This is a genomic window from Metabacillus mangrovi (assembly GCF_009711125.1).
Lineage (GTDB): Bacteria > Bacillota > Bacilli > Bacillales > Bacillaceae > Metabacillus_B > Metabacillus_B mangrovi.
In genome coordinates, this window is the sequence record NZ_WMIB01000018.1 from 1 (window position 1) to 55,787 (window position 55,787).

The 55,787-nt window shown below is 45.6% G+C and carries 61 protein-coding genes and 2 riboswitches (1 of these 63 running past the window's edge); of the genes, 46 read left to right on the plus strand and 15 right to left on the minus strand.

Translation table 11 applies throughout. The annotated features are described in order from the left end of the window. Together GKZ89_RS15165 and GKZ89_RS15170 are read right to left on the minus strand one after the other, a co-directional pair. Positions 1-528: hypothetical protein (locus GKZ89_RS15165; RefSeq protein WP_155113256.1), on the minus strand; the 528-nt coding region annotated here is incomplete at its 3' end. A gap of 104 nt (positions 529-632) precedes the next feature. Further along, positions 633-923, minus strand: a complete 291-nt coding sequence (locus GKZ89_RS15170) for a DUF3817 domain-containing protein (RefSeq protein ID WP_155113257.1) — start codon at positions 921-923, stop codon at positions 633-635. A gap of 304 nt (positions 924-1,227) precedes the next feature. Between GKZ89_RS15170 and GKZ89_RS15175 the strand changes: the two genes are divergently transcribed. Further along, entirely contained in the window at positions 1,228-2,124 is an 897-nt protein-coding gene (locus GKZ89_RS15175; RefSeq protein WP_155113258.1) for a sulfite exporter TauE/SafE family protein, read from the plus strand. 60 nt (positions 2,125-2,184) lie between these two features. Here GKZ89_RS15175 and GKZ89_RS15180 read toward each other — a convergent pair whose 3' ends face one another. Then, a complete protein-coding gene (locus tag GKZ89_RS15180) occupies positions 2,185-2,742 on the minus strand; it encodes a DUF3231 family protein (protein WP_155113259.1) in 558 nt (185 codons plus the stop codon). Positions 2,743-2,744: 2 nt separating this feature from the next. Next, complete coding sequence (locus tag GKZ89_RS15185; protein ID WP_155113260.1) at positions 2,745-3,917, minus strand: glycosyl hydrolase family 18 protein; 1,173 nt, start codon at positions 3,915-3,917, stop codon at positions 2,745-2,747. Between the two features lie 210 nt (positions 3,918-4,127). Between GKZ89_RS15185 and gnd the strand changes: the two genes are divergently transcribed. The 10 genes from gnd to opuFB all read left to right on the plus strand — a co-directional run bounded on the left by gnd (position 4,128) and on the right by opuFB (position 12,607). Then, positions 4,128-5,030: a phosphogluconate dehydrogenase (NAD(+)-dependent, decarboxylating) gene (gene gnd / locus GKZ89_RS15190; protein ID WP_155113261.1), complete on the plus strand. Its 903-nt coding sequence runs from the start codon at positions 4,128-4,130 to the stop codon at positions 5,028-5,030. A 111-nt stretch (positions 5,031-5,141) separates the two neighbouring features. Further along, a complete protein-coding gene (locus GKZ89_RS15195) occupies positions 5,142-5,423 on the plus strand; it encodes a hypothetical protein (RefSeq protein WP_155113262.1) in 282 nt (93 codons plus the stop codon). 130 nt (positions 5,424-5,553) lie between these two features. After that, the gene (locus GKZ89_RS15200) at positions 5,554-5,886 is read left to right on the plus strand and encodes a CHY zinc finger protein (protein ID WP_155113323.1); all 333 of its coding nucleotides are present in this window, start codon (positions 5,554-5,556) and stop codon (positions 5,884-5,886) included. Positions 5,887-5,937: 51 nt separating this feature from the next. Beyond that, a riboswitch (TPP riboswitch) is annotated at positions 5,938-6,044 on the plus strand. A gap of 47 nt (positions 6,045-6,091) precedes the next feature. Next, a riboswitch (TPP riboswitch) is annotated at positions 6,092-6,197 on the plus strand. A gap of 62 nt (positions 6,198-6,259) precedes the next feature. Then, on the plus strand, positions 6,260-6,853 hold the full coding sequence (locus GKZ89_RS15205; RefSeq protein WP_162356942.1) for a thiamine phosphate synthase: 594 nt from the start codon (positions 6,260-6,262) through the stop codon (positions 6,851-6,853). 14 nt (positions 6,854-6,867) lie between these two features. After that, positions 6,868-7,950 carry a glycine oxidase ThiO gene (gene thiO, locus GKZ89_RS15210; protein ID WP_155113264.1) on the plus strand — a complete coding sequence of 361 codons (1,083 nt, stop codon included), beginning with the start codon at positions 6,868-6,870 and terminating at the stop codon, positions 7,948-7,950. Position 7,951: 1 nt separating this feature from the next. Further along, positions 7,952-8,155: a sulfur carrier protein ThiS gene (gene thiS / locus GKZ89_RS15215; protein ID WP_155113265.1), complete on the plus strand. Its 204-nt coding sequence runs from the start codon at positions 7,952-7,954 to the stop codon at positions 8,153-8,155. Between the two features lies 1 nt (position 8,156). Continuing rightward, positions 8,157-8,927, plus strand: coding sequence for a thiazole synthase (locus GKZ89_RS15220; protein ID WP_155113266.1), 771 nt, complete (start codon positions 8,157-8,159; stop codon positions 8,925-8,927). After that, the gene (locus tag GKZ89_RS15225) at positions 8,920-9,939 is read left to right on the plus strand and encodes a ThiF family adenylyltransferase (protein WP_155113267.1); all 1,020 of its coding nucleotides are present in this window, start codon (positions 8,920-8,922) and stop codon (positions 9,937-9,939) included. Before GKZ89_RS15220 ends, GKZ89_RS15225 begins: the two co-directional genes overlap by 8 nt. 182 nt (positions 9,940-10,121) lie before the next feature. Beyond that, a complete protein-coding gene (locus GKZ89_RS15230) occupies positions 10,122-11,087 on the plus strand; it encodes an ABC transporter ATP-binding protein (RefSeq protein ID WP_155113268.1) in 966 nt (321 codons plus the stop codon). Continuing rightward, entirely contained in the window at positions 11,084-12,607 is a 1,524-nt protein-coding gene (gene opuFB, locus GKZ89_RS15235; protein WP_155113269.1) for an osmoprotectant update ABC transporter permease/substrate-binding subunit OpuFB, read from the plus strand. Before GKZ89_RS15230 ends, opuFB begins: the two co-directional genes overlap by 4 nt. 131 nt (positions 12,608-12,738) lie before the next feature. Here opuFB and GKZ89_RS15240 read toward each other — a convergent pair whose 3' ends face one another. Further along, positions 12,739-13,488, minus strand: coding sequence for a hypothetical protein (locus tag GKZ89_RS15240; RefSeq protein WP_155113270.1), 750 nt, complete (start codon positions 13,486-13,488; stop codon positions 12,739-12,741). 215 nt (positions 13,489-13,703) lie between these two features. Between GKZ89_RS15240 and amyS the strand changes: the two genes are divergently transcribed. From amyS to GKZ89_RS15260, 4 genes are all read left to right on the plus strand, one after another. Then, on the plus strand, positions 13,704-15,239 hold the full coding sequence (amyS, locus tag GKZ89_RS15245; protein ID WP_155113271.1) for an alpha-amylase: 1,536 nt from the start codon (positions 13,704-13,706) through the stop codon (positions 15,237-15,239). Positions 15,240-15,384: 145 nt separating this feature from the next. Continuing rightward, positions 15,385-15,864 (plus strand): hypothetical protein, encoded by a 480-nt coding sequence (locus tag GKZ89_RS15250; protein WP_155113272.1) that lies wholly within the window; start codon positions 15,385-15,387, stop codon positions 15,862-15,864. 81 nt (positions 15,865-15,945) lie between these two features. Then, on the plus strand, positions 15,946-17,115 hold the full coding sequence (locus GKZ89_RS15255; RefSeq protein WP_241680281.1) for an AI-2E family transporter: 1,170 nt from the start codon (positions 15,946-15,948) through the stop codon (positions 17,113-17,115). Continuing rightward, positions 17,115-17,690 carry a nucleotidyltransferase family protein gene (locus tag GKZ89_RS15260; RefSeq protein WP_155113273.1) on the plus strand — a complete coding sequence of 192 codons (576 nt, stop codon included), beginning with the start codon at positions 17,115-17,117 and terminating at the stop codon, positions 17,688-17,690. The genes GKZ89_RS15255 and GKZ89_RS15260 overlap by 1 nt, the downstream gene beginning before the upstream one ends. 33 nt (positions 17,691-17,723) lie before the next feature. Here GKZ89_RS15260 and GKZ89_RS15265 read toward each other — a convergent pair whose 3' ends face one another. From GKZ89_RS15265 to GKZ89_RS15275, 3 genes are all read right to left on the minus strand, one after another. Further along, the gene (locus GKZ89_RS15265) at positions 17,724-18,551 is read right to left on the minus strand and encodes an undecaprenyl-diphosphate phosphatase (protein ID WP_155113274.1); all 828 of its coding nucleotides are present in this window, start codon (positions 18,549-18,551) and stop codon (positions 17,724-17,726) included. A 156-nt stretch (positions 18,552-18,707) separates the two neighbouring features. After that, on the minus strand, positions 18,708-19,238 hold the full coding sequence (locus GKZ89_RS15270; protein ID WP_155113275.1) for a DUF420 domain-containing protein: 531 nt from the start codon (positions 19,236-19,238) through the stop codon (positions 18,708-18,710). Positions 19,239-19,456: 218 nt separating this feature from the next. After that, positions 19,457-20,437, minus strand: coding sequence for a zinc-binding dehydrogenase (locus GKZ89_RS15275; protein ID WP_155113276.1), 981 nt, complete (start codon positions 20,435-20,437; stop codon positions 19,457-19,459). A gap of 128 nt (positions 20,438-20,565) precedes the next feature. On the opposite strand from GKZ89_RS15275, the gene GKZ89_RS15280 reads away from it, so the two are divergent. From GKZ89_RS15280 to gvpU, 14 genes are all read left to right on the plus strand, one after another. Beyond that, on the plus strand, positions 20,566-20,931 hold the full coding sequence (locus GKZ89_RS15280; protein ID WP_162356944.1) for a winged helix-turn-helix transcriptional regulator: 366 nt from the start codon (positions 20,566-20,568) through the stop codon (positions 20,929-20,931). Next, on the plus strand, positions 20,928-21,788 hold the full coding sequence (locus GKZ89_RS15285; RefSeq protein WP_155113278.1) for a LysR family transcriptional regulator: 861 nt from the start codon (positions 20,928-20,930) through the stop codon (positions 21,786-21,788). The genes GKZ89_RS15280 and GKZ89_RS15285 overlap by 4 nt, the downstream gene beginning before the upstream one ends. 282 nt (positions 21,789-22,070) lie before the next feature. After that, a complete protein-coding gene (gene gvpQ, locus GKZ89_RS15290; protein WP_155113279.1) occupies positions 22,071-22,652 on the plus strand; it encodes a gas vesicle protein GvpQ in 582 nt (193 codons plus the stop codon). 17 nt (positions 22,653-22,669) lie between these two features. Beyond that, positions 22,670-22,933: a gas vesicle structural protein GvpA gene (gene gvpA, locus GKZ89_RS15295; protein WP_155113280.1), complete on the plus strand. Its 264-nt coding sequence runs from the start codon at positions 22,670-22,672 to the stop codon at positions 22,931-22,933. A gap of 138 nt (positions 22,934-23,071) precedes the next feature. Next, the gene (gene gvpO, locus GKZ89_RS15300; RefSeq protein ID WP_155113281.1) at positions 23,072-23,338 is read left to right on the plus strand and encodes a gas vesicle protein GvpO; all 267 of its coding nucleotides are present in this window, start codon (positions 23,072-23,074) and stop codon (positions 23,336-23,338) included. Between the two features lie 24 nt (positions 23,339-23,362). Further along, the gene (gene gvpN, locus GKZ89_RS15305; RefSeq protein WP_241680282.1) at positions 23,363-24,283 is read left to right on the plus strand and encodes a gas vesicle protein GvpN; all 921 of its coding nucleotides are present in this window, start codon (positions 23,363-23,365) and stop codon (positions 24,281-24,283) included. Continuing rightward, the gene (locus GKZ89_RS15310) at positions 24,280-25,053 is read left to right on the plus strand and encodes a GvpL/GvpF family gas vesicle protein (protein WP_162356946.1); all 774 of its coding nucleotides are present in this window, start codon (positions 24,280-24,282) and stop codon (positions 25,051-25,053) included. Before gvpN ends, GKZ89_RS15310 begins: the two co-directional genes overlap by 4 nt. Then, positions 25,050-25,307: a gas vesicle protein GvpG gene (locus tag GKZ89_RS15315; RefSeq protein WP_155113283.1), complete on the plus strand. Its 258-nt coding sequence runs from the start codon at positions 25,050-25,052 to the stop codon at positions 25,305-25,307. Before GKZ89_RS15310 ends, GKZ89_RS15315 begins: the two co-directional genes overlap by 4 nt. A gap of 9 nt (positions 25,308-25,316) precedes the next feature. Continuing rightward, positions 25,317-26,159: a GvpL/GvpF family gas vesicle protein gene (locus GKZ89_RS15320; RefSeq protein WP_155113284.1), complete on the plus strand. Its 843-nt coding sequence runs from the start codon at positions 25,317-25,319 to the stop codon at positions 26,157-26,159. After that, a complete protein-coding gene (locus GKZ89_RS15325) occupies positions 26,137-26,397 on the plus strand; it encodes a gas vesicle protein (protein ID WP_155113285.1) in 261 nt (86 codons plus the stop codon). The genes GKZ89_RS15320 and GKZ89_RS15325 overlap by 23 nt, the downstream gene beginning before the upstream one ends. Beyond that, positions 26,372-26,680, plus strand: a complete 309-nt coding sequence (locus GKZ89_RS15330; RefSeq protein ID WP_155113286.1) for a gas vesicle protein K — start codon at positions 26,372-26,374, stop codon at positions 26,678-26,680. The genes GKZ89_RS15325 and GKZ89_RS15330 overlap by 26 nt, the downstream gene beginning before the upstream one ends. Positions 26,681-26,758: 78 nt before the next feature. After that, positions 26,759-27,076 carry a gas vesicle protein gene (locus GKZ89_RS15335; RefSeq protein WP_155113287.1) on the plus strand — a complete coding sequence of 106 codons (318 nt, stop codon included), beginning with the start codon at positions 26,759-26,761 and terminating at the stop codon, positions 27,074-27,076. Between the two features lie 35 nt (positions 27,077-27,111). Beyond that, entirely contained in the window at positions 27,112-27,765 is a 654-nt protein-coding gene (locus GKZ89_RS15340; protein WP_155113288.1) for a YtxH domain-containing protein, read from the plus strand. A 23-nt stretch (positions 27,766-27,788) separates the two neighbouring features. Further along, complete coding sequence (gene gvpU, locus GKZ89_RS15345; protein ID WP_155113289.1) at positions 27,789-28,169, plus strand: gas vesicle accessory protein GvpU; 381 nt, start codon at positions 27,789-27,791, stop codon at positions 28,167-28,169. Positions 28,170-28,273: 104 nt separating this feature from the next. On the opposite strand, the gene GKZ89_RS15350 is transcribed toward gvpU, so the two are convergent. The 4 genes from GKZ89_RS15350 to GKZ89_RS21515 all read right to left on the minus strand — a co-directional run bounded on the left by GKZ89_RS15350 (position 28,274) and on the right by GKZ89_RS21515 (position 33,070). Further along, on the minus strand, positions 28,274-28,636 hold the full coding sequence (locus tag GKZ89_RS15350; protein ID WP_155113290.1) for a P-II family nitrogen regulator: 363 nt from the start codon (positions 28,634-28,636) through the stop codon (positions 28,274-28,276). Between the two features lie 11 nt (positions 28,637-28,647). Beyond that, positions 28,648-29,874, minus strand: a complete 1,227-nt coding sequence (locus GKZ89_RS15355; protein WP_155113291.1) for an ammonium transporter — start codon at positions 29,872-29,874, stop codon at positions 28,648-28,650. A 211-nt stretch (positions 29,875-30,085) separates the two neighbouring features. After that, positions 30,086-31,579, minus strand: a complete 1,494-nt coding sequence (locus tag GKZ89_RS15360) for a peptide MFS transporter (protein WP_155113292.1) — start codon at positions 31,577-31,579, stop codon at positions 30,086-30,088. 138 nt (positions 31,580-31,717) lie between these two features. Continuing rightward, on the minus strand, positions 31,718-33,070 hold the full coding sequence (locus GKZ89_RS21515; RefSeq protein WP_155113293.1) for a L,D-transpeptidase family protein: 1,353 nt from the start codon (positions 33,068-33,070) through the stop codon (positions 31,718-31,720). 174 nt (positions 33,071-33,244) lie between these two features. Between GKZ89_RS21515 and GKZ89_RS15370 the strand changes: the two genes are divergently transcribed. The 3 genes from GKZ89_RS15370 to GKZ89_RS15380 all read left to right on the plus strand — a co-directional run bounded on the left by GKZ89_RS15370 (position 33,245) and on the right by GKZ89_RS15380 (position 37,530). Beyond that, positions 33,245-33,670: a VOC family protein gene (locus GKZ89_RS15370; protein ID WP_155113294.1), complete on the plus strand. Its 426-nt coding sequence runs from the start codon at positions 33,245-33,247 to the stop codon at positions 33,668-33,670. Positions 33,671-33,999: 329 nt separating this feature from the next. Next, complete coding sequence (locus GKZ89_RS15375) at positions 34,000-36,651, plus strand: ATP-binding protein (RefSeq protein ID WP_155113295.1); 2,652 nt, start codon at positions 34,000-34,002, stop codon at positions 36,649-36,651. 15 nt (positions 36,652-36,666) lie between these two features. Further along, a complete protein-coding gene (locus tag GKZ89_RS15380; RefSeq protein ID WP_155113296.1) occupies positions 36,667-37,530 on the plus strand; it encodes a CheR family methyltransferase in 864 nt (287 codons plus the stop codon). A 12-nt stretch (positions 37,531-37,542) separates the two neighbouring features. On the opposite strand, the gene GKZ89_RS15385 is transcribed toward GKZ89_RS15380, so the two are convergent. Beyond that, positions 37,543-38,691 (minus strand): PP2C family protein-serine/threonine phosphatase, encoded by a 1,149-nt coding sequence (locus tag GKZ89_RS15385; protein WP_155113297.1) that lies wholly within the window; start codon positions 38,689-38,691, stop codon positions 37,543-37,545. 103 nt (positions 38,692-38,794) lie between these two features. Here GKZ89_RS15385 and GKZ89_RS15390 point away from each other — a divergent pair, with 103 nt between their 5' ends. The 6 genes from GKZ89_RS15390 (at position 38,795) to GKZ89_RS15415 (ending at position 44,230) form a co-directional block, all read left to right on the plus strand. After that, positions 38,795-39,730 carry an SMP-30/gluconolactonase/LRE family protein gene (locus GKZ89_RS15390; protein WP_241680283.1) on the plus strand — a complete coding sequence of 312 codons (936 nt, stop codon included), beginning with the start codon at positions 38,795-38,797 and terminating at the stop codon, positions 39,728-39,730. Between the two features lie 531 nt (positions 39,731-40,261). Next, positions 40,262-41,020, plus strand: coding sequence for a sugar phosphate isomerase/epimerase family protein (locus GKZ89_RS15395; protein ID WP_155113298.1), 759 nt, complete (start codon positions 40,262-40,264; stop codon positions 41,018-41,020). Between the two features lie 138 nt (positions 41,021-41,158). After that, on the plus strand, positions 41,159-41,551 hold the full coding sequence (locus tag GKZ89_RS15400) for a GntR family transcriptional regulator (RefSeq protein ID WP_155113299.1): 393 nt from the start codon (positions 41,159-41,161) through the stop codon (positions 41,549-41,551). Then, positions 41,544-42,233, plus strand: a complete 690-nt coding sequence (locus tag GKZ89_RS15405) for an ATP-binding cassette domain-containing protein (protein ID WP_155113300.1) — start codon at positions 41,544-41,546, stop codon at positions 42,231-42,233. Before GKZ89_RS15400 ends, GKZ89_RS15405 begins: the two co-directional genes overlap by 8 nt. Then, positions 42,230-43,057, plus strand: coding sequence for a hypothetical protein (locus GKZ89_RS15410; RefSeq protein WP_155113301.1), 828 nt, complete (start codon positions 42,230-42,232; stop codon positions 43,055-43,057). The genes GKZ89_RS15405 and GKZ89_RS15410 overlap by 4 nt, the downstream gene beginning before the upstream one ends. Before the next feature lie 12 nt (positions 43,058-43,069). Next, positions 43,070-44,230, plus strand: a complete 1,161-nt coding sequence (locus tag GKZ89_RS15415) for a hypothetical protein (protein WP_155113302.1) — start codon at positions 43,070-43,072, stop codon at positions 44,228-44,230. A 64-nt stretch (positions 44,231-44,294) separates the two neighbouring features. Here the strand turns inward: GKZ89_RS15415 and GKZ89_RS15420 are convergent, their stop codons facing one another. Then, on the minus strand, positions 44,295-45,125 hold the full coding sequence (locus tag GKZ89_RS15420; protein ID WP_155113303.1) for an STAS domain-containing protein: 831 nt from the start codon (positions 45,123-45,125) through the stop codon (positions 44,295-44,297). Between the two features lie 161 nt (positions 45,126-45,286). Here GKZ89_RS15420 and GKZ89_RS15425 point away from each other — a divergent pair, with 161 nt between their 5' ends. The 8 genes from GKZ89_RS15425 (at position 45,287) to GKZ89_RS15460 (ending at position 53,551) form a co-directional block, all read left to right on the plus strand. Continuing rightward, a complete protein-coding gene (locus GKZ89_RS15425) occupies positions 45,287-45,910 on the plus strand; it encodes a DUF3267 domain-containing protein (protein ID WP_155113304.1) in 624 nt (207 codons plus the stop codon). A 104-nt stretch (positions 45,911-46,014) separates the two neighbouring features. Next, entirely contained in the window at positions 46,015-46,782 is a 768-nt protein-coding gene (locus GKZ89_RS15430; protein WP_155113305.1) for an SDR family NAD(P)-dependent oxidoreductase, read from the plus strand. A 66-nt stretch (positions 46,783-46,848) separates the two neighbouring features. Beyond that, entirely contained in the window at positions 46,849-47,082 is a 234-nt protein-coding gene (locus GKZ89_RS15435; RefSeq protein WP_155113306.1) for a hypothetical protein, read from the plus strand. An 11-nt stretch (positions 47,083-47,093) separates the two neighbouring features. After that, positions 47,094-48,332, plus strand: a complete 1,239-nt coding sequence (locus GKZ89_RS15440) for a methyl-accepting chemotaxis protein (protein ID WP_155113307.1) — start codon at positions 47,094-47,096, stop codon at positions 48,330-48,332. A gap of 313 nt (positions 48,333-48,645) precedes the next feature. Then, positions 48,646-49,155 (plus strand): STAS domain-containing protein, encoded by a 510-nt coding sequence (locus GKZ89_RS15445; protein WP_155113308.1) that lies wholly within the window; start codon positions 48,646-48,648, stop codon positions 49,153-49,155. Then, positions 49,142-49,951: a uroporphyrinogen-III synthase gene (locus GKZ89_RS15450; protein ID WP_155113309.1), complete on the plus strand. Its 810-nt coding sequence runs from the start codon at positions 49,142-49,144 to the stop codon at positions 49,949-49,951. Before GKZ89_RS15445 ends, GKZ89_RS15450 begins: the two co-directional genes overlap by 14 nt. Positions 49,952-50,064: 113 nt before the next feature. Next, the gene (gene fdhF / locus GKZ89_RS15455) at positions 50,065-53,022 is read left to right on the plus strand and encodes a formate dehydrogenase subunit alpha (protein ID WP_155113310.1); all 2,958 of its coding nucleotides are present in this window, start codon (positions 50,065-50,067) and stop codon (positions 53,020-53,022) included. Further along, complete coding sequence (locus GKZ89_RS15460) at positions 53,015-53,551, plus strand: helical membrane plugin domain-containing protein (RefSeq protein WP_155113311.1); 537 nt, start codon at positions 53,015-53,017, stop codon at positions 53,549-53,551. Before fdhF ends, GKZ89_RS15460 begins: the two co-directional genes overlap by 8 nt. A gap of 767 nt (positions 53,552-54,318) precedes the next feature. Here the strand turns inward: GKZ89_RS15460 and GKZ89_RS15465 are convergent. After that, a protein-coding gene (locus GKZ89_RS15465) for a molybdopterin-dependent oxidoreductase (protein ID WP_155113312.1) crosses the window boundary here: on the minus strand, positions 54,319-55,787 show its 3' portion. Its footprint extends 592 nt past the window's final position; 1,469 of the gene's 2,061 nt are visible here — the last part of the coding sequence; its start codon lies off the right edge, out of view; the stop codon is at positions 54,319-54,321.

Below are 55,787 nucleotides of genomic sequence, written 5' to 3' on the forward strand. Positions count from 1 at the left end.
CCCTCTTTCAAACGGCACGAAAACCCCCAGTTTTGGCACGCAAAAGAAGAATGGCACGCAACCAGGTGGGAGTGGCACGTAAAGTTGAGCTTGCGGCACGAACCCTCTTTCAAACGGCACGAAAACCCCGAGTTTTGGCACATAAAAGAAGAATGGCACGTAACCAGCTAGGAATGGCACGTAAAGTTGAGCTTGCGGCACGAACCCTCTTTCAAACGGCACGAGACCCCTCAGTTTTGGCACATAAAAGAAGAACGGCACGTAACTAGCTAGTAATGGCACGTAAAGTTGAGCTAGCGGCACGAACCCTCTTTCAAACGGCACGAAAACCCCTAGTATTGGCACATAAAAAAAGAATGGCACGTAACCCGCTAGGAATGGCACGTAAAGTTGAGCTTGCGGCACGAACCCTCTTTCAAACGGCACGAAAACCCCCAGTTTTGGCACGCAAAAGAAGAATGGCACGCAACCAGGTGGGAGTGGCACGTAAAGTTGAGCTTGCGGCACGAACCCTCTTTCAAACGGCACGAAAACCCTCAGTTTTGGCACAGAAAAAACGATGTAACCTGCTTAGAATTATGGATAACAATAAAAAGCCGGGACGCTTCAGCTAAGCGTTCCGGCTTTTTGTCTTATCTTTCAGGCAGCTTTTTGTTCAGAAAAAATGTGCCGAAGGGAATGATAGAGGCTAATACGGCAAGGCCCATTTTAATAATACTCCAGCGGTGCCGGTAAGCGGCGTGGAGAACGGCCAGAATAAACAGAACAAAAAACAGGCCGTGCAGAGATCCTGCGATGGTTACGGCCATTGGGATATCGGCCATATACTTGAGCGGCATGGCGATGGAGAGGAGGACAATAAAGGAGATTCCTTCAATCGTTCCTATGAGCCGGAGCCGCTGAATTGGTGTGGAGATAAGCATATACATCTTCCTTTCTAACAGGTTGCTACATTCATTATATACAATACAAGCTCTGGTTCATGTCCCATTTTGTCATTTGTCACAATAACTACAAAAACCGGTTAATGTCGATAAAACACAGTTGACTAATCGGAATTAATTGAATAAACTAAATTTATAAATTAGGCTGAATCGGTAAAAGGCTGTACCGTTCTGTTCCGGCCGCCATAAACTGAAGTTAGCCAACTTATCATGACTGATCGGTAAACCGAAGGTCCTGGACATTTGTTCAGGACTTTTTTTTATCGGCAAAGGGGGATTTATAATGAATAAGCTGATTATTTTTATTCTGGTCGGACTGCTTGCCCAGTTGATTGACGGTGCATTAGGAATGGCATATGGAGTAACTTCTACAACACTCCTGCTGACGTTTGGGATTGCACCGGCAATTGCTTCTGCTTCTGTCCATATTGCAGAGGTTGCTACGACAGCTGCTTCCGGTGCGTCCCACATAAAGTTTGGGAACGTGGATAAGAAGGCAGTCTTGAAGCTGATTATTCCGGGCTCCATCGGCGCTTTTGCAGGGGCATGCTTTTTAAGCAGTCTCCCTGGCGACTTAGTTAAGCCGTACGTTTCAGTCTTTTTGCTCGCACTTGGTGTTTATGTTATGATCCGATTCCTATTTCTTGTGCGTCAGTCAAAGCAGGTTGAAGACAAACTGGAGCTCTCTACGAAAAAAGCGGTTCCGCTCGGCCTTGTGGCAGGATTTTTTGATGCGACTGGCGGGGGCGGCTGGGGACCGATTGCAACACCGGTTCTGCTCTCTCAAAAAGGGACCTCTGCGCGCAAAGTAGTAGGGACGGTGGATACGAGTGAATTTGCCATCGCTTTGTCTGCAACACTCGGTTTTCTTATCTCACTCGGATGGGAGCAGGTAAACTGGATGTGGGCAGGGGCTCTTATGGTTGGGGGTGTCATTGCAGCACCGATCGCAGCCTGGCTCGTCCGGAAAGTTCCGGCGCATCTGCTTGGTGTGCTGGTAGGGGGGTTTATCGTTTTAACAAACGCGAGGACCTTGCTGCAGATCTGGGTGCCAAATGAGAGTGTTTACCCGTTCGTTTATGGTGCAATCCTGTTCACTTGGGCGGGAGCGGTTGCTTTTGCAGCCGTCCAGCACCGGAAGTTTCTCAGAAATTCAGATCAGGGAGAACTTCAAGTGTAGAGCGGAGAATACAATCGTTCAACAATGAAAACAGACAGCACTCCGGTGCTGTCTGTTTTTTTAGCTGCCCGGTCTTGGGGAGCCGGTAGGGAGATAATAAGGCGGAACTTTCAGCCAGCCTTTTTTAATCATCATGGATTTAAGAGCAGCATCGTATTTGATGACTTCCATCATATGTGAGGCAAATATGGCTGCTACATCCGTCCGGATGGATTGGGCGATTGCGGCTGCCATCATCGAAATATACGCTGCTGTTTTTACTCCGATGAAGTTGGCGATCTCATCATCCGTAAACCGCACCCCCGGCGGCACAGCAGAAGGATTCGAGTCGGGTTTATCCTGCTGGCCTGCATTTGGAAGCGGGACGCCTTCTGCCTTCAAAAATTCTTTTAAAAGGTTTACTGCTTTTTCCGTATCTTTTTTAGCGGTTTCCACAGAATGCTTCAGCTGCAGATCTGTGGTGATGTTTAAAAAGACACCATAAAAAGATTTTGCTTCCTCATACATGGTGTAGAGGGTCCATAAGGCCATCACTTCACCGACATGCAGAGGCGGTTTAGGCTCTCCATCCAGATTTTCTTTCATAACACTGATGATGGATTCGAAAATCCCTGCCAAGATTATCCCTCCGTTTTCGGCTGCTTAATGTCAAACAGTTCTTCAAGCAGCTCCCAGTTTTCAGGAAATGGTTCTCCAAGGACCCAGTAAGCTACACCGCGCAATTTATATTGCTGCAAAAGATTAAATTTTGCCCGCGCACTCTGTTCGTTTTCAAACCACACGACATGCTTCTTCCCATTTTCATCCTTGTAATAAAAGTAAGGGGACTGGCTTTTGTTGTCGAATTTAATTTCTGCTTTCTTAGCCGTGGCCAGATCTGCTGCTTCCTGTGGAGCGATTCGTTTTGCATACGGGTTTCCTTTCTTATAGGGCAGGATCCAATCATACCCATAAAGCGGCGAACCCATTACAATTTTCTCCCTCGGAATTTCGGTAAGTGCGTAATCCACTACTTTTTTAACCTGTTCAATTGGTGAAACAGCCATTGGAGGACCGCCGGACCAGCCCCACTCATACGTCATCAGAATCACAAAATCCGCAAGCTCCCCATGCCGTTTATAATCATGAGCTCCATGCCATGGCCCTGCCTGCTCATCACTCGTTTTTGGAGCAAGAGCGGTTGATACTGGATAGCCCGCTTTCTGCACACGGGGAATGATGGTCTCTAAAAATCCGTTATAGAGCTCCCGGTCTTTTTCACGAATATGTTCAAAGTCTATGTTAAGGGCTTTGTAGCCTTTTGCATTCATGGTATCGATGACACCGGTAATGAGCTTTTCAGAAGCTTTTTTGTCTGTGAAAATTTTATGAGCTATTTCCGGGGAAAAGTTTCCGTCCATAAAGTTAGTGAGAACGAGCATCGGTACCGTCTTTGTATCTTTGACGGCAGCAAGCGGTTTTTCATCTTTAATAGGGATCAGGCTTCCGTCCTCCCTGACCATATAGCTGAAAAATGCTGTATAGGAAAGAAGATTGCCTGAATTCCGGACTTCCTTGGCTGCAGCCTTGTCATCGGTCGGCTCAAGGAATCCGATGGTTTCAATCTGTCTTTTTTTATACTCTGTCTCTGCAGGATTTACATCCTTTGTTTTGTTGCTGATCTGATCCACTCTTGGCTTTTCATTTACCTTCATCATCTTCGGCTGGTTATTTTCATCGCTTGCGTTTCCGCTTCCCATACAGCCGGAAAGAAGCACAGAAAAACCAAGAAGGAGAACGAATAATTTTTTCATGGCCAAAAACCTCCTTTTAAAAATGGCATTGCTAACCTTTTCCTTAGATTGCGTTACGACCGACAGATTATGCACAGCAAGTAAAACGCCTGAAAGACTTTGTAAGCTGCGTGATTTCCAGAAGATTTTTCGTCAGTTCAGGCTGAAAAATGGTATAGTATCTAAGGAGCTGTACATAGAGGAAATGGGTAAATTGAAGGAGGCAGTACAATGAAAATCGGTTTGATTGGACTTGGAAAAATGGGCTATAACCTTGCCCTTAATATGAAGGATCATGGCTATGAGGTCGTTGCCAATGATGTCAGTGCAGATGCGATGCAAAGCATCCGGTCAGAGGGACTTGAAACAGCAGACAGCATTCAGATGCTTGCTGAAAAATTGCCTTCACCTAAAGTGATCTGGATGATGGTTCCGGCAGGGGACATTACAGAAAATGTGCTGCAGCAAGCTACGCAGTACTTAAGTGAAGGAGATATCCTCATTGATGGAGGAAACTCCAACTATAAAGACACCATCCGCCGCGGTCAGGAGCTGAAGGAAAAAGGTATTTATTTCGTCGATTGCGGGACAAGCGGGGGTACAGATGGCGCCAGAAACGGAATCTGTACGATGATCGGGGCAGAGCCGGAAGCTTTTGAAAAAGTGGAAAAGCTGTTCAGTGATTTATCCGTTGAAAACGGCTATCTTCATGCAGGCAAACCGGGAAGCGGCCACTTTCTGAAGATGGTTCACAACGGTGTGGAGTACGGGATGATGCAAGCCATCGCAGAAGGGTTTGAAATCCTCGATAAAAGTGATTTCGATTATGATTACCAGGAAGTTTCCAGAGTTTGGAACAACGGGTCCGTGATCCGCTCATGGCTCATGGAATTAATGGAACATGCATTTTCGAAAGATCCGAAGCTATCGGGCATCCGCGGAGTAATGAATTCTTCGGGAGAAGGCAAATGGACGGTGGAAGCAGCTCTTGATTTTCAAGCATCCGCACCTGTCATTGCTATGTCTCTTTTCATGAGGTACCGATCTCAGGAAAATGATACATTCCATGGAAAAGTAGTATCTGCGCTCCGGAATGAATTCGGGGGACATGCAGTCGTTAAAAGTGAAGAATAAGAAGAAGCTGTCCTTTGCGGGACAGCTTTTTCATTTTGATGGCATGTTTAGGTGCAGGGGAGCGGGGTATGTTAAAACAAACAGCACAGGAAAAGAAGGGAGATATCATTTATGAATAAACGAACTGGATTAATGATCTCAGGAGCAGCATTATCAGTCGCCGGAGCAGCAACTGTTTATTTTAAAGATAAAGCGAGACGGGACAAACTAACTGACGGAGTGAAACAGGCACAGGGAAAAGTGGTCTCCATATTTTCGGGAAAAGATAAAGAGGATAAAAACTTTCCTGTGGAAAAGGCGGGAAATCCGGATCCACAGGATGAAGAGGACAACAAGATGGTATCGGAAGGTGCCCAATACAGTGTGAACTATTACAATAATACGAAGCAATAATGGATGATGCCGGCCTGTGCCGGCATCTTTTTATGGGGAGATAACAGGATCAAAGCTCTTTCATTTTCCGAAGCTGCTTCCTATAATAGAATCTAAAATAGATAAAAAGATTTTAAAGGTGGCCCAGATGATGTGCAAAAAAGAAATCTCTGTCAGAGGTTCTGAAGCAGATGCTGAAACACGATGCCGCCATTATCACAGCGAGCGGGACCGGATCGCCATTAAATTTTATTGCTGCGGCGAGTACTACTCCTGCCACAGCTGCCATGAAGAACTTGCGGACCATGAAGCGGAAGTATGGCCGGCCGGAAAGTTTGATGAGAATGCTGTGCTGTGCGGGGCATGCCGGAATGAACTCACCGTTCATGATTATTTAAGCTGCCATTCCATTTGCCCATCCTGCAGCGCGCAGTTTAATCCAGGCTGCAGTCTGCATAAGCATCTGTACTTTGAGGTGCATTGATTTATTTTCCTGTAATGGTATAATGATAGAAAATTACCAATTGATTGATTAATTGTTTGCTGGGGGAGCCGGTAGTCCGGCTGAGAGGAAAACAGGAGTTTTCGACCCTTTAACCTGATCTAGTTCGTACTAGCGTAGGGAAGCGGCATTGTGCATCGCTGTATGTTCAGCCCATTCTCTATGCAGAATGGGCTTTTTATATGGTTTTTTTCACTGGGGGTGCCCTCTGACGGGCTGAGAAAAGGTGTATCCTTTAACCCTTATTACCTGATCCGGGTCATGCCGGCGAAGGGAAGTGGCATGCATTTCTTTATTTGCAGCCGTTTCCTTTTGGAAGCGGTTTTTCCGCTTTCTTTAAGAAAGGAGAATGGATTTGGAATTTCATCTTGTGACGAACGGCATGATCCCTTTTGAAGAGATCGCGGATTTTATGGTACAGGCTGAAGAAATCATTGATTTTCTGCATATCAGGGACAGCGATCGGAGCGCGCTGGAAGTGTATAAGGGCATCCAGTGTTTAACAAGCCGGGGTGTTCCTCCAGAAAAGCTGATCGTAAACGACCGGACGGATGCAGCGGCAGCTGCCGGTATTCACCGGGTGCAGCTCGGTTACAGAAGCTTGCCGCCATTTGCTGTGAAGGCTGCTTTTTCCGGAATGCATGCGGGTAAGTCCGTTCATTCGCTGGAAGAAGCGTTACAGGCAGAAGCGGAGGGGGCAAATTCCGTTCTCTTCGGCCACGTATTTCCCACAGAAAGCAAAAAGGGACTTGAGCCGAAAGGATTGGAACAGGCAGGTGAGATCGCGGAAGCCCTGGAGATTGAAGTGTTGGCTATAGGGGGGATTGAGCCTGTTCATATCCCGCTGCTGCAGCAAAAAGGCATAAAGGGATTTGCTGTTATGTCCGGGATTTGGGGCAGCGGCAACTGGCTGGAACGGGCGAGAGCTTACCGGTTTGCTAGCGAATAAGAGGAGGCTGGAGCATGACTTCATATGATGCCTGTATTATAGGCGGCGGTGTCATCGGCTGTTCAATCGCAGCCGAATTATCGAAAAGAGGCTATAAAACCGCTATACTTGAAAGAGGAAAAGCCGGAAATGAGAGTTCCAGAGCAGCAGCGGGGCTTTTAGGAGTTCAGGCAGAATGGGATGAATACGATCCATTGTTTGACTTGGCAAAGGAAAGCAGAAGAATGTTTCCGGAGGCCGCAGCTGAATTAAGACTGGAAACAGGGATTGATATCGGCTACGAAGAAAAAGGAATCTATAAAATTGCGGAAACGGAAGAAGAACTGCATCTGCTTGAGCAAGCAGCAGCCTGGCAGACAGCTGCCGGGGAACCTGCTTTGATGATGACGGGCAGGGAGCTTTCAGAAAAAGAACCCTTATTAACATCCGCCCTTGCCGGTGGAGTATTTTACCCGAAGGACGGGCATGTTATCGCACCTGCTCTGGCAAAGGCATATGAACAGGCTGCACTGGCAAGGGGTACGGAGATCTTTGAAAACACAGCGGCTGAAGAATTGCTGGTCAGCTCCGGGAAAGCAGCCGGAATCATGGTTTCAGGAGGAAAAGTCATAGAGGCTGAACGGATCATCATTTCTGCAGGCGCATGGAGCACCCCGTTTCTGAAGCACTTTCAGTGCGGAATGGAGACTTATCCGGTTAAAGGGGAAATGATCAGTGTTTTAAGCAGAAAAAGACTCGTTCATGCCCCTATTTACAAGAACGGTTTCTACATTGTTCCGAAACGGGAGGGCCGCTATTTAATAGGGGCTACAGTAATGGAGCGCGACTATTCTAAACATATCGCCCTGAACGGAATGATGGGGCTGATGGAAACGGCAGCACGAATTCTTCCTTCCATCAGGGAAGCAAGCTTTGAGGATGCATGGAGCGGGCTTAGGCCGCAAAGCAGCAAGGGAGACCCGTTCATGGAGGAGCATCCAGGAATAAAGGGGCTGTATGCCTGTACCGGACATTACCGGAACGGCATTCTCCTCAGTCCCGCAGCGGGAAAATGGATGGCAGATCTCGTAGAAAAAATACCGGCAGGGGGGCATTAGCATGCAGGTGAAAATCAATGGAGAACAGACGGAAGTTCCAGATTCCATTCAATATGTCAGTGACCTGACCAAGCATCTGGGGATCGACCAAAAAACAATCGTAGTTGAAAAAAACGCGGAAATTCTGGAGCGGGAAAACCATGGAGAATCTGTGGTCTCGGCCGGAGATTCTTATGAGATCGTTACATTTGTAGGAGGCGGATAACATGCTGGAAATCGGACCACTCACTTTTCAATCCAGGCTTCTGCTTGGAACAGGCAAGTACCCTGACTTTGATTCTCAAAAAAGAGCGGTAGAAGTATCGGAAACGGAAATTCTGACATTTGCAGTTAGGCGGATGGATATTTTTGAAGCATCCCAGCCCAACCTTCTTGAAAAACTCGATACAACACAGTTCTCTCTTCTTCCAAACACAGCTGGAGCCAAAACGGCAGAAGAGGCTGTCCGTATCGCCCGGCTGGCAAAAGCTTCAGGCCTTTGCACCATGATCAAGGTAGAAGTGATCGGTGATTTCCAAACGCTCCTCCCTGATCCGTTTGAAACGATGAAAGCCTGCGAGATGCTTCTCGAGGAAGGATTCATCGTTCTGCCTTATATCTCAGATGATGTCATTCTGGCAAAAAGACTTCAGGAGCTGGGTGTGCACGCTGTCATGCCGGGTGCTTCCCCGATTGGTTCAGGGATGGGAATCGTGAACCCGCTCAATTTGAGTTTAATCATTGAACAGGCACAAGTGCCGGTGATCGTCGACGCCGGAATCGGAGGTCCTGCTGATGCTGCGCTTGCAATGGAGATGGGGGCGGACGGAGTCCTTCTCAATACGGCTGTTTCGGCGGCAGAGGATCCGGTCAAGATGGCGGAGGCGATGAAGCTTGCGGTCCATGCAGGCCGCCTTGGGTTCGAAGCTGGCAGAATTCCCAAGAAAAGATACGCTTCCGCAAGCAGTCCAAGTGAAGGAATGAGTACAGTTGAATAGCCGCTACTCCAGACAAACCCTGTTTTTCCCGAATGGAGAACAGGGACAGCAGGAACTTTCAGCAAAAAAAGTGCTTCTGATCGGCTGCGGTGCTCTTGGAAGCGGGATTGCCGAAACGCTTGTCCGCGCCGGTATCGGAAAACTTCTGATCATTGACCGAGACTATGTGGATGAAAGCAACCTGCAGCGGCAGCAGCTGTTCACAGAACAGGATGTTCAGGAACAGATGCCAAAAGCGGAAGCAGCGAAGAGAAGGCTGCAGCAGATCAACCGCCATGTAGAGATCGAGGCATATGTGCACCATGCAAGTCCGCAAACAGTCAGGCCGCTGCTCCCGGGAATCGATCTAATCATGGATGGAACCGATAATTTCGAGACACGCTGGATGATTAATGATTTAGCTCATCTCCATGGCATTCCCTGGATTTACGGAGCGTGTGTCGGAAGCTATGGTCTTTCATGCACATTTATTCCAGGCAAAGGGCCCTGCCTTGCCTGCCTGATGGAGAAAATGCCGATGGGCGGGGAAACATGTGATACCGCGGGGATCATTGCCCCTGCAGTCGGTATGACCGTCTCCCATCAGACGGTACAGGCTTTGAAGCTTTTATCCGGGAATGAAGAAGCCGTTAAAACAGAGCTGTGCTCATTTGATGTATGGAACAGCAGCTGGCAGTCTTTAAAAATTGACCGGATGAAAAAAGAAAATTGTCCAACGTGCGGACACACACCGGATTATCCTTACCTGAAGGAAGAGAACACAGCCAGAACTGCAGTTCTTTGCGGCAGGGATACGGTGCAGATCCGTCCTCCTGAAGGGGTGAAGATGGACCTGGCCAAAACAGCAGAAAGATTAGCAGGCAAAGTGGATCAGTGCACTTCAAACGATTACTTGCTTGCCTTTACAAAAGGGCCATTTAAACTTGTTGCGTTCAAGGATGGCCGGGTGCTTGTTCACGGCACAAAAAAACCGGATGAAGCAAGATCGCTTTACAGCAGGTATTTCGGATAAAAAGAGCCATTAGACGGAACCGGAAATCATTCCGTAATTTTGGGTAACATAAGGAATCGGCTCCGGCCGGTTCCTATTATTTTGGAAAGAGTGTTTCTTCCACTATAATAGGCTTATCGGCTCAGCAAACCGGGTAAACAGTAGAGTGTTTTGAAATTATACATAGTAAAGCAGGTGATGGCATGATCCGGTTCGAGAAGGCAACAAAAGTTTATCCAGACGGAACAAAAGCGGTTCACACAATGGATCTGGAAATCAAAAAAGGTGAATTTTTTGTATTTATCGGTCCGAGCGGATGCGGGAAAACGACAACGATGAAAATGATCAACCGTCTCATCGATGCATCAGATGGAACGGTCCTCATTCAGGATAAAAATGTGAGGGAGTACGAGATTCATGAGCTGCGCTGGAATATCGGGTACGTTCTTCAGCAAATTGCCCTGTTCCCCCACATGACGATCGAAGAAAACATTGCGATAGTACCTGAATTGAAGAAGTGGAAACCGGAACAAATAAAAAAGCGGGTAGATGAACTGCTGGAGATGGTAGGTCTGGATCCTGCCACTTACCGCAGCCGGAAGCCAAGTGAGCTTTCCGGAGGACAGCAGCAGAGAATCGGAGTTGTTCGTGCCCTTGCCGCTGATCCTGATATTATTTTGATGGATGAGCCTTTTAGTGCACTGGACCCGATAAGCAGGGAGAAGCTGCAGAATGATATTGCGGATCTGCAAAAGAGAATTAAAAAAACAATTGTATTCGTTACCCATGATATGCAGGAGGCCCTTGCACTGGGGGACCGTATCGCCATCATGAAAGAGGGGCGCATCGTTCAGGTCGATACACCTGAAGGGCTTGTCAATCATCCTGCAGACGACTTTGTTAAGGAGTTTATCGGTTCACGGTCCATACCGGATAAAAAGTTCCGCGATGGAAAAATCGGGGATCTGTCTACTGCTTTCCAGCCCGCCCCTGAAGGATTTCCGGAAGCTCCTGTTTCTTATGAGCTCCCGATCAGTGAAGCGATTGTCCGCTTAAAGGGCAAACAGGCCATATCTGTTCAAAAGGATGGCGTGGTTATAGGCATTGTCACAGCAGAAATGATGATGGAGTATCTTGCGGGTGAGCTGGGAATGGAGGGTGTCCGATGAATTCGTTTTTCACCGTATTTCAGGAAAGGCAGGATCAGCTCTGGACTGCACTGATTGAACATGTTCAGATTTCATTTATCGCGCTGCTGATCGCTGTAGTCATCACGATTCCACTCGGCATTTTTCTAACCAGACAGGCAAAGCTTGCAGAGGGTGTCATCGGGGTAGCAGCCGTACTGCAGACCATTCCTTCCCTGGCGCTGCTTGGATTATTGATCCCGCTTGTTGGAATCGGAGTCGTTCCGGCAATAATTGCTCTCGTTATTTACGCTCTCCTTCCGATTCTGCGGAATACATACACAGGAATCAAAGAAGTAGATGCATCGCTCATTGAAGCAGCCCGGGCCATGGGCATGAACAATATGAAGAGGCTGTTTAAAGTGGAATTGCCGCTTGCCCTTCCAGTGATAATGGCCGGAATCCGTACTGCAATGGTATTAATCGTCGGGACTACGACACTTGCAGCATTGATCGGTGCCGGAGGACTGGGGAAAATCATCCTTCTTGGAATTGACCGCAATGACAATATGCTGATCATTCTGGGAGCCATCCCGGCTGCTCTGCTCGCTATTCTCTTTGACGTGCTTCTGCGTCTTGCCGAGAGATCAGCAGTAAAAGGCTCTGCTAAAAAAGCAGGAATCGTCGCAATCATCGCAGCACTGATCATTGCAGTCCCTCTAGTATGGGGCGGCGGGAAAAAGGATCTGGTGATCGCCGGCAAACTGGGCTCTGAACCTGAAATTCTCATCAATATGTATAAGCTTTTGATTGAACAGGATACCGATCTGAATGTAGAGCTCCAGCCGAGTCTCGGGAAAACTTCATTCCTTTTCAATGCACTTGAATCAGGGGACATCGATATTTATCCTGAATTCACAGGTACTGCTTTATCCACCTTCCTGAAAGAAGAGCCTGAGGGCGGGGATGAAAAAGCAGTATATGAACAGGCGAAAAAAGGCATGCAGGAAAAATACAGCATGGCCTACCTGGATCCGATGCAATTCAATAACACGTATACACTTGCCGTGCCGAAAGAAACGGCCGAGCAGTATGATCTGAAGACGATGTCAGACCTCAAACAGGTTCAGCAGAATATGAAGGCAGGCTTCACGCTTGAATTCTCTGACCGCCAGGATGGATACAAAGGCATCCAGGAGCTTTACGGAATCCAGTTCCCGAACCTGAAAACAATGGAACCAACCCTCCGTTACTCAGCCATTGAAAAAGGGGAAGTCAACCTGATCGATGCCTACTCTACAGACAGTGAGCTTGCTCAATACAACCTGGTCACGCTCGAGGATGATAAAGGACTGTTCCCGCCATACCAGGGAGCACCGCTTGTAAGAGAAGAAACGCTTGAAGAATACCCTGAAATTGAAGAAACGCTGAATAAACTGAGCGGTAAAATAACCGACGATGAAATGCGCCAAATGAATTACCTGGTGAACGTCGAGGGCCAATCACCCGACAAAGTCGCGAAGGATTATCTGACGAAGAACGGGCTGCTTGAGAAGGAATAAGAGGATTTAGGACTATGGGGGATCCCGGCTTGAACCGGGGTCTCTTTTTTTTATGTTCTGGAATTCTGTGGAACGGCGGAGGCGAGCTAACAATAAAAGCGGTTGGCTAAATAAGGCGGAGGGACGGAAAACTAAAGGGGGACATCGGACGGATTATAGAGCCTGACGGACGAATAAAACGGGACGGACAAATAAAGCAGCGTGACGGCCAGAAAAAGTGGGGCAAGGGACAGATTAAAGCGCTGGACGGACAAATAAAAGAGGACGGACAAAAAAGAAGCGTCAACGGCTAAATAAAGCAGCGTGACGGCCAGAATAAGTGGGGCAACGAACAGAATAAAGGGCCGGACGGACAAATAAAAGAGGACAGACAAAAAAGAAGCGGCAACGGACAAATAAAGCAGCGTGACGGCCAAATAAAGTGGGGCAACGGACAGAATATAGGGCCGGACGGACAAATAAAAGAGGACGGACAAAAAAGAAGCGGCAACGGACAAATAAAGCAGCGTGACGGCCAAATAAAGTGGGGCAACGGACAGAATAAAGGGCCGGACGGACAAATAAAAGAGGACGGACAAAAAAGAAGCGTCAACGGCTAAATGAAGCAGCTGGACGGCCAGAAAAAGTGGGGCAACGGACAGAATAAAGGGCCGGACGGACAAATAAAAGAGGACGGACAAAAAAGAAGCGTCAACGGCTAAATAAAGCAGCTGCACGGCCAGATAAAGTGGGGCAACGGAAAGAATAAAGGGCCGGACGGACAAATAAAAGAGGACGGACAAAAAAGAAGCGTCAACGGCTAAATAAAGCAGCTGGACGGCCAGATAAAGTGGGCTAACAGACAGATTAAAGCGCTGGACGGACAAATTATAGTGGACCATCAAATGAGCCGGGCAATGACCAAAGCCTCGGGTGTCAAGGGGAAAACAGTTAAAAGCATTCCAAACCACCTATAACGGAGGCGAGCATTCTTTCACAAAAGGATAATAAACTGAATAGTAAAAATAATAATATGTGCTCATTCCGGGCTATCCTTCTCCGTTGTATAGTATTTTTTGTAAGCGCTTTAATTTACTAAAGGAGAGGGTTGGAGCAGATGAAGAGAGTAGCGGGGCTGTTTTTGATTTTTGTGCTAACGTTTGCACTGATTTTGCCGGCAGAGAGCATTAGAGCTGCAACGAATGGCACGATGATGCAGTATTTTGAGTGGTATTTGCCAAATGACGGTCAGCATTGGAATAAGATGAAAAATGATGCTGCTTACTTATCCGGCTCAGGGATAACAGCGGTCTGGATTCCGCCGGCCTATAAAGGAAACGGCCAGGCAGACGTCGGGTACGGTGCTTATGATTTGTATGATCTCGGTGAATTTAATCAAAAGGGGACTGTCCGGACCAAGTATGGAACGAAAAGTGAATTGATTTCCGCCATCAGCTCTCTTCACGGCCAGGGCATTAATGTTTACGGAGATGTGGTCATGAATCATAAAGGAGGAGCTGACTTTACTGAAGATGTAAAAGCAGTAGAGGTTAACAGGGATAACCGCAATCAGGAAGTGTCCGGCGAATATACGATTAAAGCATGGACCGGCTTTACCTTCCCGGGCCGCGGCAATACGCATTCCAGCTTTAAGTGGAATTGGTATCATTTTGATGGAACAGACTGGGATGAATCCAGGAAGCTGCAAAATAAAATCTATAAATTCAGGGGCACAGGCAAAGCGTGGGATTGGGAAGTGGCGACTGAGTATGGGAACTATGATTATCTCATGTATGCTGATGTAGATTATGATCACCCTGACGTGGTGAATGAAATGAAAAGATGGGGTACGTGGTATGCCAATACATTGAATCTTGATGGCTTCCGTATTGATGCTGCAAAGCACATCAAGCATTCTTTCCTCGGTGACTGGGTGCAGTCGGTAAGAACGTCCACAGGAAAAGAGATGTTCACGGTTGCTGAGTATTGGCAGAATAATCTGGGGTCCCTTGAAAACTATTTAAATAAGAGCGGCAATAACCATTCTGTATTTGATGTGCCGCTGCACTATAATTTTCAGGCAGCTTCTTCGCAGGGTGGATACTATGATATGAGAAACCTTTTAAATGGGACGGTAGCATCCAAGGTTCCGACCAGAGCCGTTACATTTGTGGATAACCATGATACACAGCCGGGGCAGGCTCTGGAGTCTACGGTTCAGACTTGGTTCAAGCCGCTCGCCTACTCGTTTATTCTGACGAGGGAAGCCGGTTATCCGAATGTATTTTATGGTGATATTTATGGGACAAAGGGAACGAGCGGCAGAGAGATTCCTTCCCTGAAATCAAAAATCGATCCGCTTTTAAAAGCGAGAAAAGATTTTGCGTATGGGGCGCAGCGTGATTACATCGACCATCAGGATGTGATCGGCTGGACGAGAGAAGGGAACACAGAAAAATCGAAGTCCGGTTTGGCCACTTTGATTACAGATGGGCCGGGCGGTTCCAAAAGAATGTATGTGGGAACCCGGAATGCGGGTGAGGTGTGGTATGATCTGACAGGAAACAGAACAGATAAGGTGACCATCGGTTCAGACGGATGGGCCACGTTCAATGTGAACGGCGGATCCGCATCCGTTTATGTTCAGCAATAAATAGTATGCAAAAGCCGGCTCTCGGAGGGCCGGCTTTTGTATTTCTGCAGAGTGTCGGTGTATTTGAATATTCCTTCCATTTACACCGGCGCCGCGTTCGATTATCCTTATTATGACAGGCTTAATTAACCAGGAGGTTTTTAGTATGGCTTCACGATATGAGTCCAGAATGAGTTCCAGTAAAAACAAAAAACGCAAACCAAAGTGGCTGAAGCGCTTGATGACGGCAGCGGTCATATTAATAGTAATAGGAGGGGCTGTTTATTATTTTGGCCCTAAAATTGCATCTGATCAGTTATCAGGCTACATTGATAAAGAAGTGGAACAAAACGGCGGATATGAAAATTTAAGAAATGCGGCGAATGCCAATCCGGAAGTCAGGCAGTTTTTAGAAGAAGGGGCACAGGCTGATCCTTCCGAGCTGCCGTTTACTTCTAAAGAAGAAGCTACAAGGGTTGTATTGACGAAAGTAGGGCCCGGGAATCTGCAGAAAATCCAATCCATGGCACAGGATGGCCTGGATGCAGGTGAACAGCAGGAAGTGCTCGCGCTTGCTGAGAATTACTTGAGTGAGGACGAAATTCTGGCGCTGAAATATGTGGCAAACCAGGAAATCAATCAATAAAGGTTTGGACCCTGTGAAGTAGGGAAAAACATTTCAATTCGGTAAAGTGTATTTTCATATTAGAGAAGGAGCTTATGGACCTTGGAAAAAAGAAAAAATCCCATTATTCAGTTCATGGGAGGGAGGAAGACGCTTTATGTTCTTGGCGTTTTGCTGCTCCTTGGATTAAACATTTTCCTGTATACAAAAGTATCTTTTATTTTTAAGCCTCTTACGGAATTTATAGGAACGGTCGCCCTCCCGGTAATCCTGGCTGTAGTCGCCTATTATCTGCTGAGGCCTTTGATGAAGCTGCTGATGAAAGCGGGTGTGGGGAAAACGACATCGATTTTCCTGCTGATGATTTTAATTATCGGGTTACTCGTCCTGCTGATCAGTTCTGTAGTGCCTTTTCTGGTGGACCAGACGAAAAGTCTGTTTATGTCCTTCCCGGGGTATTGGGACAAGTTTATTACCGGACTGGAATCCTATGTGGAAAGCCAGTCGTATCTTGCACCCGTATATGAGGATTTAAAACAGAGAAGCTCAGGTATATTCGGATCGGTCGGCAGCAATGCTTCCAACGTAGCGACTGAGACGCTCAGTGGTTTTACAAAGGTTCTGAGTGCAGTTACCGGCATCACAATCGGCATCATTACCGCACCGTTTATTCTTTTTTATCTGTTAAAAGAAGGAGAAAAACTGCCAAAAGCGTTTATTGGAATTCTTCCTCCAAGAATGCGCGGAGGTACGCGAAAAGTATTTCATGAAATTGATGATCAAGTAAGAGCTTATATACAGGGACAGCTGCTTGTGAGTCTTTGCATTGGGGTTATGCTGTATATCGGATTTCTGATCATCGGCATGGATTATGCGTTAGTGCTTGCAGCTATTGCGAGTGTAACAAGCGTAGTCCCGTACCTGGGACCGGTTATTGCCATCACTCCGGCAATCATCATCGCGATCGTGACATCGCCTTTCATGCTGATAAAGCTTGCGTTTGTCTGGACGGTTGTTCAGCTGCTGGAAGGGAAATTGATTTCACCGCAGATCATGGGGAAATCTCTCCGGGTTCATCCGGTGACCATCATCTTTGTTCTTCTGACAGCAGGCCATTTATTCGGCGTGATCGGCGTAATTGTCGCAGTACCGGCTTATGCGATTTTAAGGACGATTGTATTCCAGTTTTATAAGCTTTATAAAATCCGCTACAACCGTTATTATGCGAGCTCACCTGGTAGCAAACGGTATAAAGAAGATCCGGTGGAATAATGGAAGAAAATCCGGATTACGAGGAACAGCTGGTCAAGATTCTGGATCAAAGTGAGTGGCTGCCATGTCTGTTTTCAGCTGCTTCGAAAGAAATCGGCCATTACTATATTGGGGCAGGCTGTATCGTGCAGACGGTTTGGAATGTCCTTTTGGAAAAGCAGCCCCTCCATGGGATAGGAGACGCCGACGTGATCTTTTTTGATAAAGACCGGTTATCGGATGCAGATGAAACAATTCTGGAATACAGGATTAAAGCCCATCTGCCCGATTCCTTTCCGAAGCTGGATGTGAAGAACCAGGCAAGGGTCCACCTCTGGTATGAGCGGAAATTTGGATATCCCGCGCCGCCGTATCATTCTATGGAGGAGGCTATTGATACCTGGCCCTCCACCGCAACAGCGATTGGAGTAAGAAAAGCGGAAAGAGGCTACGAAATATACGCCCCTTTCGGTCTGGAAGATTTGTTTCAGCTGACTGTAAGGCCAAACAAAAAGCTTGTGAGCAAGGAAGTATATGAGAGTAAAGCGGAGAAGTGGAAAAGCAAGTGGCCTGAACTTAAGGTCATTGAATGGTAAAAGCCTGCAGATTGGATCTGCAGGCTTTTATTATTACATAATCATCAGGAGAATGATGATCGCGAGTACGATTCGGTAAATAGCAAACGGTACAAGTTTTACCCGGTCGATCATCTTCAGGAAAAAGCGAATGGAGATCAAGGCGAAAATGAATGCTGTGATAAACCCGACAATAAAGAACGGAAGGGCATCAACTGTGAAATATTCCCAGTTTTTAATGAGAGACAATCCGCTGGCTCCTGCCATTACCGGAACGGCCATGATGAACGTAAAGTCAGATGCAGCTCTGTGGCTGATCCCAAGCAGCACACCCCCGGAAATCGTGGAACCGGAGCGTGAGAATCCGGGCCATAAGCCGATACACTGGAATAATCCCATCAGTAATGCCTGCCTGTACGTCATTTTATCAACGGTATTCGTCTTCACTTTAGGCTGAAGCAAATCTGCAGCAATCATTAAAAGTGCTCCGCCAATTAATCCAATCACAACGGTATTGACCGAAAAAAGGTACTCATCAATGTAATCCTCAAAGGCAAAGCCAAGAATAGCGGCCGGGATAATCCCGATGATTACAGTGATCAGGGAAAGTTTCGGTCCTCTGTCAGCCCCGGCTGCTCCTTTTCTATTCAACCCAAGCATATCAATAAACCGCTGGCGGAATACAACGATAACAGCAAGGATTGATCCAAGCTGGATCACTACCTTGAAGGTATTAGCTACTTGTGGACCGAACAGGTCTTTTGAATTTAACAGTAAATCATCAACAGCAATCATATGCCCTGTGGAAGAAACAGGCGCAAACTCGGTCAGACCCTCTACGACTCCAAGGATTAAAGCTACAAACAATTCCCATATATTCATGATTTGTCTCAACCTCTACTTTTTCATTCTTTTGCAAAAATCTGCATCCATATTAAGTTACCATATTTCAATTCGTTTGGGGAAGGAGATTTTAACAGAAAAAAATGACGAAGCCCTGACTCTATAGTAAGTCAGGGCTTCCTTTACCTTGCCTGTTTAATAGTAAGGAGAGATCATCAGATAGACAATTACGCCGGTTAAGCTGACATAAAGCCAGAGAGGCATCGTCCATCTTGCAATTTTTTTATGCTTTTCCACCTTCATATTCAAGCCGCGTGCCAGTGTAATAAGAGCGAGAGGCACGATGATGACGGACAGGAGAATATGGGAGATGAGAATAAAATAATAGATGGGGCGGATGATCCCTTCTCCTCCGAACGGAGTGTTCGGCGCGAGCGCATGATACGTAACATAGGAAACAAGGAAAAGTGCCGTCGTTGTAAATGCAGCAAAAATATAATTCCTGTGACGCTTAATATTGCGCTGCTTAATTATTGAAAACAGGGCTGCCAGAAGGAAGACAAACGTGAAGCTGTTCATGACGGCATTGAAAAACGGCAGGAACGTAAGGTCCACGTGACTAAGACTGTTCCCCTTAGGCATAAAGTACAAAACGGCAACAATTGCATTGATAGCGATCGTGAGGATCACAATAACCGGTGTATAATTTCTTTCTTTCGTATTCATAGATTGGCTCCTTTTTAAATGCGTTCACCTAGCTATTATAGATTTTTTCCAGGCTCCAGTAAAACGGGGAGGGGCAGGAAAGGCAAATTTCCTAATCATATTTTACAAAAATATGAACGGATGTCCTTAAAATGTCTTTAAACAAAGGATTTACGTTGATTATATTCTAAAGGCAGAAACAGGGGGACGCTTGAGTAGCGTCCCCCTGATAACAACGATTATTTATTGATCACCGCAACAATTTTCCCTTTTACATGCCGTTCGGACAGTCGGACAAGAGCATCCGGTATTTCTTCAAGTGAAATTTTTTCAGCTAGAAGAGATTGGATTTTTCCATCTTTCAAAAGCTGCAGCATCTCGTCTCCCATAGCAGCAAGGTCTTTTTGGGACTCATAATCGGCTTTATGGATAGCGCCGAGAGCAATTTCATGGAAAGAAATTACTTTTGTAAACGGTTTGATAGTTGATGTATCCGGTGCACCTGCGATATGGGCAAGCTGACCCCGGTATGCTATATAGTCGAGTGCTTCCGTCGCGGTCTGTCTGCTGACTGTATCCAGGACAGCATCCACTCCGCGTCCTCCTGTCAGCTCAAGGACTTTTTCTGTTACATTTTCAGATCGGTAATCAATGGCGTGATCAGCACCCAATGATTTGACGTAATCATGGTTTTCAGCTGAAGCCGTCGTGAATACTTCCAAGCCTGCCTGTTTGGCAAGCTGGATCGCGAAACCGCCCACTCCGCCGGCTCCTCCCTGAATGAGGATCGTCTTAAATGTGTGAATCGGCATTTTACGGAAAAGCGCTTCGTATGCCGTGTAGCCGGCAGTTGGAAGAGCAGCTGCATCTTCAAATGTTACACCTTCTGGAATGATGGAAACCATATGGGCAGGTGTCGTATCATATTCAGCAAAACTGCCGCCTTTTGTCATATCGCCGTGGTAGACAACGCGGTCGCCGATTTCTATGCCGGATACACCTTCTCCCAGTCCTTCAACCGTTCCGGCTGCATCCAGGCCTGGAACATGCGGATACGTCCAAGCCGGGTTTCCGTTGGCAGCCGTCTTATAATCAACCGGATTGAGGCCGGATGCATGAACTTTAATCAGAATTTCTCCCTTTTGAGGAACAGGAGCCTCGATCTGGCCCGCTTTCATTTCTTTCCATTGTCCTTTTTCTTCTAGAAGCAATGCTTTCATTCGACTTCACTCCTTCATCATAGTATTGTCCGTATATACGTATATAATAAGAAGAAAGAACCCAATTGTACAAGAAGGCACTTTTTTGTTCGATAGTTACCGATTGGAAACCGGCAGGAGGAAAATGCGTGAAACCGTTAGAAAACGAATATCCATGTGCGATCAATCTGGTGATTGATTTAATAGGCGGGAAGTGGAAGGTTCTCATCCTGTGGAATCTGAATAAAAAGACGATGAGGTTTACAGAGCTTAGAAAAGCCATTCCCGATGTTTCCCAGAAGGTGCTTTCCCACCAGCTTAGGGAACTCGAGGAACACGGGCTGATTGACCGGAAAGTTTACGAGGCGGTTCCGACTAAAGTAGAATACTCCCCAACAGCAATTGGCAAAAAGCTTCAGCCCACCTTGAATGAAATGTGCGTATGGGGAGATGAATATGCAGAAGAACGGAATATTGAGAGAAAAGAATGCTGGAGCGGGGCGTCGGCTGAATGATCGATTTTGAATGGTACCGAAGCTTTATCAGCATTTATAAGCATCAGTCCGTATCAGAGGCAGCAAAAGCCAGAATACTGACACAGCCGGCTATGAGCCAGCATCTGGCAGCACTCGAAGCTGAAGTGGGGGAGCCGCTGTTCATCCGTACCACGAGAAAAATTGTACCAACGGAACGGGGGAAGGAGCTGTATTCAAGACTTGCTCCCATGGTTGAGAACCTGGAGAAAACGACACTGGAGATCCGGCACTCTCTCCAGGCCGAACAGGCCGTAAGCATCGGCTCTCCAATCGACTATTTTGCTGTCAGAGCCCTAAATAAACTGAAGAACTGCAGCCTCAGAGTGGTTCATCATAATGGGGAAGCGGATGCGTTATTTGAAATGCTTGAGAACAACCGTACTGACTTAATCCTTACTACTCAGCGATTTGAAAAACCCGGCATTGAATACAAGCTGATGGATCAAGAAAGATTCGTCATAGTTGCTCCTGTTGGAATGGCAGAAGAAGCAACTAAAGAAAAACCTGAAGAATGGCTGCTGAAGCAGAGGTGGATCAGCTATGGGATGGAGCTCCCGATCATTAGAAGGCTGTGGAGGGAACATTTCCGAAAACGGCCTGAAATCAATCCGGTCTACATTATCCCCGATCTCAGAGGCATTTTAACGGCAGTTGAGCATGGGATTGGAATCAGTGTGCTTCCTGAATACCTGCTAAGTGACTCACTGGCCGCAGGAAAAATAAAATGGATCTACCCGGAGCTTGCTGCCTCCAACAATATTTACATAGGCGTTAAAGCAAAAAATAAGTCAGATCCTTTGGTTCAAAAAATAATTGATCAGCTGTTATCAAGCTGAAATCCCAGTGCCCGAATCTTATTGTTCGGGCTTTTTTTTATGTCTGTTCATCTGTGAAAAGGATAAACCGAAATGTAATACAATTGAAACAATTTTAATGTAAGCTTGTCAAAACCAGTCACCACGCCAAACATACATTACAGATATATCTTTTGGGGTGATTGAACCGTTAAGAGAAAAATTACCCAGTTTGATGGACAAACACGGCAGGGTAACACCAAAAATAGAACGAAATTGAAAGCGGACCACCGCCTTTCAGTTTAGAAAGGAGGACGCATTCAAATGAGCTCTGAGAAGAAAGACCGAAACAAGAAAATCGGGTATGGGAGCCTTGCCGCGGCAGGAGCCGGTGCCGGAGCGCTGATTTTTCCAAAGGTAAGAAGAAAGGTTAAAGCAGCGGCGCACAAAGTCCAGGATAAGAAAGAAGATGTAAAAGAAGATGTGAAGGAAGAAGCTGCTGATGTGAAGCGGGATATCAAGGAAGAGCTCGCCCACGAAATGCAGAACCAGATTCAGAAGAAGCTTCAGTCCAAGGTGAAAGAAGCTGCTGGAAAGCTTGAAGCGGCAAAAGAAAAAAATGCAGAAAACGTTCATGGAAAAGCAGAAGAAATGAGAGACAAAGTCCAGGATGCATTGCTTAAAGTAAGAGGAAAGCTGAAGGACTTTAAAGAAGCTGGAGAAGAATTTCAGGAGAAGATCAAGCCTGAAGGACAGCGGAGCAGAATGCGAAGCGTCCGGGATATTAAAAGCATGAATCAATTAAAGAGCGCTTCTGGAATGAAAAGCGCGGCCAATTTGAAAAGACCGAGTGAAATCAAATCGGCAAGCGACATCAAAACGATGAGTTCCATTTCCAATAAGTAAGAAGGGAGAATGATAAAATGGCTGTTCAAAAAAGTACTGACAGTTCCAGTCTGGCAGAAGTAGTTGACCGTATTCTTGACAAAGGGGTCGTAATCGATGTGTTCGCAAGGGTATCACTTGTAGGGATTGAATTAATCACGATTGAAGCAAGGGTAGTTATTGCCAGTGTGGATACTTGGCTCCGCTATGCAAATGCAGTAGGCCTTCTAAGAGACGATGTGGAAGAGGATGATGCTCTTCCGGATCAATCCAATGAACGAGGCAAGCAGTTCAGCATTTAATTTCCGGAAATACAGTGGACCCGGCTGTTTAAAAGGAACGTTTCCAAATCAGCTGAAACAGGGTAATCAATAGAAGAAGTCTGCCGGGGCATAAGTCCCGGCGGCTCCTTTTAAACAGGAAAGCGGCGGTGATCTCCTTTGAAAATCAAGGAAGTAATGAACGCTCTGAATGATTTTTTTACAGAGCATATTGCACCTCCACATAAAATTACTTCGATCGAACCGACTGAAGAAGGGTGCAAGGCGATTGTAGAAGTGATTGAAGAAAGAGAATATATGAGAAAGTATGCGAAAGACGAAATGCTGGGGGTGTATGATGTGACATTGGATTCAGAATATGATGTGACCTCTTATACCCGCAAAAGCTTAAGACCGAGAAGTGCAATGATGCAGGAACAGGAATAGAGGTTCACGATTGGAGGCATAGGTTTGAGCGTATTAAAGCAGGCTAAACAAAAAAAGACAGGCGGCACAGATACGTTTTATGAAGGTGCCTTTGAAGACCTGATGAAAAGAGCCTCTGCCTACATGGCAGCCGGTTACCCTGTCCATTTTACAGGACCTTCCGGAGTCGGAAAAACGACTCTTGCGCTAAATCTGGCGAAGAAGCGAAACCGTCCGGTCATGCTCATGCATGGGAATCATGAATTATCCAATGCCGATCTGATCGGTTCTTTTACCGGATACACAGCTACTAAAGTTGAAGATAATTACATTCGTTCTGTTTATAAAAAGGAAGAGAATGTATCAGAAACATGGAAAAACGGCCGTTTGCTTGAAGCGGTGAAGAACGGCTATACGCTTGTTTATGACGAGTTTACGCGATCCAAGCCTTCCGCTAACAATCTGTTCCTATCCATCCTGGAAGAAAAGGTTCTTCCCCTTTACGGGACAAAGCATACAGAACCATTCATAAAAGTTCATCCGGAATTCTCCGTGATTTTCACGAGTAATCCTGAGGAATATGCAGGTGTCTACCAGACACAGGAAGCGCTTTTGGACCGGCTGATCACCCTGCCTTTATCCTTTCTGGACCTTGAGAGCGAAACGCAGATCATTTCATCAAGAACGGGTGCAGGGGAAGAAGAAGCAAAGGATATATCCGAGCTGGTCCGCGGCTTAAGAGAGCAGTGCAGGAAAAAAGGAAAAGAAGGTCCTTCTTTAAGGGCTTCTATCATGATTGCACAGCTGGCTCTGGCTCAGAACATTGAAATCAGCGGAAAAAATGAAGAGTTTCAGAATTTGTGCCGTGACATCGTCTGGTATCAGATGAGGAAAGCTTTTGAAAAAGAAAGTGATTCTAAAATACTGGATATGATTTTATCTGAAAGCAAGAAAGTACAGGGGTGAAGGATATGAGCGATCAAGGAATTTATATTTTCTGCGGAATGCAGACACAGGAAAAAGAGTGGGAAGGCGGAACTGTAGAACTGGAAGGACAGGAATATCCGCTTTTTGCCATTTATTATAAAGATGCAGCCATAGCAGCTGCTGAAGTGCCGATGAAAATCTACCATCCAAACAAAGAGAACGTAATGACTCATCAGCAGGTTGTTTCCGGCATCCTCAAGCAGAATGACACCGTCATTCCAATCAGCTTCGGGAACATCTTTCATTCAAAAGAAGATGTTCAATTGCTCCTTGAAAAACTATATCCCCAATTCAGCACTTTATTCCCTGAAATAAAAGGCAAAATGGAACTGGGCCTAAAGGTTGTCGCCAAGGAAAAATGGATCAATGATGAGCTTTCGTCACGAAAAGATATTCTCGACGCTAAGGAATCTGTTAAGGGGAAATCCGAGGATGCCACTTACTATGAGAGAATCAAGCTTGGCGGAATGGCTCAGGAGTTTTTCGGAAAACTGCAGAAGCAGGTGAACAAAGAAATTTTTCAGCCGCTGCAGCAGGTTTCCGATGCCGCTAATCAAAATAAACTAATCGGCGAGAAAATGCTGCTGAACGGCGCATTTTTAGTAGGCAAGGAATATGAAGAACTTTTTGACGCAAGAGTGAATGAACTTCATGAAAAATGGAAGAATAAAGCTGATTTTCACTACACCGGCCCATGGCCTGCTTATAATTTCATCAACATCCAGCTTAAGGTAGAGGAAGCAAAATGATTCATAAACTCTTCACGGCACCTGTTAACCTGGTTGTCAAAGTAGGAGAGAAGATCAAAGAAGAAGCGGATAAAGAACTTTACGATATTCCCACGATCCAGCAGAAGCTCATTCAGCTTCAAATGATGTATGAGCTTGGGGAAGTGGATGAGCAGGCGTATAAAGTACAGGAAGAACAGCTTCTTGAAAGATACGAAACAGCTAAAATGCTTGAAATGCAGGAATACAACGAAATGCTGAACCAAGGGAAATGAGGGGTATGAATGAATAAGCTGATTTATCTTTATGGATTAATACCTTCAAAAGAGGCGGAGCAGTCTGAAGTCCCATCCTTCAAGGGCTTTGACCAGGTTCATGACGGCCGCACCGAACAATTTGGCCGTGTCACAGCCGTAATCAGCGAACTGAACCCTGAGGAATACTCCGAGGAACAAATTAAAGAAAAAGTAAATGAGATGGAATGGCTCCACGAAAAAGCCTTCCACCATCATGAAATGCTGATGATGCTCGAAAAAGAATATACACTGATTCCCACTAAATTTTGTACCATTTATTCTTCGCTGGACAGCTTGAAAGAGACCGTTACTCAGTATGAAAATCGGATGCTCGATCTTTTTGAATCGCTTAAAGGAAAAGAAGAATGGAACGTGAAAATTTTCAGCGATGATAAACAGCTGAGACAATCTTACGGGGAAAACAACCCTACGGTAATGGCAAAGAAAGAAGAAATAGCCCAGCTTCCTCCAGGCCGGCAATATTTTGAGAAACGGAAACTGGATCAGCTGGTGGACAGGGAAATGGAGCTAGAGAAGAACCGCTTATGTGAAAAAATCCATGAAGACCTGCTCCCTTTTTCTGCTGACAGCACGGTTAAGAAAACATGGAGCCAGGATGTCACAGGCAGGGATGAGCAAATGTGCTGGAACAGTGTTTATTTGCTGCCGCAGGAAAAGATTCCTGCATTCAAAGAAATGCTGCAAAAAACGGCAGAGGAATTTGCTGAATACGGCTGGAAGATTGAACCGACCGGTCCTTGGCCTTCCTATCATTTTGCAAGTCTGACAGCAGGTGAGGAGATAAAAAATGGATCAGCCCCGGCAAATTGAAAACAGTGATGTTTCCTTGCTTGATATTTTGGATGTGATTTTAGATAAGGGGGTCGTCCTCAGAGGCGACTTGATTATATCTATTGCAGGAATCGACCTGATTTACCTTGATCTCAGAGTGCTGATATCCGCTGTGGAAACGCTGGTAGAAGCGAGCGGGAATAACACTCTGTCATCTAAGGAAATGGATCGGGAAAGAGAGGAGCTTGTATATGTCACAGAATCAAGAAGGCGCTAAAACCGGGCTGCAAAGTGCGAACGGAAAGATTAACCTTGATCCTGATTCAGCGGAGCAAGGACTTGCACAGCTGGTTCTGACGGTAATTGAACTGCTTAGGCAGCTTGTCGAGCGCCATGCGATCCGCCGTGTGGATGGCGGAAGCCTGACAGACCAGCAGATTGAAGACTTAGGAGTGGCTCTTGCAAACCTCGAAATCAAGATGGAAGAAATGAAAGACATTTTTGATTTGAAGGATGAAGACCTTAACATTGATTTAGGACCACTCGGCAACCTTATCTAATTTTACCCTGCTGATAAAATAGGAAGCTTTAAGCCTCCTTTTTAAATCTTATATCAGAACGGAAAGGAGCGGCTCAGGATGAATGAAATTCAGCATAACAACAATTCCAGCTCCATCGTAGATGTATTGGAAAAAGTTCTCGATAAGGGAGTCGTCATTGCAGGCGATATAAAAATCGGACTGGCTGACGTTGAACTCCTGACTATTAAAATCAGACTGATTGTTGCCTCTGTTGATAAAGCGAAAGAGATTGGCATGGACTGGTGGGAAAATGACCCATATCTCAGCTCTAAAGCAGCGAATAATCAAAATGGCGCATTGGAAGAAGAGAATAAACGTTTGAACGACCGCATTAAACTGCTTGAAGAAAAGATGGAAACAAACAGATTGGTATAAATACAGAGGAACGAAAAATTAGAGGAGGAATTGTCATGATTAAACCAAATGAGCAAACAAAAAAGAATGCTGAAGGAAAAGCAGAGCAGGTTAAAGGTAATAAAGCAGGAGGAAACAAAGGCTTTATCTCAGGTTCGATTGTAGGAGCACTGGCAGGAATCGGCGCCACATTACTCCTTGCTCCTAAGTCCGGGAAAGAGATGAGATCTTCCATAGGTCAGTCTTCTTCCTCTGTCCTTGACAGCTGCAAGCAATTTGGCGGAAACACAAAAGATAAATTCTCTGCTTTAAAGGATAAAGGAACGCTTAAGACACAGGAAGCAGCAGAAAAAATTAAAAAATCCGCTCTATACATTGTAAAAAAAGACGATCAGTCCGGAGAAAATAATAAGCAGGAAGCCAGTTCCCAGCAAGAAGAACAGGCAGTGAACACTGCATCTGGAAAAGAAGAGGAAAATAAAGCGATGCTTCAGCAGGCAGCTGAAAAAGAAAACCAGGCAGATAACGGACAATCCGCTTCAAATCAAAAGGAAAAAGAAGAGGCCGCGATTGAAAAGCCGAAACCGGCACCGGCGCAAACAGCTGCCCGAACAGGTACTGCATCAGCGAAAAACGCTGCAGCTGCCAAAAAGGGGACGAATGCAAGCAATCCAGCCAAGCCGGCAAGTTCAGCATCAACAACTAAATAATGCCTGAAGAAGGAGGACTGGATATGTCCTTAAATTCAAGAGATACGATATTGGAAATGCTGGTTCAAGCAGCGAATAAGCATGACTTTTCCTTAAATCTGACAGTGAATATGAAAGGCTCTCTGGTAACAGGCACGCTGATTTCGGCCAGGGAGTATTTTGAAGAGATGAGCGAAGTGTTTGAAGGGGGAAATGATCTTTCCCGGAAAATCAGTGATAAGCTTTTAAGTGCCAGCAAACAGAATGTCGAGCAGGCGGATGAAGCTGCTTTTATCCATCTGAAGGATGCTAAGGTTTACTGCGGTGACAGTAAGCCAACCCCCTCCGGAAGTGAATTTTTGTGGAGAGGCCGGCTGGATCAGGCTGACGGTTTTTTCCTTGGGAAAATTTCGGAAGATGAGTAAGGGTACCTCGTGATTCTTACCTTTAAACAATCAATAGCTGTACAGGTAAAACCCCGGAGTGTTTGAAGCACTCCGGGGTTTTAGATGATTTTTAATGGTGCATTCTAATCTTTATGCTGCAGCGCCTCGCAGCCTTCATCCCCCGTTCTGATTTTATAGGCATTTGTAAGGGGATAGACAAAGATTTTTCCGTCACCCGGTTTTCCTGTTTTTAAAATTTTGCAAGCCAGGTCGACTACGTCCTGAACCGGAACTTTGCATACAACGATTTCAATTTTCAGACGCTCATACAAGTTGATCTCTTTTTTAACTCCGCGGTACAGCTCAGTAAAACCCTTCTGCAGCCCTGCTCCAAATACGTTGGAGACAGTAATGCCGCTTACTCCGATCTTTACAAGTTCTCTTTTAAATTCATCAAAGCGGTCCGGCCGGGAAATGATCTCTATCTTTGTCAGTACATCGCTCATTTCATCCACTCCTAAAAGTTGGTTTCTTGATATGCTTTTTCTCCATGCAGTGTTAAATCAAGCCCCATTGATTCCTCTTCCTCACTTGCACGGATATTGACGATGAAACTTACCGCTTTAATCAGAACAAAAGTGACTGCTGCAACAAAGACATAGGTGGCGCCAATTGCAATCAGCTGTTTTAATAAAAGGCCTGCATTTCCGTAGAATAACCCGTCTGCTCCAGCAGAATTGACAGAAGTGGTAGCGAACAATCCGGTGGCGATTCCGCCCCATGTGCCGCCAATTCCATGAAGTCCAAACGCATCAAGAGCGTCGTCATAGCCAAGCTTCTCTTTTAGGAAGAATACACCCCAGAAGCAAACCGCGCCTCCGATAAAGCCGATCAGGATAGAAGCAGCAGGTGTGACAAAGCCGCATGCCGGAGTGATGGCTACAAGTCCCGCTATTGCCCCGGAAATAGCACCAAGCATGGTAGGCTTTTTGTTGATCAGCCATTCTACAACAATCCAGCCGATAATCCCTGTAGCTGCAGCTGTATTTGTGTTGATGAAGGCGGTCATGGCTACTTCATTTAATGTAAGCGCACTGCCTACATTAAAGCCAAACCAGCCAAACCAGATTAAAACGCCGCCTAGAAGCGTCAAAGGAAGATTGTGCGGTGATACGGTATTTTTGCTTTTCCGGGTCCCGATGACAACTGCAAGCACCAGTCCTGCAACCCCTGAAGAGATGTGAACGACATTTCCCCCGGCAAAATCAAGAGCACCGAGTTCACGGAGCCATCCTCCTACTCCCCATACCCAGTGTGCAACCGGGGCATAGACGAGGAACGTCCATAGGACACTGAACAGGACGAATGCCGAGAAGCGCATCCGTTCAGCAAATGCTCCCGAGATGATGGCACATGTCAGAACGGCAAATGTTAATTGAAACATCATATATAAACTGTGAGGAATGGTTTCGCTGTAATCTGGGTTCGGCTCAAACGTTACTCCTTGAAGACCGATCCAGTCCAATCCTCCGATAAAAGGATTTCCTGTTGTGGAAAAGGCGAGTGAATATCCTGCAATAACCCATAGTACTGAAATAATGGCAATCGAACTTAAGCTGTACATAGCTGTGCTTAATACATTTTTGCTGCGGACCATTCCGCCGTAGAACAGCGCAATTCCGGGTGTCATAAGCCATACGAGCAGAGTAGCTGTAAACATTAAAACCGAGTCGCCCATTTGCATTCTTCAGTCCCCCTAAAATTTGATGTTAGTTTTTATAACATCTGTTGTTATATTTAGTATCATATGTGAAAAGGACCAGAATATCAATAAATAATTATAAATAAATTCAGTTTTTTTATTGATAACGTTTACAGTTTGTTAGATAATCTAACACAAAAAAACTGCTCTTCTATTAGAAGAGCAGTTTGAAAGGGTTATAAATAAAATTTTATTAGCGGACACCATGCATTAGGACTTTGATTTTCTTTGAAACAGCCAATAGAACAAATCCAAGAACTAACGCAATGGAGCCGATAATTCCGAAGTAAACCGTTTCGGAAACCGTTTCGAAGTACTGGACCACCTGTGCATTAATTGCCTGTCCAGCTGCACTGGTTAAGAACCAGAGGCTCATCGTCTGGGACGAGAATGCCTGTGGAGCAAGCTTCGTCGTCGCAGATAATCCTACAGGGGAGAGACACAGTTCACCGATTACAACAAGCAGGAAGCTGAGTACGAGCCAAATCGGATGGACGAGACCTTCTCCTTCTGAAAGGATGTTTGGAACAATAAGAATAAGGAATGATAAACCAGCGAATATCAGGCCGATTGAAAATTTCACATGCGTTGATGGCTGACGTTCACCAAGTTTAATCCACAGCCATGCAAATACAGGTGCGAGCATGATGATAAACAATGGATTCAAGGATTGGAACCAGGCAGGCTCAATTGTGATCCAGCCCATGTCAAGAATGGTTCGCTGATCCGCATATGCAGCAAGAATGGTTGCCCCTTGTTCCTGAATAGCCCAGAATACGGTTCCGGCAATAAATAAAGGAATGTAAGCAAGTAATCTAGAGCGTTCGACTGCTGTCGTTTTCTTGCTGTTATACATGACAATGAAATAAGCGGTTGGAATCAATATACCTAATATACTGACAATATTAATGAAACTTGAAATAGTCAGTGCGCCTTGTTGTGCAGCGATAAATCCTGCGATGATAAGAATAATTGCAGCAATTCCGATAATCGTAAAGGACTTCTTTTTCTCAGCTGGAGAAAGGGGATTAGGTACCTCGGAACCTGCTAGTCCAAGGTTCTTTTTCTTCGTTAATACATACACGATAAGTCCCAGAAGCATACCGATTGCAGCGAGACCGAATCCGAGATGGAAGTTGTATTTCATACCAACTGTTCCAACGATCAGCGGGGCAAGGAAACCTCCCAGGTTAATACCCATGTAGAAGATGCTGAATCCGGAATCTCTTCGCTCATCTTTCTCTGTATACAGATCCCCTACAATATTGGAGATGTTAGGTTTCAATAAACCTGTACCAATGACAATCAATACCATTGAAATAAGGAATGCGGTGAATGATCCAGGGAATGCCAGGACGATATGCCCGAGCATAATGAATACACCACCGTAGAAGACGGTACGGGTTGAACCGAGCAGTCTGTCTGCGATCCAGCCACCGATGATTCCTGACATGTACACCAGGGATCCATAAATGGAAGTGATGGCAAGAGCTGTGCCCTGGTCGATGCCCAGTCCTCCTTTAGAAACGCTGTAATACATGTAGTAAACAAGTATAGCTTTCATTCCATAATAAGAGAACCGTTCCCAGAATTCTGTGAAAAACAATGTAAATAAGCCTTTTGGATGGCCGAAAAATCCCTTTTGCGGGACGCTATTCGCCACCTGATCATGATTCAAAGGTTTCATTGATAGTACCCTCCCTCTATAAGATACTATATTACTATTAAATTTATTTTGTTGTCAAAATATTTCGAGTTGAAAAATTAGGTAAAAAGCAGGAATTTGCAAAGGATTTAATAAAAAAAACCCTTTTAAAAAGGGTTCTTACAGTAATTTTTTCTTTAACTCAGTATAACGATTTACCAGGCGGCTATTGACCGGCTTCAGAACAGGATCATTGGCTGGTAACCGGCTTTTAAGTCTGTCGAGCACTTCAAATTCCTTTTTGGCATCGGCTGTCTTCTTATTTTGGAGCAGCGAGTGGACTTTGTTCATCTGACGGTGCATAGATACCTGGTACTTCGTCCGGTCCAGAGAAATCTTAGCGGGCTTTATTGAAGATTCCAGCAGGTTTTTGCGGCTTTCCTGATGGGAGACTTCATTGATCTCCCGCTCCGCTCTCGAGATGTAAGAGAGGAATGGATTGTAAGCGCGGTCCAGAGAATAGATGCTTGTGGATGCGATGACTTTGCTGTAATCGGCTGTCCGGGTCTTAGCCAGCATTCCGTAAAGTTCTGCCTCCTGCTTTTCCAGAGCCCCTTTTATGCCTGAAGGAATCGCAGCATAGCCGCGTTCTTTCTTTATCCTTACGGCCTGTGTCTGGAGACGGTCAAGCTGGCTGAGTTCTGTGTCGGCCTGTGTCAGCTTTCTGGCTTGAATGGTTGTTTTAATCCTCGGCATCAGTCTGTATTGAGATACTTCATACATACTTCTTTCAAGAGACTTTTTAGCAGGCAGCACATATTGTTTTCCTAATCCGTCCCGGACCGATTTGACTGAAACTTTTCCGATGGATGCTTCTGCTGTTTTGATCTGCTTTGTGAAGCCGTCATAAAGGCTGTTTACCTTTGAAATGCTTCCTGAGTTAATGGCTTTTTGATATTCAGCCGTTTTTCCTGCCAGCAGTTTTCCTTGCTGAACAGCGGCTGTTTGCTTGATAGAATCTTCATTAAGTTTGTATCCCTTTTTCCTGGCAATGGTTTCAAATGAATCTTTGGACTTCAGGATAACAACTTTTGTCATTTTATTTACACGCGGATAAAGCCATCTGACTTCGTTATTATACATGCGGACGCAGCCGCTGCTGACATATTTGCCGATTGAACGCTCATCATTGTTCCCGTGGATCGCGTATGTAGTGCCATAGGTGCCGCGGGCATTTAAACCAAGCCATCTGTCGCCCAGCGGATTCCTTGGACTTCCTCCAGGTATATTCTGCTTGTAATAAGGCCGGTTTACGATTTTTGAAACAATCGGAAAAGTCCCTTCCGGTGTATAGCTGTCTTTCCTGCCGGTCGCTACACTGAATACTCTTACCAGCTTTCCATTTTCAAAAAAAGCGAGTTTGTTGATCGATTTGTTAATGATCAGCAGCTGATTTGAACCTGCTGATGCCGGGGGTGAAAATCCGCAGACCAATATACAGAAGAGAAGTAAGCAGCAAGCTAATTTTTTCATCATTTCCTCCTGTTATTTCTAGTAATAAATGAATTTACCAACTTATTATAATGTAAAGAAATCCAAAAATGTGTAGAATTTTGTAATATTAATGAAATATTTTTGTAATAAAAAGGAGTCTGTACGTAGTTATTGAACTAAATAGATAACAATAATAGTTGGGAGGGATGCTGCATGATTCATCAGCGTATTTCTTTACTCACGGTCGGTGCTGTCAATGTAAAGGATTTAAGGAGTTTTTATCAAAAGCTTGGGTGGGAAGAGACGGAATCCAGCTCAGATGAATACGCGGTGTTCAAGACTGCGGGGGTGCTGTTGTCCATTTATCCGCAAGAAGAGCTGGAAAGAGATTCGGGACTTCAGTTTAGTGCCGGAGGATACAAAGCGATCTCATTTTCCATAAACGTAAATGAACCGCAGGAAGTCGATCAGGCTATGGAAGGAATCAGGGAAGCGGGAGCAGAAATCATCAAAGAACCGCATGAAGCGTTTTGGGGAGGAAGGATTGCCTATTTTGCCGATCCGGAAAAAAACCTGTGGGAAATTGCCTGGAATCCTTCTTCCGTATTTGATGAAAGGGGAGCCATGCTGGATTTCTAAAAGCATATACAATGGAAGAAAAAGAAGATTGATAATAGGAGAGCCCGAGAAATTATGAAGTTCCGGCTAAAAAATATTAGCACTTACACATAAAAAAGGCACCTGTAAACAGGTGCCTTTGCGTATTGCGGCGAAGGACCGGACCCCACATAGTCCGTACCATAAAGGTGTGTCCTTCGACTTATGCAACTCAGCTCATCGCTCTCGTACTATAACACACCATCAGGAAATGATGCAAGAAAAATTTCAAAGTCAGAATGTGTTTTCTTAATAGGCATGCCAAATGTTTTAGTATATAATTTCAAATAGATTACAAAAGGAGAGAGATCATGAAAATCGGAATTAGGAATAAAATCCTATTCGGCTACGCTGTCATTATTGTTTGTCTCGTTGCATCCATTCTGCTGATCAGCAGCCAGATATCGCAGATGCAGAAGCAAAGAAATTATATTATAAATCATGATTTACAGGTGTTTAATCTGACCGGACAGGTCGAGAATGCATTGCTTGAAATGCAGACAAGCCAGCGCGGATTTGCGCTGACCGGCAATGCCGATTACTCGGCGGCCTATAAGCTTTCCAAGAGCAAGCTCGAGGATGACTATTCGGAGCTCAATGAATTGATCAGCGATAACCGCTCCCAGCAGGACAGGCTCCAGGAGATTAAAGTTTCAATTGATAATTGGACGGACAATACGAGTGAACCGCTGCTCCGGCTGAAGGAAAATGGCCGGGACGGGGATATTGAAGCATTTTATGCCCGGAATCCGGATACTGCTGACATCCAATCAGTACGCGACAAATTTAATGCCTTCCGGAATACAGAGCTTTCCCTCACTAAGCAGCGTGCACAAAGCCTGGATTCACAAAATCAAAATCTCCGCTTTACAATGTACGGCCTTATGCTGCTGACTATTGTACTGGCAGGAGCGATCGGACTTGCCATATCAAAATCGATTGTTTCGACTGTTCAGGAAGTCATCCGGAACATCCGGGCGATGACAAGTGGAGGAACTCTTTCTAGAAGGCTGAACGTCAGAACCAACGATGAAATTAAAGAACTGGCAATGGCTACCAACAGCCTCCTTGATGTAATGGAAGACAGGAGCTGGGTGCAGACAGGAATTAATGAAGTAAACACGCAAAACCAGGGGCTATCTTCAATGGAGCCACTCGGTGACACATTCCTGAAAAACCTCGCTTCTCTGACCGGTTCAGCCATGGGTGTCTTCTATGTAAAAGATGGAGACCGGTTTGTGAAGAGAGCCGGATTTGCTGCAGGGAAAGATGCTGCCGAATCCTTTTTACCCGGAGAGGGAATTGCAGGGCAGGCAGCAGCGGATCAGAAGATTGTCTGCATCAATTCAGGAACAGATCTCCAGCTCATCACAAGCAGCCTTGGAAATATAAATCCAAAGGGCCTTCTCGCAGCACCCATCATTTATAAAAAGAACACGATAGCGCTTATTGAACTTTTCAGCATTCATGAATACGAGCCGAAGCACATTGAATTGCTGGAGGCCCTTTCCGAATCCATGGGATTGACGATAAACAGTGTTCTCGGACAGATGGAAATCAAGCGTCTTCTGGCAGAATCCCAGGCAATGACCGAGGAGCTTCAAACTCAGTCAGAAGAGCTGCAGACACAGTCAGAAGAGCTGCAGATGCAGTCAGAAGAGCTTCAAATGATCAATGAGCAGCTTGAATCAAGAAGCGAAGATGCGGAAGATAAATCAAAAGAGCTTGAACAGGCGAAAGAAGAGCTTGAAGCGCAGGCAAAGCAGCTGATCGCAAGCTCTAAATACAAATCGGAGTTCTTGGCGAACATGTCGCATGAACTGCGGACACCGCTCAACAGCATTCTGATTCTGTCTGAAATGCTTGCAGAAAACACCGGCAGAAAACTGGCTTCAGAGGAAAAAGAGTTCGCTGAAATTATTCACTCTTCAGGACAGGACCTTCTTAATCTGATCGATGAAATTCTCGACCTCTCCAAAGTTGAATCAGGAAAGCTTGAGGTTCATTTCAGTGAGGTGAACACAGATGGAATACCTGAATACATCGAGCGCAATTTTTCACATGTAGCCTCTCAAAAGGGACTCTACTTAAAAATGGAGAAAAGCCCGCATGTGCCGGACCTTGTATATACGGATGAGAAACGTCTGAACCAGATCATTAAAAACCTGCTTTCCAACGCCATTAAATTTACATCTGAGGGCGGCATCACGGTGAAACTGGACCGGAGTCCTGAGGACATGGTGACACTGACGGTCATTGATACCGGAATTGGAATACCGAAGGATAAGCACGAACTGATTTTCGAAGCCTTCCAGCAGGGTGACGGGGCAACGGTAAGGAAGTATGGCGGTACAGGCCTGGGACTGTCCATCTGCAGAGAACTTGCCAAGCTGCTCGGCGGCGGAATCGCTCTGGAAAGTCAAGAAGGAAAAGGCAGCACCTTTACACTGACCTTCCCGGTGAATCCGGATTTATCAGAACTTCCTGAGGAGCAGAGGGTGCAGTATGAAGCGGCGGCCGCTGCAGAAGTTACAGCTGTAAAGGAAGAGCTTGCAGCGAACATGGCAGAAGGAGAAATGCAGAGCTTCAAAGGAAAGAATGTATTGATTGTGGATGATGATCACCGGAATATATTCGTCCTTGAGACAGCATTGAAAAATGAAGGCATGAATGTTACTTCTGCAGAAAACGGAAGGCAGTGCCTGGATATTTTGGCAAAAGCGCAACAGACCCCGGATATCATTTTAATGGATATTATGATGCCGATCATGGATGGGTATGAAACGATGAAAGCCATTCGCCAGGAGCGTCTGATGACAGATGTGCCGATCATTGCCCTTACAGCCAAAGCGATGAAAAACGACCGGGAAAAATGCATTGAAGCGGGGGCTTCGGACTATATAAGCAAACCGCTTAAGATTGAACAGCTTCTGTCAGCCATGAGGGTCTGGCTGACAGCTTAAAAGAGGTTGAAAGAGATGACTGAAAAAACGTACAGCCCGCAGGAGGAACCTTCGTTCAGTGCGCGGGAAGAAATGGAAATCGATCTTTTGCTTGAGGGTGTATACCGCTTATCCGGCTATGACTTTCGAAGCTATATGCGGTCTTCCATCGGCAGAAGAATTCAGAACCGGTTAAGGCTCGAGCAGATCCCGACGATTTCGGGGCTTCTTGAGAAGGCGATTCATGAGCCTGAGATGCTTACAAAATTGTTGAATGATTTTTCAATAAATGTTACAGAAATGTTCAGAAATCCGAGTTTCTTTAAGGCGTTCAGAGAAAAAGCAGTCCCTCATCTTAAAAATTTTCCGGTTATCCGTATTTGGCATGCAGGGTGCTCGACTGGGGAAGAGGTCTTTTCGATGGCCATCCTGCTGGAAGAGGAGGGTCTGTCAGACCGTACCCAGATATTTGCTACGGATATGAACGAACGGGTGCTGAATCTAGCCAAACAGGGAAAGTTTGCATTGAATAAAATGCAAAATTACACGAAGAATTATATGCTTTCTGGAGGAAGCCGCTCTTTTTCTGAGTTTTATTCAGCGGATGAACAGTACGCCTATATCCATCCTGAATTGATGAAGAATATAAGCTTTGCCCAGCATAACCTCGTGACGGATCAGTCCTTTAATGAATTTCATGTCATCGTCTGCCGAAATGTGCTGATCTATTTTACGGGGGCACTGCAGAACCAGGTGCACCAGCTGTTTTATGACAGCTTAAGCGACGGAGGCTTCCTTGGACTCGGGGACAAAGAATCACTGAAGTTTACGGAAGTCGCCTATCAGTATCAGGAATTTGATACAGCTGAGAAGATTTATAGGAAATTGAAAAAAGCCTGACCGGATAACGGTTCAGGCTTTTTCTCTTCCCTGGATCATCAAAATGCACATATCATCCTTTTGCGGTTCGCTTCCTTCCTGGAAACCGAGAAGATGGATGGGAGAGACTGCTCTGCCGGACCATTCCTGTCCGGCAATATAGCGCAGCTTCTCAAGCATAACTTGTTCATCTGCACCGAAGTTTTCATAGACTCCGTCTGTAAACAGGAGAAGCTGTACCCTTTCACTGTATGAAAGGGTCGTGCTTGTAATCTGGATTTCTTCAAAAAAACCGACCGCACAGCAGCCGCGGTCAAGGGCAGCAAGCTCTTTTCCGTCAAGCAGTGCATATCCCGGAGGATGGCCTGCATTGACGTATTCCACCGTTTTAGCTTCTGTATCAATGACGAGATAAATCGCTGTAAAATAGTAATTGTGTTCCTTCGTCTGATTCGACAGCAAAGCCATATACCGGTTTAATTCTTTTATCACAAGCACCGGGTCTGTTAGCTGCTTGATGGAATCCCTTAGTACGGAGGAGATGTACATGCAAATCATTGAAGAAGAGATGCCATGGCCCATCATATCCAGAAGGATGACCCCGTATTTATGATCACTGAATCGGTGCCAGTAATACATGTCCCCTGCGAGCTTGTTGGATGGCAGGTGGGAGATGTGGATGCAAATATTGTCCTCATCAAGCGGCGGGTTCATCAGGCTTTTCTGAATCTGCATCGCAAGATCCAATTCATGGGAAAGCTTTTGCTCCTGCTCTGCATGCCAGTCCTTTTCCTGCTTCAATCTGAGCGCAACCCTGATGCGGGCCAGCAGTTCCACCTTGTTAATCGGTTTTGTAATATAATCAAGCCCTCCCACATCAAGGGCTTCGGCAAGCTTGTTAGAGTCCTCCAGAGCAGTAACGAAGATAATCGGAATCTCCCTCAGGTGTTCAAATTGCTGCAGTCTCCGGCACGTCTCAATTCCGTCGATATCCGGCATCATAATATCGAGCAGGATAAGGTCCGCAGAAGGAGCATTGCTCCCGATCGTTTCAATCTGCAGATAATCAAACAATGCCTGTGCAGAGGATAAAGAAACAGTATCCTCGTAACCTGCATTTTTAAGGATTTTTTCAACAACGAACAAATTAACCGGGTGATCATCTACTATTAGTATTTTCATTTTAGGCTCCATCATTTAGTTTAGTACTATTATTATACTAAAAGATGAATGAAAGAGGGGATTTTCCTGTCCCGGAAAATTTCAGCAGGAGAGCATAGTTTTCTTGAATTCAGGGAAAGAAATAGTAGCAAAGAACGGAGGGATCAATATGGGGAAAGCAGAACTAGTGTATGATGCTAAGGCTATTTTAGCTGAAGGCCCGGTGTGGGATGACCGTGAAAACCTATTGTATTGGATCGATATCCATGGAAAAGTGATACATATTTACAATCCCGAAACAACTGAAGATACCGTGATCGAGACAGCTTCAAAAGTGGGGACCATCACCCTGACCGAAGATGGCAGGCTGGCAGCTGCCATGGAGGACGGCTTCTATCTCATCGACACAGCAAGCGGTGAGCGCAGTTTCATTGCTGATCCTGAAAAGGATGTTCCGGATAACCGCTTCAATGACGGGAAGGCCGATCCGGCAGGAAGATTTATCGCCGGAACCATGCATGCTGAAGGGCAGGGCGAAACAGGAGCCCTTTACAGTCTTGATGGGGATGGCCAATTTGAACAGCTGATCAGCGGGGTCGGCATATCCAATGGACTCGCGTGGAACGAAGCGGGGACCATCTTTTATTACATTGACACACCCACCCAACAGGTAGCCGCCTATGACTACGATTTGGAGTCCGGCAGTATTTCAGGCAGAAAAACGGTCATTGAAGTGCCGGAGGAAGACGGGCACCCGGACGGCATGACGATTGATGCAGAGGGAATGCTGTGGATCGCTCATTATAACGGCAGCCGGGTATCAAGATGGAACCCGGAAACCGGGGAAAAGCTCGAAGAAATTGAGCTGCCGGTATCGCAGGTAACGTGCTGTACATTTGGAGGCCCGGATCTGGATGAGCTTTACATCACAACAGGACGGGAAAATCTCGAAGGCGGGCAGTTGGCAGAGCAGCCCCTGGCCGGAGCGATATTCAAAGTGAAAACCAACACAAAAGGCAGAAAGACTTTCCGCTATAAATACAGCAGAGAAAACCGGTGAAAGCCGGTTTTTTTATATAGAAGGCTTTGTTAAAGGATAGTGTTGATTTTTCACACCTGTTGATTGGAGCGTAAGGCGTGAGACTCCTGCGGGAACAGCGGGACAGGTGAGACCCCGCAGTCGCGCAGCGGCGAGGAGGCTCACCGCCCGCCCCGCGGAAAGCGAACGACTGCAGCGGAAATCAACAACCAAGTTTAACAGAGCTATATAGAAAATAGATGAGGTGCAGTATGGAGTAACGTTCCACTGTGCAGCCGGTCTGGATTAAAAAAAACAGCGAGCATAGCAGTGGATTCAGGCGAAAATTTGGGGATATCTCGGTCAAAATCAGGGTATATCGGTCAAACTAGAGATATCGGTCAAAATCGCAAGATATCGTCAAACTATAAGCTATCGCCTAAAATTAGAGTACATGGCTCAAACCGAAGACAAGAAAACAGTCCGAGCTAAAAATCGGTCCAAACACCCCCCTCTTCCATTGCTTAAAATGGTACTATACTAAAGAGAGCAATAGATGAGGAGGCGGAGCAGATGAATCAGATTCCATTGGCTGTGCAAATGTATACACTGAGAGATGAATGCGAAAGGGATTTTTTGAAAACGCTTCATAAGGTGGCAGAAATCGGGTTTAACGGAGTGGAGTTTGCAGGGTATTATGATACAGATCCTGCTGTAATTAAGAAAACCCTCGATGATCTTGACTTAAAAGCAGCAGGAAGCCACTTTGTATTGAAAGAGATGGAAGAGAACCTGGAACAATGTATCGAAGCACAGCAGGTGCTTGGCAGCCGGCATTTGGCGATTGCCTATCCGTATGACCGGATGGAAAAGGAAGAGGAGTACCACCGGCTTGCTGAAAAGCTGAACGGGATGGGAGAGAAAGTGAATGCTGCAGGACTTACACTCAGCTACCATCATCATGAATTTGAGCTTGCTTCCTTTGGAGAGTGGACCGGCCTGGAGATTGTATTAAAAGAAACCAATCCGGAATGGGTGCAGGCGGAACTGGATATTTACTGGCTTGCTTTTGCCGGAAAGGATCCTGCAGAGTGGATCAGCACGTATCAGGATCGTGTTTCCCTTATCCACATGAAGGATATGGAGTCTGGAGAAGGCAGGTCATTTGAAGAGCTTGGAAAAGGTGTGATCAATCTGTCATCTGTTGGCGATGCAGCTGTTAAAGCAAACGCAGAGTGGCTGATCGTCGAGCAGGATGAATGCAAAAGGCCTCCCTTTGAAAGCATATCTTCAAGCTTAAGCTATTTGAAGGGACTTTCATTGAAGGTGTAATCGAAGTGAGGAGCTGCATAACAGCGGCTTCTTTTTTATTGGAAAAAAATGTTGACGAGCTAACTGTATTACATGTATAGTACAAATAGAAACTGTATGAACTAAGTAGTACACACAGTTTTATAGCGGAGGTGTACGATGAAACCTGTTTTCAATAATCGGGATCCTGTTTATCTTCAAGTTGTCCGGTATTTTAAAGAGCGGATTGCAACGGGGGATCTGCAGGCAGGAGATGAAGTGCCATCAAGGAGGGAAATGGCCGGAATGCTGAACATTAATCCAAATACTGCCCAGAAAGCTTATAAAGAGATGGAAGACCAGGGATTGATTTTTACGGAACGGAATGTGCCTAGCAAAATTACAAGTGATCAATCTTTTTTAAATAATGTGCGCAATGAATTAATTATGGAGGCAGTGGAGTCATTTATTGAGTCCATTCGGCCGATTCAGGTGCCGGTTGGAGAATTGCTGGAGATCATTCAGAAGAGATATACCGAGACCGGCGGAAGGGGGATGCAGAAACATGATTGAAGTGAAGGAAGCCAAGAAGAAATACGGACGGAAGACGGTTCTTGACGGAATTACCTTTCAAGCCAAAAAGGGTGAAATCACGTGCCTGATTGGGATAAACGGTGTCGGAAAAACAACAATTTTAAAAGCGGTCATGGGACTTACCCCGATTCATTCCGGTTCCATTACGATCGATGGACAGAAGCTTGATAAGAACATGCTGAAAAAAATCACCTACATACCGGATGCTCCTATCATGCAGCAGGGGATGACGATTGAGCAGTACATGGAATTTATGGAGGATTTTTATCCGAACTGGAACCGGGAACGTGCATTTGAATTGCTCCAATTTTTCCGTCTGAGCAAGAGCGAGAAAATCGGCAATCTTTCTAAAGGCAACGCTGCTAAAGCGAGCCTGCTGATGGGGCTTGCACTCGATACGGATTATCTTCTGATGGATGAACCATTCTCCGGAATAGACCTGTTCAGCAGGGAACAGATTGCCCGTGTTTTTACGAGCCATCTGATAGAAGGCAGGGGAGTGATTATCACAACTCATGAAATACAGGACATTGAGCATTTAATTGATCAGGTTGTCCTCGTGGATAACGGAGTCGTGATGAAACAATTTTATGCAGAAGAAATGAGAATCGAAGAAGGAAAGTCCGTAGTGGATGTAATGAGAGAGGTGTATCAGGGATGACATTCCTTAAACTTTTAAACTTTGAAGTGAACCGGTTTGCGAAGTTTTTCGCGGTCCTTGCAGGACTGACAATCGTTTGTCAGATTGCGAGTGTCGCAATAAGCTCCAATAATATGGCGGAAGAAGCATTCAGGCAGATGAAGGAAGAGAACCTGAGTGTGAAACAGTATCTGGATAAGGAACCCCTTTTTACCTTCTCCAATCTTCAGTCGGATTTACTGTATATGGCTCCGGTTATGCTTTCGATCTGTGCTCTTATCCTATATGTTTTTTTGATCTGGTACCGGGACTGGTTCGCAGGGAGTCCGTTCATTTATCGTCTTCTTATGATTCCTGGGTCGAGGATGAATGTTTATTTTTCGAAGATCTGCACAATTGTATTGATGGTGTTTGGACTTATCGCACTGCAAATGCTCCTGCTTCCTGCCGAGCATCTTATTTTCCAAAGTATCATTCCTGAAAACCTGAGAGCTTCGTCTTTGATGGGAGAAAGATATTCCGGGTCTGTAAACTATCTAAACATTCTTCTCCCTCATACGTTTCAGGAGTTTGTGATTTATTATCTGGCCGGTGTCACATTTGTTTTAGTCATGACTACAGGCATTCTTTTCGAAAGAAGCTACAGATGGCCTGGCGTAGGATATGCAGTTTTATATGGAATTTCCACCTGTTTGATAATCGGACTTCCTATGTATATCAGTGTGCGCACCAATTATTTCTACGGGAGTGAATTGGTCTATATCTCGATTACCAGCCTCTTGGCGGCAAGCTTTATCTCTATAGCTGTCAGCCGCAAGCTGATCCGCTCGAAAATTACAGTGTAAGGAGCAGAGAGAATGAAAAAGTATTGGAAGCTTAGTCTTATCGTTCTTGTGGCAGCTGCAGGAATCGGTTCGTTTTATATTCAGAAGGCTTTATCGAAAAGCAGCTTGCCGGAATTTACATTGCAGCAGGAAAAAGGGGAAGGTGGCAGCCCGAAGCTGACTCTTGTGGGAAGCTACGAGGAAAGGAGTACACTTGCACAGTCAGAGTATTCTTACGAGCCTGTTAATATTACACTCTCCGGCTCACGCTATAAAAACAGTCTTTCTTATATTCAGCAGCAAGAATCAAACTGGTTTTCTTACCCGGATTACGATAATCTTCAGCGAAAACACCGTGATTTTATGAGAGGCGTCAAATGGGAAGGCGGAGTATTTGAAAATGAAAAATGGCTGGTCAGTGTACAGCCGGCTAACAGTCCCGAGCAATGGAGCACTTTCTCCTTTAAAGTAGCAGACAAGAAAACCAAAAAGCAGATGGAATTTCTAGCGGATATTCCCAATAAGAGAAACAGCTGGATTGATATTCACGATGTCCAAAGAATCGGCAACGAAGTGAAGGTGCTGGCTGAAAAGCTGGGAGAGGACGAACAGCTGGTTCTCTATACGTTCAGTCTCCAAAGCCAAAAGCTTATCCGGGAAAAATCTTTTGAGTTGAAAGAAAAAGATCAAAACATTTCTTCAAGATTTAATTTTTATGATAAACAATATCAGACAGGGCCGGAAAAAGAAGCGGTTTATGAAGTAGAATTTTTTGAAGAAGTCCAAAAGCAGGAGGGTCATTGGGAGGAAGTTACGGCTTCAAAAGTACTTTTTATCATTAACCTGGAATCTGAAACTGCTGAGAGTGTAAAGCTGAATTCCGAGTCTGAGACAATGAATTATTATGGTGCAGGTTCAGAGAATCTTTACCAGGCTGCTTACGTTAACGGAAGAATCACAGTCTCCGAGATTGATTCCAAAACGCAAAAAACAGATATACTTACAGAGATCAAGGCAGCAGAAGCTTCTCAAGCTGCGGCTTTCAAAGATGATGTTCTTTTTGTGGTATACAGCCGTTCAGTAAAAGGATACAATGTGAACTCAGGCAAAGAGGTCTACTCATATAAAATAGCCCATAAGCCGCTGGAAAAGGGAGCACGATTGAGTATTAACACGATTCATATAGCTGATTGACGGCAAATGAAAACCCGGATGCTCGTAAGCATTCCGGGTTTTTACATGCGGCATATGTCATCCGTTATCTAGAAGCGATAGCCTTGGAAAGAGTTGATCGGATATTGGTCTTGTCAAATGACAGCCCGAGCTGCATCGCTGTCATGGCGATTTCCGGACGGATGCCGGATAAAGTTGTTTTGACGCCAATTAGGTTCAATGTATCAATCAGCTGAAAAATTTGATGGGCGACCATCGTATCAATGATGACCACGCCCGATAAATCAATATACAAATGCTCCACTCCCTTATCGGAGCACTGCTGAAGAGTATTTTCCAAAATGATTTTTGCCCGCGCTGTATCAATATCCCCTACAAGCGGCAGAAGCGCCTCCTTGTTGGCAAGGGTGATGACGGGAGAGCTGAGTTCATAAATCATCTCCTGCTGTGCCTTCAACTGGGATTTGGCGTTGTTTTCTGCTTCTTCTACAAATTTTAAGACGGCAATATCAAACACTTCTATGATTCTCTCGTTCCATTCATTTAACTGAACCATAGAAACTTCCTCTTCATGCTGCTCGATAAATTCCTTGATTAAATCGATATATTGATTGCGTACCCGCTTAAATTCCTTAATGACATAATGCGTAGGGGTTCGTAAATGAGCACCGTCCTGGGCAATTTTTTGAATCCATTCGTAAAAACGGGAAAGGAAGGGTCCTTTCTCCTCTATAAAAATATTAGGAGCATGATGATGGAATTCAAAGTTTTGGCTCTTAAGACCTTCTACAATTTCGGGGTCCTTCGAACCGTAGACAGTGGTGGAATCGTAAGGGTCAAGCGTACTGTGCCATTCCTCTGTCAGTCTGCTGGCATTCTTATTAAAATAGGTCCGAAGTGCATGATTGATATCCATTACTGATCCTCCTACTGTGGTTCCTCATACTTTCATTTTACCAGAATTAGTATAGAAAGAGAATTTTAATCATACACCGTCATGAAGCATTTTTATGGAAATATCCCGAAAAATCCGCTTCTTCATGTTAAAATCAGGAAAAAAGGAGGCGGATCATCCATATGAAGATCGTTTTTAAATTCCCTAAAGGAAGCAGCAGCAAGCATGAATTGCTTTTTAAAGAAGGTTGGATTCCGCTGAAAGAACCCGTAACTCTTTCCTCGGCCATCCTTCAGTCTTTCCCCTTTATGTTCCTTACCACACTTCTTACATTCTTGGTCATCTCCCTGTTCTCCCCGTTTACACTTGAAGATTTTGGCTTGGGTGAAGAAGGCTTTACGTTTACTATTCATTTTGAAGCTATTTTCTATGTGCTAGTGATCATCATCGTTCATGAACTCATTCATTTAATTTTCATTCCCCGTTTTTTCAGCTCTGAACGTACCTATCTCGGATTCACTTTTTTCGGCGGCTTTGTTTATACGGAGGAAGTAATCAGTAAGCACAGGTTTCTGCTCATAACTGCAGCTCCTTATCTCATTCTTTCAATTATTCTGCCGGTACTGGCAGGAATCTTCGGTCTGTTTAATACCCAGATGAAAATCGTTCTGCTGATCCATTCGCTTGCTTCCTCTGTAGATGCACTCGTTTTTCTGCTGGCTGCAAGCCAGGTCCCTGCTGATGGACAGCTAATTTCGAATGGAATGAAAACGTTTTGGAGATGCAGGGATGCTATAGAAAAATAATGAATATTCTCTTTCAGTGAAAGAAAAGTTTTCAGATGCTCTTCAAATTTTCCCCATATCAGCCGAAAAAGGAAATGTAGCAGTTAAATCAGGGAGGCCGAAACATGAGATTATTGGATAAAGTAAGTGTTGTAACAGGCGGAGCAGAAGGAATTGGCCGCGAAACATCCATCAGGCTCGCCAAGGAAGGTTCAAAGGTCGTTGTCTCCGATATCAATTCAGCGCTTGGAGAAGCCCTTGTACAGGAAATAAAGCAAAACGGCGGAGAGGCAAGTTTCTTTAAAACAGATGTGACGAAGTTTGAAGAAATGGAAGCTTTGATCGACTTTGCTGTTGAAACATTCGGCAACATCCACATTATGTTTAATAACGCTGGAATCGGTCTGAACAAGCCGTTCCTGGATCATTCTCCGGAAGATTATCACAAAGTGGTGGATGTAAATCAGCACGGCGTGTTTTATGGAATGCTTGCCGCAGCAAGGAAAATGAAAGAATTGAACACGAAGGGCGTAATCATTAACAACGCTTCTGTTTTCGGATTTGTCGGCACACTCGGCATCGCGGGATATCAGGCAGCAAAGGGAGCTGTTGTCATGCTTACAAAGCATGGTGCATTGGAGCTCGCACCTTATGGAATCCGAGTGGTGGGTGTGGGTCCTGCTGCAGTAAACACGAAGATTGTTCAAGGATACAGGGATGCCGGCCTGCTTGAGTATATGGAGAAGCAGCAGCTTACAAGAAAACTGATTGAACCGGAAGAAATCGCATCTGTTGTAGCTTTCCTGGCAACAGATGAAGCACGCTCCCTGAATGGAACAGTCGTCATGGCAGATGACGGTTTTTCCGTATTCAAGTCAGATATAAGACCGTAACAAAGAGGCCGGGCAGGAATCTCTGTCCGGTTTTTCATTGATTAACAGATAAAACGGGGGATTACCATGGAGAAAGTTCAGCAAATGCTCGATGCAGACATCCGCAAGAAGAATGTGCTGATGTATGTGTCCTTTACCATTTCACTTGTGTTGGCACTATTAAAATCTTTAGGTGCAAAAGAAATAGAAACGATCCTTTTATTTTCAATTGAACTGCTGCTTTTTACTGCGGCCTTTATTGTTTCTCAAAAACTGCTTAAGAAAACCATCCTCTTCCCCTACGTAACGTCGTGCTCGTAAACCTCTTCACCATGGCAGGCATTTTTGCGGCAGGAGGCGGCTGGACTGTCACGATTGTGACCTTTTTCCTGGCCATCTTTGCGGTTGTACAATTCAGCCGGCCGGTTTTTGCCATCGGGTATCTCCTTGGTCTGGCTACTTTAATTTTAAACGCAGTTTTTGGAACGAAGGAAGCAGCGAGCATTCAGGAAAACATTGGAACCATTCTACTGGCTTATGTCCTCTCCGGAGCAGTCCTCGGTGTGCTGATTCATTTGAATAAAAAGCAGGCTGAAATGATTCGTCAGCTTGTGCTTGATACGGAGGCAGCTGCAGAACAGGAAAAGGAAAAAGCGAGCCAGCTCAGCAGCAACATGACACATATCCTGAACAGTGTAGCCGTTTCCGGGGAAAGGATTCAGAGCAACCTGCAGGCACAGGGCGATATGAAAGCAAGCCTGAACGAAATCGCAGCGGGAAGCTATCAGCAGGCAGAACAGATCTCAAGCATCTCACAAAATACTTCTGTATCTCATGAAAAGCTGCTTGCCTTCATTGATCAGATTCAGACCCTTTTGTCCGAAGCAGAAAAAACTCAGGGAATTACGGCTGAAGGAGAACAAAAAGTCAGCCACTTTACAAAAGATATGATGGATATTCAAGAGACCATCACAGATTTAAACCAGTCATTTCAGGAGCTCAGCGAAAAGGTTAAGGAAACAAATACGTTTTCCAACAGCATCAAACAAATATCGGAACAAACCAACTTGCTCGCTCTCAATGCATCAATTGAAGCGGCAAGAGCAGGGGATGCAGGAAAAGGCTTCTCTGTTGTTGCGGAAGAAATCCGCAAGCTGGCAGAAATGACGAATCGGACAGCAGAAAGCATCACGGCAAATCTCATGCAGGTGAATCAGGATAATTCCCTGACACTTAAAAAGATGGAGGAAAGCGGCAGTAAAATCCGGCACGTCCTCGGATCCTCGAATGAAGTAGGAAATTATTTTGAAACGTTAAAAACGAGGATTAGAAGGATGTATGAAGATTTTTCTGCAGCAGAGGAAGTGTGCAGCCATGTGGCAGAGAACAGCTCTGAAATTGAAAAATCGACTTCCGAGCTTGCTGCAATCATAGAACAATCAAGCGCAGGACTTGAAGAAATGAACGCTTCCGTTGAAACGTTCACGAATGACAGTGCGAAAATCTCAAGCCTTATGAATGATACTTCCATGAAGGCGAAGGAAATTCTTGATCGCTATAAAGTCAGCTGAAAACGTTGATTGACTTACAAAGGGAATCGTTTCGAAAACGGTTCTCTTTTTCATGGAGTGCTCTGTGGCAGCCGGCTGCGTTCCTGCTGGCGCCCGGACACCGCCTTTCCCGCTTCTCTTTAAGCGGATTCCCATACCTTCCTCCCAAGCGGGAAAATTAATCGAAACTTCTTGGAGGAGTGTGGCCCTTTTTGCTTCCTTGCAGGCTTTATACTATAGTAAAGATGCTGACAAAAACACACCTGTTCAGCTGCTTCCTTTAAGAAGCAGCGAACTGCATTATAGAAAATAATAGAAAAAGAGGTGAAGTGTGATGGGGGAACCGCAGGACATCAGCCGATTAATAGCAGAAAATCGAAACCTTAAAGAAAAGCTTGCAGAATGTGAGCAGCTGATTAAAGACTTATCTGCTCCAATTATTCCTTCCATCATACCGGAAACCATATTGGTTCCCATAACCGGGATGCTGGATCCCGGCCGCTTTGAAGTCATAACAGCCAAGCTGACTGATTATGCCCATTCCAATTCAGTAAGTACCGCTGTAGTCGACTTCACCGCTATATCAGAAAAGGAAATTGGTGAAGTAGACGTTTTTGGAAGATATATAGAGAACGTAACTGCGACATTGAATATTATGGGTGTCCAGGTCCTGTACGTAGGATTTCGGCCGTCTATTTCCCGGATGCTCATCATGTCCGGATCGGATTTTGTGAAAAACGTAAAAGCATTCTCAACATTCAGGGCAGCGCTGCAATATTTAATGAACCAGAGCGGTATGTCGTTTACTGCTATGGTACTGGAGGATCAGGATGAAAAAGCTTAACGGGAAAAAGATTGTGTTTGCCGGTCAGAGAAAAGCAGATGAAATAAAAAAAATGATTGAAAACTATGGAGGCACCTTTATTCACCGGCCATCCCAGGGTACTGTTTTCTTAAATGATGAGCAGCTCGAAAAAGATGTCAGGCTGATCCTGAACGGATCCTTTACATGGCTGATTCTCACCACCGGCATGGGAGCTGAAGCCATGCTGAAAAAAGCACAGGAAATGGGGGAAGAAGCCCGCTACATAGAAGAACTGAAAAAGCTTTCCATAGGAATCAGAGGCTATAAAACTGCTCAATTCACTTCGAAAATCGGGGCAGTTCCGGCTGCACGGGATGAGGATGGGAGCATGGACGGGCTGATCAGACAGATGGAGAAGTTTGATCTGACTAATGAAAGAGTGGCAATCCAGCTCCATGGAGAAAAAGCCCCAAAGCTTGCAGCGTTTCTGGACGGGCAGAGTGCAGAACGTTATGAGATTGAGCCATACCTCCATATCGAACCGGAGGAAGAAACCATGGACCAGCTGCTGAAGGAGATTACCGGCCGGGAAATAGATGCTGTCTACTTCACCAGCAAGCCCCAGGGCCGATTCCTTATGGAATTTGCCCGAAGAAAAGGAGCTGCAGAACAGGTTATTGATGCATTCACAAAGGACATTGCAGTACTTGCCGTAGGAAAAGTGACAGCTCAGACCTTGCTCGATGAGGGCATCCCTCACGTACTGTCACCTGAACGGGAGCGGATGGGCAGTGCACTGGTGGAACTTGTAAAGTACTATGAACAGAAGCGATGAAAAGACAGCCTGAGCGGCTGTTTTTTTTATGAAAACGTTTAGTGGCGGCAAGTTAGGGAAAGGAAAAAAGTAGTACTTATTCAGATTATGCTAAGCAGAAGGGAAGAGAAGAATTGTCAAGCACCTTTAACGTGACGATCAATGGAATCGAATCAAAAGCAAAAGAAAACCAGACGATTTTGAACCTTCTTAATGACTCATCTATTGATATCCCCAGTGTATGCTATCACCCGAGCCTTGGCCCAATTGAAACATGCGATACGTGTCTCGTACTTGTAAACGGAGAATTCGTCCGTTCGTGTTCCACTCCAATAGCAGAGGGGGATCACATTGATACTTCCTCAAAATCAGTAAAAGAAGCCCAAGTGATCGCGATGGATAAAATTCTGAAAAATCATGAACTTTATTGCACAGTATGCGATTATAACAACGGCGGATGTGAGGTACATAACACAGTAAAAGAAATGAAAATCAATCATCAGAGCATCCCTTTTTCACCGAAGCCGGATCCGGTGGACAATTCCCACCCCTTTTACAGGTATGATCCTGACCAGTGCATCCTTTGCGGAAGATGCGTGGAGGCTTGCCAAAATGTGCAGGTAACCGAGACGTTAACGATCGACTGGGAGAGAGACAGACCGAGGGTAATCTGGGACAACGATGTTCCGATCAATGAATCCTCCTGCGTTTCCTGCGGGCATTGTTCAACCGTGTGCCCTTGCAACGCGATGATGGAAAAAGGAATGGAAGGCGAAGCCGGGTATATGACAGGAATCCCGAAGGATACCTTAAGACCGATGATTGAAATCACGAAGAACGTTGAAACAGGCTATGGTTCTATATTGACCATATCGGATATGGAATCCGAAATGCGGAATGAACGAATCAAGAAAACCAAGACGGTTTGTACGTATTGCGGAGTAGGATGCAGTTTTGACGTATGGACGAAAGACCGCGAAATCCTGAAAATAGAACCGCAGCAGGAAGCACCGGCAAATGGCATTTCTACCTGTGTGAAAGGAAAATTCGGCTGGGATTTTGTGAACAGTGAAGAACGCTTGAAAAAACCGTTGATCAGAGAAGGAGACGGATTCCGGGAAGCTGAATGGGAAGAAGCTCTGAACCTGATTGCGAGTAAATTCAAAGGAATCAAAGAGGAACATGGTCCGGACGCTCTAAGCTTTATTAGCTCATCCAAATGTACGAATGAAGAATCGTATTTGATGCAGAAGCTTGGCAGAGCCGTCATCGGAACAAACAATATCGATAACTGTTCCCGCTACTGCCAGACGCCTGCGACGATGGGGCTGTTCCGTACAGTTGGACATGGCGGCGATTCAGGCGGCATAAAAGACATCGAGCAATCCGAACTGATTTTGGTGATAGGCTCCAACACCTCTGAATCTCATCCCGTTCTTGCTACAAGGATTAAGCGTTCCCACAAGCTTCATAAGCAGAAGCTGATTGTAGCCGATTTAAGAAAACATGAAATGGCAGAGCGTTCAGACTTATTTGTTAAGCCAAATCCTGGATCGGATATTGTCTGGCTGTCTGCTGTAACGAAGTACATTGTGGATAAAGGCTGGGCAGATCAAAGTTTCCTTGATGAAAAAGTAAACGGCCTGACGGATTATGTCCGCAGCCTTGAGCCATATACAATGGATTATGCCGCAGAGGCAACAGGAATCGCCAAAGAGGATTTAATCAAAATTGCTGAAATGATTCATGAAGCAGAAACGGTATGTGCACTGTGGGCGATGGGTGTTACCCAGCATCTGGGAGGCAGCGACACGAGCACCGCGATCTCAAACCTGCTCCTGATTACCGGTAATTATGCGAAGCCGGGAGCCGGCACTTATCCGCTTCGCGGACATAACAATGTTCAGGGAGCAAGTGACTTCGGGAGCATGCCTGACCGTTTTCCTTCTTATGAAAGAGTGACGGATCCGGCAGTGCGAGCGAAATATGAAAAAGGCTGGGGAGTGAAGCTCCCTGCGGAGCCGGGCTTAAACAACCATCAAATGATTGAGGGAATTCATAGAGGAACCCTAAAAGCGATGTACTTAAAAGGGGAGGATATGGGCGTAGTGGATTCTAATATGAATCACGTCCATGCAGCCTATGAAAAGCTGGATTTCTTCGTGGTCCAGGATATTTTCTTCACGCGGACTGCGCAATTCGCAGACGTTGTTTTGCCTGCAAGTCCAAGTCTTGAAAAGGAAGGAACCTTTACGAATACGGAAAGAAGAATTCAGCGCCTTTATCAGGTGCTTGAACCGCTGGGTGAATCGAAACCGGATTGGAAAATCATCACAGAGATTGCCAACCGGCTCGGAGCGGATTGGAAGTATGATCATCCGAGTGAGATTATGGCAGAAGCCGCTCAGCTTGCACCGCTTTTCGCAGGCGTGAACTATGACAGGCTGGAAGGATACAAAAGCCTCCAGTGGCCGGTTGCGGAAGATGGTACAGATACACCGCTCCTGTTTACAGACGGCTTCCCTTTCCCTGATGGCAAAGCAAGGCTTGTGCCAGTGGAATGGACGGCTCCGGTTACCTATGAACCGGACTATGACATACATGTGAATAACGGCCGTTTGCTGGAGCATTTCCATGAAGGGAATATGACCTATCAGTCAAAAGGCATCACAAGCAAAACACCGCGCACCTTCCTTGAAGTATCTGCGGCTCTTGCAGAAGAGAAAGGTTTCAAGACCGGTTCGCTTATCAGACTTGTATCACCGTATGGCCAGGTGAAAGTTCAAGCACATGTGACCGACCGGGTCCGCGGAAAGGAAGTATACCTTCCTATGAATGATAATGGAGAAGCCGCCATCAACCTTTTGACAAGCAGCCACGCAGATAAGGACACCGATACACCGGCCTATAAAGAAGTAAAAGCAAAGCTTGAAGTACTGGAAACGGAAGGAATCGACCCTCTTCCAAGAAATAACCACCGCAACGGAAATCCACAGCCGCAGCGAGGGGTGGAAGTTGAAAGGAAATGGGCACGCAAGGATTATACCTTCCCCGGTGATCTGGTGAAAAAGGAGCGGAAGCATAATGGCTAAGGCAACCACCACTATTAAACGGTTTGAGCTGAGTGATGAGGAAAAGCGGCAGCGGGATCTAAGAGAAGTAGAAGATGCATTAGTCCAGAATAAAGAGGCGATTCTTGAATCGTTAAAGCTTATGCAGCACATGCAGAACAAGGGAGTGCTGCCGCTTCTGAACGGACTGTTCGGACAAGGGGATAAAGTGCTTCAGGTGCTAGTCAAAGCAATTGATACTCCTGAAAACGCGAACGCTATGAAAAATCTGCTGCTTATGATGGGAATGCTCGGTACCATTAATGTGCGGGAACTTGAGCCGCTGATGCTGAAAGTGAACAACGGCGTCGAAAGGGTAGCAAAGGAGAAAGATACCGATCGGAAAACAGGCTACTTTGACATAGTCCGCTCTTTAAAAGATCCGGAAATCAACCGGGCAGTAACCCTCCTGTTTACCTTCCTGAAGGGAATGGGGGAGGAAACAGAGCATAAAGAAAAAAACAAACCGCAGGAAGCCCATGAACGGGTAGACCGCGGGGAGAATAATTGAATAGGGAACATGGAAAAAACCACCCCGGCCGGGTGGTTTTTCCTGTTCTGTATGATTGCAGCAGCAGTTCGTTGCGGCCCTGTTTTGGACGATAGACATAATTTTGACTGAGATATTATAGGGGTGTAACTGATATATCGGGATTATGACTGATAGATTAGGAATTTGACTATATCACAGACCGGTTCCGAAAGTTTCGGTCTCAGTGGCCGTTATTTCCGTCAAATTGGCGGGTTAGAGCACAGTTTTGGTCTCAGCGGCAGCTATTTGCTGTATTTATGCCTGAAATTGCCCCGCATCCGATAAATAACGGCTCTGGAGACCGAAAGCGTTGAAATACGCGAATATCAGCTCAAATAGCGTCATCTGAGACCGGTTCCGAAAGTTTCGGTCTCAGCGGCCGTTATTTCCGTCAAATTGGCGGGTTAGAGCACAGTTTCGGTCTCAGCGGCAGCTATTCGCTGTATTTATGCCTATAATTGCCCCGCATCCGCTAAATAACGGCTCTGGAGACCGAAAGCGTTCAAATAGGCGAGATATCAGCCCAAATAGCTTCATCTGAGACCGGTTCGGAAAGTTTCGGTCTCGGCGGCTGTTATATAATTTCGACCGATATATTCGGAATTTGACCGATAAATTCTGGCAGACTTCATTTCACCTGCAATAGTGATGGCTGTTCGGATCACTATTATCTCTATAACTACTAAAAAAGCACATGCCGGAGCTATTTCCCCCTCTTTATTGAATGAAGAAAACAGAAATCCAGTCTATTTTTCTGCTGCTTTTCCGACTCTCTCGGCGTTTACCCTCCCTGAGAAAAAGACGGCACCGCCGCCCATATCAGCAAGCCGGTCAGGAGTGAGGGCATTAACGTGGAATTTGGCTCCGGAAGGAGTATCAGCCCACAAGCCCTGAGTAACAAGCACACCGGGAAGCACATTTGGGCCGGGTGCTGCAGCAAGCTCACATTCCCCTCTGTCATTCCATACTCTCACACTGTCTCCATTCGAAATGCTGAGCCTTTCGGCATCTGCCTCATTTAGATAAAGCTTAGGACTCTTCTCTAAACGAAGGTGCTTTTCGCTTGAGCTGAATGTAGAGTTCATAAAACTGTGGTTGGGCCCAGGCACAAATAAAAACGGATAGCTGTCATCTTCGACCAGAGGAGTATAGACAGGCAGCGGTGGAAGGCCGGCTTCTGCCATCTGTTCTGAATACAATTCTATTTTTCCGCTTGGGGTCGGCAATTTTCCAGGAAATAAGGGCTTAACGGCCGCCCTGACGTAATGTTCACGGAGGAGTCTTTCAAACGTGATCTCTTTTATATATGGATTCGGCGAATCATCAACGGCCTGCCGGATCAATTCTTCCTCCTCTGCACCGAAGATCTCTGGATCCATATCAAAGGCTTTAGCGAGCAGGCGAAACACCTCCACGTTTGATTTGGACTCTCCGTATTTTTCAACGACCGGAACCTGAAGCTGCATGTAGTGATGCCAATAGGATGTATAAAAATCCATGTTTTCAAAAGAAGATGAGGCAGGAAGCACAAGATCTGCATAAGCTGCCGTTTCAGTTAAAAACAAATCATGCACGACTGTAAAAAGATCATCTCTTAAAAGGCCTTTTCTTACTTTATTCCCCTCCGGAGCTACGATGGCGGGATTGCTGCCGTACACGAACAATGAGCGGATCGGCGGGTCCTGCTCCAAAAGGCTGCGGCCGATTTCATTCATATTGATCGTTCTTGTCTGTTTATTTTGAAGCAAATCCGGCCGTGTGAGAGCAGCCTCATCGTGCTGAAGAAATCCTGAATTTCCTTTTAGCGCCCCGCCGCCCTTATGAAGCCACTGTCCAGTCAGAGCAGGGAGGCAAGCAATCGTTCTGACTGCCATTCCGCCATTATCATGATGCTGCAGTCCATTGCCGATCCGGATAAAAGATGGGGAGATTTCTCCGTACATCCTCGCGAGCTGATAAAGGTCTTCGCGGGGAACGCCTGTAATAGCAGAAACAGTATCAGGGTCATATTGTCGGACATGCTTCCTCAGTTCCTCGTGGCCGGTCGTCCAGGATTCCAGAAACTCGGGCACCGTAAATTTCTTTTCAAAAAGGATGTGCATCATCCCAAGCGCAAGGGCACTGTCGGTTCCAGGGAGGATGGGGATGAACCAATCCGCCATCCTCCCGGTCTGATTGTTATGGACATCAATAACGACAATCTTCGCCCCGTTCT

What these genes read in the sequence shown, in the direction of transcription:
- GKZ89_RS15170 (WP_155113257.1), bottom strand. Translation starts at nt 923, where the DNA reads ATGCTTATCTCCACACCAATTCAGCGGCTCCGGCTCATAGGAACGATT.
- GKZ89_RS15175 (WP_155113258.1), top strand. Translation starts at nt 1,228, where the DNA reads ATGAATAAGCTGATTATTTTTATTCTGGTCGGACTGCTTGCCCAGTTG.
- GKZ89_RS15185 (WP_155113260.1), bottom strand. Translation starts at nt 3,917, where the DNA reads ATGAAAAAATTATTCGTTCTCCTTCTTGGTTTTTCTGTGCTTCTTTCC.
- gnd (WP_155113261.1), top strand. Translation starts at nt 4,128, where the DNA reads ATGAAAATCGGTTTGATTGGACTTGGAAAAATGGGCTATAACCTTGCC.
- GKZ89_RS15195 (WP_155113262.1), top strand. Translation starts at nt 5,142, where the DNA reads ATGAATAAACGAACTGGATTAATGATCTCAGGAGCAGCATTATCAGTC.
- GKZ89_RS15200 (WP_155113323.1), top strand. Translation starts at nt 5,554, where the DNA reads ATGTGCAAAAAAGAAATCTCTGTCAGAGGTTCTGAAGCAGATGCTGAA.
- thiO (WP_155113264.1), top strand. Translation starts at nt 6,868, where the DNA reads ATGACTTCATATGATGCCTGTATTATAGGCGGCGGTGTCATCGGCTGT.
- thiS (WP_155113265.1), top strand. Translation starts at nt 7,952, where the DNA reads ATGCAGGTGAAAATCAATGGAGAACAGACGGAAGTTCCAGATTCCATT.
- GKZ89_RS15220 (WP_155113266.1), top strand. Translation starts at nt 8,157, where the DNA reads ATGCTGGAAATCGGACCACTCACTTTTCAATCCAGGCTTCTGCTTGGA.
- GKZ89_RS15230 (WP_155113268.1), top strand. Translation starts at nt 10,122, where the DNA reads ATGATCCGGTTCGAGAAGGCAACAAAAGTTTATCCAGACGGAACAAAA.
- opuFB (WP_155113269.1), top strand. Translation starts at nt 11,084, where the DNA reads ATGAATTCGTTTTTCACCGTATTTCAGGAAAGGCAGGATCAGCTCTGG.
- GKZ89_RS15240 (WP_155113270.1), bottom strand. Translation starts at nt 13,488, where the DNA reads ATGGTCCACTATAATTTGTCCGTCCAGCGCTTTAATCTGTCTGTTAGC.
- amyS (WP_155113271.1), top strand. Translation starts at nt 13,704, where the DNA reads ATGAAGAGAGTAGCGGGGCTGTTTTTGATTTTTGTGCTAACGTTTGCA.
- GKZ89_RS15250 (WP_155113272.1), top strand. Translation starts at nt 15,385, where the DNA reads ATGGCTTCACGATATGAGTCCAGAATGAGTTCCAGTAAAAACAAAAAA.
- GKZ89_RS15260 (WP_155113273.1), top strand. Translation starts at nt 17,115, where the DNA reads ATGGAAGAAAATCCGGATTACGAGGAACAGCTGGTCAAGATTCTGGAT.
- GKZ89_RS15265 (WP_155113274.1), bottom strand. Translation starts at nt 18,551, where the DNA reads ATGAATATATGGGAATTGTTTGTAGCTTTAATCCTTGGAGTCGTAGAG.
- GKZ89_RS15270 (WP_155113275.1), bottom strand. Translation starts at nt 19,238, where the DNA reads ATGAATACGAAAGAAAGAAATTATACACCGGTTATTGTGATCCTCACG.
- GKZ89_RS15275 (WP_155113276.1), bottom strand. Translation starts at nt 20,437, where the DNA reads ATGAAAGCATTGCTTCTAGAAGAAAAAGGACAATGGAAAGAAATGAAA.
- GKZ89_RS15285 (WP_155113278.1), top strand. Translation starts at nt 20,928, where the DNA reads ATGATCGATTTTGAATGGTACCGAAGCTTTATCAGCATTTATAAGCAT.
- gvpQ (WP_155113279.1), top strand. Translation starts at nt 22,071, where the DNA reads ATGAGCTCTGAGAAGAAAGACCGAAACAAGAAAATCGGGTATGGGAGC.
- gvpA (WP_155113280.1), top strand. Translation starts at nt 22,670, where the DNA reads ATGGCTGTTCAAAAAAGTACTGACAGTTCCAGTCTGGCAGAAGTAGTT.
- GKZ89_RS15315 (WP_155113283.1), top strand. Translation starts at nt 25,050, where the DNA reads ATGATTCATAAACTCTTCACGGCACCTGTTAACCTGGTTGTCAAAGTA.
- GKZ89_RS15320 (WP_155113284.1), top strand. Translation starts at nt 25,317, where the DNA reads ATGAATAAGCTGATTTATCTTTATGGATTAATACCTTCAAAAGAGGCG.
- GKZ89_RS15325 (WP_155113285.1), top strand. Translation starts at nt 26,137, where the DNA reads ATGGATCAGCCCCGGCAAATTGAAAACAGTGATGTTTCCTTGCTTGAT.
- GKZ89_RS15330 (WP_155113286.1), top strand. Translation starts at nt 26,372, where the DNA reads ATGTCACAGAATCAAGAAGGCGCTAAAACCGGGCTGCAAAGTGCGAAC.
- GKZ89_RS15335 (WP_155113287.1), top strand. Translation starts at nt 26,759, where the DNA reads ATGAATGAAATTCAGCATAACAACAATTCCAGCTCCATCGTAGATGTA.
- GKZ89_RS15340 (WP_155113288.1), top strand. Translation starts at nt 27,112, where the DNA reads ATGATTAAACCAAATGAGCAAACAAAAAAGAATGCTGAAGGAAAAGCA.
- gvpU (WP_155113289.1), top strand. Translation starts at nt 27,789, where the DNA reads ATGTCCTTAAATTCAAGAGATACGATATTGGAAATGCTGGTTCAAGCA.
- GKZ89_RS15350 (WP_155113290.1), bottom strand. Translation starts at nt 28,636, where the DNA reads ATGAGCGATGTACTGACAAAGATAGAGATCATTTCCCGGCCGGACCGC.
- GKZ89_RS15355 (WP_155113291.1), bottom strand. Translation starts at nt 29,874, where the DNA reads ATGCAAATGGGCGACTCGGTTTTAATGTTTACAGCTACTCTGCTCGTA.
- GKZ89_RS15360 (WP_155113292.1), bottom strand. Translation starts at nt 31,579, where the DNA reads ATGAAACCTTTGAATCATGATCAGGTGGCGAATAGCGTCCCGCAAAAG.
- GKZ89_RS21515 (WP_155113293.1), bottom strand. Translation starts at nt 33,070, where the DNA reads ATGAAAAAATTAGCTTGCTGCTTACTTCTCTTCTGTATATTGGTCTGC.
- GKZ89_RS15370 (WP_155113294.1), top strand. Translation starts at nt 33,245, where the DNA reads ATGATTCATCAGCGTATTTCTTTACTCACGGTCGGTGCTGTCAATGTA.
- GKZ89_RS15375 (WP_155113295.1), top strand. Translation starts at nt 34,000, where the DNA reads ATGAAAATCGGAATTAGGAATAAAATCCTATTCGGCTACGCTGTCATT.
- GKZ89_RS15380 (WP_155113296.1), top strand. Translation starts at nt 36,667, where the DNA reads ATGACTGAAAAAACGTACAGCCCGCAGGAGGAACCTTCGTTCAGTGCG.
- GKZ89_RS15385 (WP_155113297.1), bottom strand. Translation starts at nt 38,691, where the DNA reads ATGAAAATACTAATAGTAGATGATCACCCGGTTAATTTGTTCGTTGTT.
- GKZ89_RS15395 (WP_155113298.1), top strand. Translation starts at nt 40,262, where the DNA reads ATGAATCAGATTCCATTGGCTGTGCAAATGTATACACTGAGAGATGAA.
- GKZ89_RS15400 (WP_155113299.1), top strand. Translation starts at nt 41,159, where the DNA reads ATGAAACCTGTTTTCAATAATCGGGATCCTGTTTATCTTCAAGTTGTC.
- GKZ89_RS15405 (WP_155113300.1), top strand. Translation starts at nt 41,544, where the DNA reads ATGATTGAAGTGAAGGAAGCCAAGAAGAAATACGGACGGAAGACGGTT.
- GKZ89_RS15410 (WP_155113301.1), top strand. Translation starts at nt 42,230, where the DNA reads ATGACATTCCTTAAACTTTTAAACTTTGAAGTGAACCGGTTTGCGAAG.
- GKZ89_RS15415 (WP_155113302.1), top strand. Translation starts at nt 43,070, where the DNA reads ATGAAAAAGTATTGGAAGCTTAGTCTTATCGTTCTTGTGGCAGCTGCA.
- GKZ89_RS15420 (WP_155113303.1), bottom strand. Translation starts at nt 45,125, where the DNA reads ATGGATATCAATCATGCACTTCGGACCTATTTTAATAAGAATGCCAGC.
- GKZ89_RS15425 (WP_155113304.1), top strand. Translation starts at nt 45,287, where the DNA reads ATGAAGATCGTTTTTAAATTCCCTAAAGGAAGCAGCAGCAAGCATGAA.
- GKZ89_RS15430 (WP_155113305.1), top strand. Translation starts at nt 46,015, where the DNA reads ATGAGATTATTGGATAAAGTAAGTGTTGTAACAGGCGGAGCAGAAGGA.
- GKZ89_RS15435 (WP_155113306.1), top strand. Translation starts at nt 46,849, where the DNA reads ATGGAGAAAGTTCAGCAAATGCTCGATGCAGACATCCGCAAGAAGAAT.
- GKZ89_RS15440 (WP_155113307.1), top strand. Translation starts at nt 47,094, where the DNA reads ATGGCAGGCATTTTTGCGGCAGGAGGCGGCTGGACTGTCACGATTGTG.
- GKZ89_RS15445 (WP_155113308.1), top strand. Translation starts at nt 48,646, where the DNA reads ATGGGGGAACCGCAGGACATCAGCCGATTAATAGCAGAAAATCGAAAC.
- GKZ89_RS15450 (WP_155113309.1), top strand. Translation starts at nt 49,142, where the DNA reads ATGAAAAAGCTTAACGGGAAAAAGATTGTGTTTGCCGGTCAGAGAAAA.
- GKZ89_RS15460 (WP_155113311.1), top strand. Translation starts at nt 53,015, where the DNA reads ATGGCTAAGGCAACCACCACTATTAAACGGTTTGAGCTGAGTGATGAG.